This is a genomic window from Nonomuraea sp. NPDC050153 (assembly GCF_044460125.1).
GTDB lineage: Bacteria > Actinomycetota > Actinomycetes > Streptosporangiales > Streptosporangiaceae > Nonomuraea.
In genome coordinates, this window is the sequence record NZ_JBITJQ010000009.1 from 114,111 (window position 1) to 169,844 (window position 55,734).

56 protein-coding genes (2 of these 56 running past the window's edge) are annotated in these 55,734 nt (G+C 70.2%); 24 read left to right on the top strand and 32 right to left on the bottom strand.

The genetic code is table 11. The features are described 5' to 3' along the window. Positions 1-346, bottom strand: partial view of a helix-turn-helix domain-containing protein gene (locus tag ACIBQ1_RS23520; RefSeq protein WP_397280541.1) — the 5' portion only. Its footprint begins 233 nt before the window's first position; only the first 346 of its 579 coding nucleotides appear in the window; its start codon is at positions 344-346; its stop codon lies beyond the left edge, outside the window. A 61-nt stretch (positions 347-407) separates the two neighbouring features. Here ACIBQ1_RS23520 and ACIBQ1_RS23525 point away from each other — a divergent pair, with 61 nt between their 5' ends. Then, entirely contained in the window at positions 408-1,343 is a 936-nt protein-coding gene (locus ACIBQ1_RS23525) for an SDR family oxidoreductase (protein WP_397280543.1), read from the top strand. A gap of 64 nt (positions 1,344-1,407) precedes the next feature. Here ACIBQ1_RS23525 and ACIBQ1_RS23530 read toward each other — a convergent pair whose 3' ends face one another. Further along, positions 1,408-1,788 carry a winged helix-turn-helix transcriptional regulator gene (locus ACIBQ1_RS23530; protein ID WP_397280545.1) on the bottom strand — a complete coding sequence of 127 codons (381 nt, stop codon included), beginning with the start codon at positions 1,786-1,788 and terminating at the stop codon, positions 1,408-1,410. 121 nt (positions 1,789-1,909) lie between these two features. Between ACIBQ1_RS23530 and ACIBQ1_RS23535 the strand changes: the two genes are divergently transcribed. Further along, positions 1,910-2,344 carry a RidA family protein gene (locus ACIBQ1_RS23535; protein WP_397280547.1) on the top strand — a complete coding sequence of 145 codons (435 nt, stop codon included), beginning with the start codon at positions 1,910-1,912 and terminating at the stop codon, positions 2,342-2,344. A 43-nt stretch (positions 2,345-2,387) separates the two neighbouring features. Here ACIBQ1_RS23535 and ACIBQ1_RS23540 read toward each other — a convergent pair whose 3' ends face one another. The 6 genes from ACIBQ1_RS23540 to ACIBQ1_RS23565 are packed head-to-tail and all read right to left on the bottom strand — an operon-like array spanning position 2,388 to position 8,561. Further along, complete coding sequence (locus tag ACIBQ1_RS23540; RefSeq protein WP_397280549.1) at positions 2,388-3,125, bottom strand: ABC transporter ATP-binding protein; 738 nt, start codon at positions 3,123-3,125, stop codon at positions 2,388-2,390. Then, on the bottom strand, positions 3,125-4,066 hold the full coding sequence (locus tag ACIBQ1_RS23545; RefSeq protein ID WP_397280551.1) for an ABC transporter ATP-binding protein: 942 nt from the start codon (positions 4,064-4,066) through the stop codon (positions 3,125-3,127). Before ACIBQ1_RS23545 ends, ACIBQ1_RS23540 begins: the two co-directional genes overlap by 1 nt. Next, the gene (locus ACIBQ1_RS23550) at positions 4,066-4,908 is read right to left on the bottom strand and encodes an ABC transporter permease (protein ID WP_397280553.1); all 843 of its coding nucleotides are present in this window, start codon (positions 4,906-4,908) and stop codon (positions 4,066-4,068) included. The genes ACIBQ1_RS23545 and ACIBQ1_RS23550 overlap by 1 nt, the downstream gene beginning before the upstream one ends. Then, the gene (locus ACIBQ1_RS23555; RefSeq protein ID WP_397280555.1) at positions 4,905-5,819 is read right to left on the bottom strand and encodes an ABC transporter permease; all 915 of its coding nucleotides are present in this window, start codon (positions 5,817-5,819) and stop codon (positions 4,905-4,907) included. Before ACIBQ1_RS23555 ends, ACIBQ1_RS23550 begins: the two co-directional genes overlap by 4 nt. A 4-nt stretch (positions 5,820-5,823) precedes the next feature. Continuing rightward, positions 5,824-7,431, bottom strand: a complete 1,608-nt coding sequence (locus tag ACIBQ1_RS23560) for an ABC transporter substrate-binding protein (RefSeq protein ID WP_397280557.1) — start codon at positions 7,429-7,431, stop codon at positions 5,824-5,826. Then, entirely contained in the window at positions 7,428-8,561 is a 1,134-nt protein-coding gene (locus tag ACIBQ1_RS23565) for a C45 family autoproteolytic acyltransferase/hydolase (protein ID WP_397280559.1), read from the bottom strand. Before ACIBQ1_RS23565 ends, ACIBQ1_RS23560 begins: the two co-directional genes overlap by 4 nt. Positions 8,562-8,714: 153 nt before the next feature. On the opposite strand from ACIBQ1_RS23565, the gene ACIBQ1_RS23570 reads away from it, so the two are divergent. Next, a complete protein-coding gene (locus ACIBQ1_RS23570; RefSeq protein WP_397280561.1) occupies positions 8,715-9,557 on the top strand; it encodes a MurR/RpiR family transcriptional regulator in 843 nt (280 codons plus the stop codon). 12 nt (positions 9,558-9,569) lie between these two features. Here ACIBQ1_RS23570 and ACIBQ1_RS23575 read toward each other — a convergent pair whose 3' ends face one another. After that, on the bottom strand, positions 9,570-10,292 hold the full coding sequence (locus tag ACIBQ1_RS23575; protein ID WP_397280563.1) for a TetR/AcrR family transcriptional regulator: 723 nt from the start codon (positions 10,290-10,292) through the stop codon (positions 9,570-9,572). 115 nt (positions 10,293-10,407) lie between these two features. Between ACIBQ1_RS23575 and ACIBQ1_RS23580 the strand changes: the two genes are divergently transcribed. Next, positions 10,408-11,685: a hypothetical protein gene (locus ACIBQ1_RS23580; protein WP_397280565.1), complete on the top strand. Its 1,278-nt coding sequence runs from the start codon at positions 10,408-10,410 to the stop codon at positions 11,683-11,685. 145 nt (positions 11,686-11,830) lie between these two features. On the opposite strand, the gene ACIBQ1_RS23585 is transcribed toward ACIBQ1_RS23580, so the two are convergent. The 11 genes from ACIBQ1_RS23585 to ACIBQ1_RS23635 form a co-directional block, all read right to left on the bottom strand. Continuing rightward, complete coding sequence (locus ACIBQ1_RS23585) at positions 11,831-12,439, bottom strand: dihydrofolate reductase family protein (protein ID WP_397280567.1); 609 nt, start codon at positions 12,437-12,439, stop codon at positions 11,831-11,833. 141 nt (positions 12,440-12,580) lie between these two features. After that, positions 12,581-12,805 carry a hypothetical protein gene (locus tag ACIBQ1_RS23590; RefSeq protein WP_397280569.1) on the bottom strand — a complete coding sequence of 75 codons (225 nt, stop codon included), beginning with the start codon at positions 12,803-12,805 and terminating at the stop codon, positions 12,581-12,583. 147 nt (positions 12,806-12,952) lie between these two features. Beyond that, positions 12,953-14,206, bottom strand: coding sequence for an MFS transporter (locus tag ACIBQ1_RS23595; protein WP_397280571.1), 1,254 nt, complete (start codon positions 14,204-14,206; stop codon positions 12,953-12,955). Between the two features lie 57 nt (positions 14,207-14,263). Next, positions 14,264-16,183, bottom strand: coding sequence for a glycoside hydrolase family 127 protein (locus tag ACIBQ1_RS23600; RefSeq protein ID WP_397280573.1), 1,920 nt, complete (start codon positions 16,181-16,183; stop codon positions 14,264-14,266). A 2-nt stretch (positions 16,184-16,185) separates the two neighbouring features. Beyond that, positions 16,186-16,815: a YesL family protein gene (locus ACIBQ1_RS23605; RefSeq protein ID WP_397280575.1), complete on the bottom strand. Its 630-nt coding sequence runs from the start codon at positions 16,813-16,815 to the stop codon at positions 16,186-16,188. Continuing rightward, the gene (locus tag ACIBQ1_RS23610; RefSeq protein ID WP_397280577.1) at positions 16,815-17,714 is read right to left on the bottom strand and encodes a carbohydrate ABC transporter permease; all 900 of its coding nucleotides are present in this window, start codon (positions 17,712-17,714) and stop codon (positions 16,815-16,817) included. Before ACIBQ1_RS23610 ends, ACIBQ1_RS23605 begins: the two co-directional genes overlap by 1 nt. Then, a complete protein-coding gene (locus ACIBQ1_RS23615; protein WP_397280579.1) occupies positions 17,711-18,631 on the bottom strand; it encodes an ABC transporter permease in 921 nt (306 codons plus the stop codon). The genes ACIBQ1_RS23610 and ACIBQ1_RS23615 overlap by 4 nt, the downstream gene beginning before the upstream one ends. Further along, positions 18,631-20,229 carry a hypothetical protein gene (locus tag ACIBQ1_RS23620; RefSeq protein WP_397280581.1) on the bottom strand — a complete coding sequence of 533 codons (1,599 nt, stop codon included), beginning with the start codon at positions 20,227-20,229 and terminating at the stop codon, positions 18,631-18,633. Before ACIBQ1_RS23620 ends, ACIBQ1_RS23615 begins: the two co-directional genes overlap by 1 nt. Before the next feature lie 138 nt (positions 20,230-20,367). Next, positions 20,368-21,387 (bottom strand): LacI family DNA-binding transcriptional regulator, encoded by a 1,020-nt coding sequence (locus tag ACIBQ1_RS23625; protein ID WP_397280583.1) that lies wholly within the window; start codon positions 21,385-21,387, stop codon positions 20,368-20,370. Beyond that, on the bottom strand, positions 21,384-22,391 hold the full coding sequence (locus ACIBQ1_RS23630) for a LacI family DNA-binding transcriptional regulator (RefSeq protein WP_397280585.1): 1,008 nt from the start codon (positions 22,389-22,391) through the stop codon (positions 21,384-21,386). The genes ACIBQ1_RS23625 and ACIBQ1_RS23630 overlap by 4 nt, the downstream gene beginning before the upstream one ends. 98 nt (positions 22,392-22,489) lie before the next feature. Continuing rightward, entirely contained in the window at positions 22,490-23,368 is an 879-nt protein-coding gene (locus ACIBQ1_RS23635; RefSeq protein ID WP_397280587.1) for an SGNH/GDSL hydrolase family protein, read from the bottom strand. A gap of 339 nt (positions 23,369-23,707) precedes the next feature. On the opposite strand from ACIBQ1_RS23635, the gene ACIBQ1_RS23640 reads away from it, so the two are divergent. From ACIBQ1_RS23640 to prfH, 5 genes are all read left to right on the top strand, one after another. Beyond that, complete coding sequence (locus tag ACIBQ1_RS23640) at positions 23,708-23,956, top strand: helix-turn-helix domain-containing protein (RefSeq protein WP_397280589.1); 249 nt, start codon at positions 23,708-23,710, stop codon at positions 23,954-23,956. Positions 23,957-24,361: 405 nt separating this feature from the next. Then, positions 24,362-27,079, top strand: a complete 2,718-nt coding sequence (locus tag ACIBQ1_RS23645; protein ID WP_397280591.1) for an AAA family ATPase — start codon at positions 24,362-24,364, stop codon at positions 27,077-27,079. 442 nt (positions 27,080-27,521) lie between these two features. After that, positions 27,522-28,334 (top strand): sigma-70 family RNA polymerase sigma factor, encoded by an 813-nt coding sequence (locus ACIBQ1_RS23650; RefSeq protein WP_397280593.1) that lies wholly within the window; start codon positions 27,522-27,524, stop codon positions 28,332-28,334. A gap of 89 nt (positions 28,335-28,423) precedes the next feature. Beyond that, positions 28,424-29,623, top strand: a complete 1,200-nt coding sequence (locus ACIBQ1_RS23655) for an RNA ligase RtcB family protein (RefSeq protein WP_397280595.1) — start codon at positions 28,424-28,426, stop codon at positions 29,621-29,623. Further along, positions 29,620-30,249, top strand: a complete 630-nt coding sequence (gene prfH, locus ACIBQ1_RS23660; protein WP_397280597.1) for a peptide chain release factor H — start codon at positions 29,620-29,622, stop codon at positions 30,247-30,249. The genes ACIBQ1_RS23655 and prfH overlap by 4 nt, the downstream gene beginning before the upstream one ends. Before the next feature lie 312 nt (positions 30,250-30,561). Here prfH and ACIBQ1_RS23665 read toward each other — a convergent pair whose 3' ends face one another. From ACIBQ1_RS23665 to ACIBQ1_RS23675, 3 genes are all read right to left on the bottom strand, one after another. Next, positions 30,562-31,965: a mycothione reductase gene (locus ACIBQ1_RS23665; protein ID WP_397280599.1), complete on the bottom strand. Its 1,404-nt coding sequence runs from the start codon at positions 31,963-31,965 to the stop codon at positions 30,562-30,564. Between the two features lie 8 nt (positions 31,966-31,973). After that, the gene (locus ACIBQ1_RS23670) at positions 31,974-33,047 is read right to left on the bottom strand and encodes a flavin monoamine oxidase family protein (protein WP_397280601.1); all 1,074 of its coding nucleotides are present in this window, start codon (positions 33,045-33,047) and stop codon (positions 31,974-31,976) included. A gap of 107 nt (positions 33,048-33,154) precedes the next feature. Next, positions 33,155-34,183, bottom strand: coding sequence for an alcohol dehydrogenase catalytic domain-containing protein (locus ACIBQ1_RS23675; RefSeq protein ID WP_397280603.1), 1,029 nt, complete (start codon positions 34,181-34,183; stop codon positions 33,155-33,157). A 110-nt stretch (positions 34,184-34,293) separates the two neighbouring features. Between ACIBQ1_RS23675 and ACIBQ1_RS23680 the strand changes: the two genes are divergently transcribed. The 4 genes from ACIBQ1_RS23680 (at position 34,294) to ACIBQ1_RS23695 (ending at position 37,802) form a co-directional block, all read left to right on the top strand. Then, positions 34,294-35,175, top strand: a complete 882-nt coding sequence (locus ACIBQ1_RS23680; RefSeq protein WP_397280605.1) for a LysR family transcriptional regulator — start codon at positions 34,294-34,296, stop codon at positions 35,173-35,175. 382 nt (positions 35,176-35,557) lie between these two features. After that, complete coding sequence (locus ACIBQ1_RS23685; protein ID WP_397280607.1) at positions 35,558-36,091, top strand: DinB family protein; 534 nt, start codon at positions 35,558-35,560, stop codon at positions 36,089-36,091. 47 nt (positions 36,092-36,138) lie between these two features. Further along, entirely contained in the window at positions 36,139-36,921 is a 783-nt protein-coding gene (locus ACIBQ1_RS23690) for an SDR family NAD(P)-dependent oxidoreductase (RefSeq protein ID WP_397280609.1), read from the top strand. 275 nt (positions 36,922-37,196) lie between these two features. Next, the gene (locus ACIBQ1_RS23695; RefSeq protein WP_397280611.1) at positions 37,197-37,802 is read left to right on the top strand and encodes an NADPH-dependent FMN reductase; all 606 of its coding nucleotides are present in this window, start codon (positions 37,197-37,199) and stop codon (positions 37,800-37,802) included. A gap of 105 nt (positions 37,803-37,907) precedes the next feature. Here the strand turns inward: ACIBQ1_RS23695 and ACIBQ1_RS23700 are convergent, their stop codons facing one another. Both ACIBQ1_RS23700 and ACIBQ1_RS23705 read right to left on the bottom strand, forming a co-directional pair. Continuing rightward, on the bottom strand, positions 37,908-39,071 hold the full coding sequence (locus ACIBQ1_RS23700; RefSeq protein WP_397280613.1) for an LLM class flavin-dependent oxidoreductase: 1,164 nt from the start codon (positions 39,069-39,071) through the stop codon (positions 37,908-37,910). Next, positions 39,068-39,904, bottom strand: a complete 837-nt coding sequence (locus ACIBQ1_RS23705) for an alpha/beta fold hydrolase (protein ID WP_397280615.1) — start codon at positions 39,902-39,904, stop codon at positions 39,068-39,070. The genes ACIBQ1_RS23700 and ACIBQ1_RS23705 overlap by 4 nt, the downstream gene beginning before the upstream one ends. Before the next feature lie 189 nt (positions 39,905-40,093). Here ACIBQ1_RS23705 and ACIBQ1_RS23710 point away from each other — a divergent pair, with 189 nt between their 5' ends. From ACIBQ1_RS23710 to ACIBQ1_RS23730, 5 genes are all read left to right on the top strand, one after another. Then, complete coding sequence (locus ACIBQ1_RS23710; RefSeq protein WP_397280617.1) at positions 40,094-41,119, top strand: AraC family transcriptional regulator; 1,026 nt, start codon at positions 40,094-40,096, stop codon at positions 41,117-41,119. Positions 41,120-41,134: 15 nt separating this feature from the next. Next, positions 41,135-41,827 (top strand): alpha/beta fold hydrolase, encoded by a 693-nt coding sequence (locus ACIBQ1_RS23715; RefSeq protein WP_397280620.1) that lies wholly within the window; start codon positions 41,135-41,137, stop codon positions 41,825-41,827. A 216-nt stretch (positions 41,828-42,043) separates the two neighbouring features. Beyond that, positions 42,044-42,610, top strand: a complete 567-nt coding sequence (locus ACIBQ1_RS23720) for a VOC family protein (protein ID WP_397280622.1) — start codon at positions 42,044-42,046, stop codon at positions 42,608-42,610. A gap of 532 nt (positions 42,611-43,142) precedes the next feature. Then, complete coding sequence (locus ACIBQ1_RS23725; protein ID WP_397280624.1) at positions 43,143-43,865, top strand: sulfotransferase family protein; 723 nt, start codon at positions 43,143-43,145, stop codon at positions 43,863-43,865. A 49-nt stretch (positions 43,866-43,914) separates the two neighbouring features. Continuing rightward, entirely contained in the window at positions 43,915-44,511 is a 597-nt protein-coding gene (locus tag ACIBQ1_RS23730) for a TetR family transcriptional regulator (RefSeq protein ID WP_397280626.1), read from the top strand. A gap of 18 nt (positions 44,512-44,529) precedes the next feature. Here the strand turns inward: ACIBQ1_RS23730 and ACIBQ1_RS23735 are convergent, their stop codons facing one another. Then, on the bottom strand, positions 44,530-44,979 hold the full coding sequence (locus tag ACIBQ1_RS23735; RefSeq protein WP_397280628.1) for a carboxymuconolactone decarboxylase family protein: 450 nt from the start codon (positions 44,977-44,979) through the stop codon (positions 44,530-44,532). A gap of 398 nt (positions 44,980-45,377) precedes the next feature. Here ACIBQ1_RS23735 and ACIBQ1_RS23740 point away from each other — a divergent pair, with 398 nt between their 5' ends. The 5 genes from ACIBQ1_RS23740 to ACIBQ1_RS23760 are packed head-to-tail and all read left to right on the top strand — an operon-like array spanning position 45,378 to position 50,128. Further along, positions 45,378-46,166 carry a S1C family serine protease gene (locus ACIBQ1_RS23740; RefSeq protein WP_397280630.1) on the top strand — a complete coding sequence of 263 codons (789 nt, stop codon included), beginning with the start codon at positions 45,378-45,380 and terminating at the stop codon, positions 46,164-46,166. 27 nt (positions 46,167-46,193) lie between these two features. Next, positions 46,194-47,183, top strand: coding sequence for an AAA family ATPase (locus tag ACIBQ1_RS23745; protein ID WP_397280632.1), 990 nt, complete (start codon positions 46,194-46,196; stop codon positions 47,181-47,183). Between the two features lie 4 nt (positions 47,184-47,187). Beyond that, positions 47,188-48,072 (top strand): DUF58 domain-containing protein, encoded by an 885-nt coding sequence (locus ACIBQ1_RS23750; protein ID WP_397280634.1) that lies wholly within the window; start codon positions 47,188-47,190, stop codon positions 48,070-48,072. Between the two features lie 43 nt (positions 48,073-48,115). Next, positions 48,116-49,066, top strand: a complete 951-nt coding sequence (locus ACIBQ1_RS23755; RefSeq protein ID WP_397280636.1) for a VWA domain-containing protein — start codon at positions 48,116-48,118, stop codon at positions 49,064-49,066. Further along, entirely contained in the window at positions 49,067-50,128 is a 1,062-nt protein-coding gene (locus ACIBQ1_RS23760) for a VWA domain-containing protein (protein WP_397280638.1), read from the top strand. It begins immediately after the preceding gene. A 3-nt stretch (positions 50,129-50,131) separates the two neighbouring features. Here the strand turns inward: ACIBQ1_RS23760 and ACIBQ1_RS23765 are convergent, their stop codons facing one another. Together ACIBQ1_RS23765 and ACIBQ1_RS23770 are read right to left on the bottom strand one after the other, a co-directional pair. Next, complete coding sequence (locus ACIBQ1_RS23765; RefSeq protein WP_397280640.1) at positions 50,132-50,299, bottom strand: hypothetical protein; 168 nt, start codon at positions 50,297-50,299, stop codon at positions 50,132-50,134. A gap of 55 nt (positions 50,300-50,354) precedes the next feature. Then, positions 50,355-51,092, bottom strand: a complete 738-nt coding sequence (locus ACIBQ1_RS23770) for a 4-carboxy-4-hydroxy-2-oxoadipate aldolase/oxaloacetate decarboxylase (RefSeq protein WP_397280642.1) — start codon at positions 51,090-51,092, stop codon at positions 50,355-50,357. Here ACIBQ1_RS23770 and ACIBQ1_RS23775 point away from each other — a divergent pair. Next, positions 51,042-51,551: a zinc-binding dehydrogenase gene (locus ACIBQ1_RS23775; protein ID WP_397280644.1), complete on the top strand. Its 510-nt coding sequence runs from the start codon at positions 51,042-51,044 to the stop codon at positions 51,549-51,551. The two genes, ACIBQ1_RS23770 and ACIBQ1_RS23775, sit on opposite strands and share 51 nt — an antisense overlap. Before the next feature lie 3 nt (positions 51,552-51,554). Here the strand turns inward: ACIBQ1_RS23775 and ACIBQ1_RS23780 are convergent, their stop codons facing one another. The 4 genes in view from ACIBQ1_RS23780 to ACIBQ1_RS23795 are tightly spaced (at most 14 nt apart) and all read right to left on the bottom strand, a layout consistent with a single transcriptional unit that may run on beyond the window. Further along, entirely contained in the window at positions 51,555-52,643 is a 1,089-nt protein-coding gene (locus tag ACIBQ1_RS23780) for a mandelate racemase/muconate lactonizing enzyme family protein (protein ID WP_397280647.1), read from the bottom strand. A 14-nt stretch (positions 52,644-52,657) separates the two neighbouring features. Beyond that, positions 52,658-53,563 (bottom strand): carbohydrate ABC transporter permease, encoded by a 906-nt coding sequence (locus ACIBQ1_RS23785; RefSeq protein WP_397280649.1) that lies wholly within the window; start codon positions 53,561-53,563, stop codon positions 52,658-52,660. Continuing rightward, on the bottom strand, positions 53,560-54,483 hold the full coding sequence (locus ACIBQ1_RS23790; protein WP_397280651.1) for a carbohydrate ABC transporter permease: 924 nt from the start codon (positions 54,481-54,483) through the stop codon (positions 53,560-53,562). The genes ACIBQ1_RS23785 and ACIBQ1_RS23790 overlap by 4 nt, the downstream gene beginning before the upstream one ends. Further along, on the bottom strand, positions 54,483-55,734 hold the 3' portion of the coding sequence (locus ACIBQ1_RS23795; protein WP_397280653.1) for an ABC transporter substrate-binding protein. The gene runs 92 nt beyond the window's last position; only the last 1,252 of its 1,344 coding nucleotides appear in the window; its start codon lies off the right edge, out of view; its stop codon occupies positions 54,483-54,485. The genes ACIBQ1_RS23790 and ACIBQ1_RS23795 overlap by 1 nt, the downstream gene beginning before the upstream one ends.

Here is a 55,734-nt window from a genome sequence, read left to right on the forward strand (position 1 = left end):
ACTGCTCGTTCGCCGCGATGATCCCGTTCCGTACGCGGGCGTGGTCCCGGCCCCGTACGCCCTGGAGGACCCGGCCCCCGGCATCGAGGGCCGCGACGAGCAGGCCGGCCACGGCCGCGTCCGCCGGGGCGTCGGTGATCGCGTCCACGAAGGCGGCCTCCAGCCGATCCTCGCCGGCGAACAGCACCTCGCGTTTGTCCGCGAAATGCCGGAAGAACGTCCGCTCGGTCACCCCGGCCCGCCCGGCGATCCCGGCCACGGTCGTCGCCTCGAAACCGTCCTCGGCGAACAGCTCCATCGCCGCCCGCTGCAGACGATCCGACGCTCCAGGTGCCCAACGTGCCATGTCCGGATCGTAGCCGGAACCGAGGTGATGACAGAGTCTGACATCACGGCTATGCTGACCGATGTCAGCCTCTGACATCACCATGGGAAGCGAGCCCACCATGCACGTCTTCGTCACCGGCGCGTCCGGATTCATCGGCCGCGCCGTCGTCGCCGAGCTCATCGCCGCGGGTCACGAGGTGACCGGCCTGGCCCGTTCCGAGGCGTCGGCATCCGCCATCAAGGACCTCGGCGCGAACGTCCACCGCGGTGACCTCGACGACCTCGACCAGATCCGCCAGGGTGCGAACGCGGCCGACGGCGTCGTCCACCTCGCGAACAAGCACGACTTCGTCCGGCTCGAGGTCTCCAACCGCGCCGAACGGGCCTCGGTCCAGACCATCAGCGACACGCTCGCCGGGTCCGACCGGCCGTTCGTGCTCGCGTCCGGCCTCGCTCTGCCCGGCCTCGGACGCTCGTCGACAGAGCGGGACCCCAATCCCGCCGTCGGCCCCGACTCACCGCGCGGCGGTGCCGAGAACCTCGCCCTGGCCTACGCCGACCGTGGCGTACGCGTCATCCCCGTCCGCTTCGCCCCGACCGTCCACGGCGAAGACGACCACGGCTTCGTCTCCGTCGTCGCCCAGGCCGCCCGGCGCCGCGGAGCCTCCGTCTACCCCGGCGAGGGGCTCAACCGCTGGCCCGCCGTCCACCGCTCCGACGCCGCACGCCTGGTCCGGCTCGGGCTCGAGAACGCCCCCACCGGCACGATCCTGCACGCCGCCGCCGAAGAGGGTGTGCCCGTACGGGAGATCGCCGAAGCGCTCGCCGACCGCCTCGGCGTGCCGGCGAAGTCCGCCCCGGCAGAGCAGGTCGCCGGCGAGATCCCGTTCATCGGCAGGTTCCTGGCTGCCGACATCCCCGCCACGAGCCAGATCACGCGGGACCTGCTCGGCTGGCGACCCACCGGCCCCACCCTCGTGGAGGACATCGCCGCGGGCCACTACGACCAGCCCTGAACCGGCTCAGCGGCGGCGGCACCCACGTTCTGGACGCCGCCCGCCGGCGACAACGCGATCGCCGTCAGGAGTCGAAGCGGTGGCGGGCGGCCTCGACGTGACCGAAGTACTGGTGGGTCCAGCCGCAGATCAGGTCGACCGTCGCGCGCAGGGCCTGGCCCGGCTCGGTGAGGGTGTACTCGACCCGCGGCGGCACGGTGGGGTGCACCTTCCGCTCGGCCAGGCCGTTGCGCTCCAGCATGCGCAGGTTCTGGGTGAGCATCTTGTGGCTGATGCCCTCGACCTCGTCCCGGAGCTCGCTGAAGCGCAGGGTGCGCTCGCCGAGGGCCTCGATGATCAGCAACGCCCACTTGTTGGCGACATCCGAGAAGATCTCCCGAGCCAGGGAGTCCGCGCGCCTCAGATCCGCTTCGTCGGACGAGCCTATGAACTGCTTGGTCACCATCAGGTTCCCCAGTCACTGAAAAGTTCGTTCTTCCACGTCAGCGACCACTCTCCTATGGTTTCTGAGTAACCGCAAGAGAGCACGGGCAAAGGCTCAGACGAAAGACCAAGCAGGAGATCTCATGGCTGTTTCGCTCATCAACCCTGACGGGCATGTCCGGGTACCGGTCTACCACCACGTCGCCGTGGCGACGGGGAGCAGGCAGATCCACATCGCAGGGCAGGTCGCCTGGGACGAGAACGGCGACCTCGTGGCACCGGGCGACCTCGCCGGACAGGTGGCCCAGGTCTACCGCAATGTCGCCAGGGCGCTCGACGCGGCGGGCGCGACGTTCCACGACGTCGTCCGCTTCACCTGGTACGCCGCGGGCTGGAAGAGAGAGATGTACGACGCCTTCAACGCGGGCATCGAACAGGCGGCCCGCGAGTTCGACCTCGCCACGCCGCCGGCCGCGCTGATCGGTGTCGACGTCCTCTTCGAGCCCGGCATCCTCATCGAGGCCGAGGTCACCGCGATCATCGACCGCAACGACCAGGTCACCCCGGCCACCCCATGACCACCGGCCCGCGGGCACGGCAGGTCACCGGACGCCCGGCGGCCTAGCGCGCCCTGGGCACCGAGTCGAGCAGCAGCCTGGTGTAGGGATGCTCGGGCTCGGCCAGCACCCGCGCGACCGGCCCCCGTTCGACGACCACCCCTCTGTGCAGCACCAGCGTGTCCTCGCACAGGTGGCGCACGACCGCCAGGTCGTGGCTGACGAACAGCAGCGATACGCCGGATTCGGCACGCACCCGGTTGAGCAGTTCGAGGATCTGCGCCTGGATGGAGACGTCCAGCGCGGCCACCGCCTCGTCGAGCACGAGCACCGACGGCTCCACGGCCAGCGCCCTGGCGATGGCCAGGCGCTGCCGTTGTCCCCCGCTGAGCTGGTGCGGCCGGGCCCCGGCCTCGCGGGTGCCCAGCCCGACCTGGTCGAGCAGCTCGGGAACGCGCGAGCGGTCCCCGCCGTGCAGCCGCAGCGCCACGTGCAGGCACTCGGCGGCGGTGAGCCGCGGATCGAGCGACAGATAGGGGTCCTGGAACACCATCTGGATCTCGCGCGCCCGCCGGAGCCGCGCCGCCCGGCCGCGTTCCCTGGCCGAACGCGCCCGCCCGTCCACGGTGATCGTGCCGGAGTCGGGGGTGACGAGGCCGACGAGCATGCGCGCGATCGTCGTCTTCCCCGATCCGGACTCCCCGACCAGGCCCAGCGAGCCGCCCGGGGGCAGCTCGAAGGACACCTGGTCGGCGGCCACCGAGCCGTGGAAGGACTTGCACAGATCATGTACGCCGAGCATCACGCCTCCACCAGGCGGCAGGCGGCGGAGCCGCCGGACACGGTCACGGGCCGCGGCGACCACTCCTCGCAGGCGTCCGCGGCCCGCGGGCACCGCGGCGCGAACGGGCAGCCGGCGAACGCGTCGTCCAGCGAGGGCGGGCGGCCGGGGATGGGCCGGAGGGGACGGGGATCGTCCAGCTCCGGGGTGCAGGCCAGCAACCCGGCCGTGTAGGGGTGCCGGGGGTCCGCGAACAGTTCCTTGGCCGGTCGCGACTCGACCACCGTGCCCGCGTACAGCACGTGCACCCGGTCGCAGAAGGACGCCGCGAGGTGCAGGTCGTGCGTGATGAACAGCATGCCGAGCTTCCGCTCCGCCTGGACCTCGCGCAGCAGGGCGAGGGTCTCGGCCTGGGTGGTGACGTCGAGCGCGCTCGTCGCCTCGTCGGCCAGCAGCAGCACCGGGTCGGCGGCCAGCGCGGCGGCGACGACCACCCGTTGCAACATGCCGCCGGACAGCTCGTGCGGGTATTGCCGCAGGCGCAGCTCGGGATCGCGCAGGCCGACGGCGGCCAGCAGCTCCACCGCCCGGGTGCGCGCCTCGGCCTTGGAGCGGCCCAGCGTGTGCACCATGCGCTCGGTCAGGAAGTCGCCGACCCGGCGGACCGGGTTGAGCGAGGAGCGCGGGTCCTGGTAGATCATCGACACCTTCGAGGCCCGCAGGTTCCTGAGCTGGCCCGGGTCCATCGCGAGCACGTCCTCGCCCGAGACCAGCACCCTGCCGGAGACCCCCGCCCCGGCGGGCAGCAGCCGCAGCACCGCCCGGGCCAGCGTGGACTTGCCCGAGCCCGACTCGCCGACCAGGCCCACGATCTCGCCCTTGCCGACGGCCAGCGACACCTCGCGCAGGATCGGCCGCCGGCCGCCCGCCTCGATCGTCAGCCCTTCCACGGAGAGCAGCATCAGGTCCCCCTCACGCCCATGCGGTCGGCCAGGCGTACGCCGATCACGTTGAACGACACGACCACCAGCGCGATGGCCGCGCCCGGCACCAGCACCGGCAGGAACGCGCCCTGCACGATCGCCGGTTGCCCTTCCTTGACCATGAGCCCCCAGTCGGACGACGGCGGCTGCGCCCCGAACCCGAGGAAGCTCAGCGTGGCCAGGCTCATCAGCCCCTCGCCGAACAGCACGACGAGGTAGCCCACGATCGAGCGCGCCATGTTGGGCACCAGGTGCCGCACGCAGATCGCGAACCCGCCCATGCCCTGGACCCGGTAGGCGTCGATGTACGGTTTGCCGCACTCGCCCAGTGCCACGCTCCTGGTGTAGCGGGCGATCGTCGGCGTGTACGCCAGCCCGAGCGCGACCACGGCCGTGGTCATCCCATTGCCGAACACCGCGACGACCAGGACCACGAACAGCAGCCCGGGGAAGGCGTACATGACGTCGGTCAGCCTGGACACGACGGTGTCCACCCAGCCGCGGTGCCAGGCGGCCAGCGTGCCGAGCGCGACGCCGAGCACGGAGGCGATGGCCAGCAGCGCCAAGGGGCCGATCAGGGAGGTGCGGGCGCCGTACAGGACCCTGGTGAGCAGGTCGCGGCCCGACTGGTCGGCGCCGAGCAGGTGCTCGGGCGACATCGGCGCGAGCGTGGCGGCGAAGTCGACCGCGTCCGGCTCGTACGGGGTCACCAGCGGCGCGAACACCGCCGCCACCACGACCAGCGCCAGGAAGGCGCCGGCCAGCCGGTAGCCGAGCGGCCGGGCGGCCTTCGGCGAGAGAGTGGCGACCATCGTGGTCATGCGCGCCTCCGCACCCTGGGGTCGATCAACGGCTGGGCGAGATCGACGAGCGTGGTCACGAGGATGTACGCGGCCACCATGAGCAACATCACCGCCTGGGTCACCGGGAAGTCGTGCGTGTTGATCGCGTTGACCAGCAGCGAGCCGACGCCGTTGAGCCCGAACGCGGTCTCCACGGTCACCGTGCCGGCCAGCATGCCCGCCGTGACCAGCCCGCACATGGTCACGATCGGCCCCAGCGCGCCTCTGAGCACGTGCCTGACCACGATCAGCCGCTCGGACAGCCCGGACGCGCGGGCCACGGTCACGTGGTCGAGCTCGCGCTGCTCCACCATGGACTGCCGGGTCACCCGGCTGATGATGGCCAGCGCGCCGAGCGCCAGGGTCACGGCGGGCAGCGTCAGGTGCCACAACGACCCGCCGCCCATGACGGGGAACCAGCCGAGCTGCACGCCGAACAGCGAGATCAGCACCGTGGCCACCACGAAGGGCGGCACCGAGGTGGCGAATGTCGTGCCCGCCACCACCGCCGAGTCGGTGCGCCCGCCGCGCACCGCCGCCAGCACCCCGAGCGCGACCCCGAACACCACGAACAGCACCGCGGCGTACGCGACCAGCCCGAGGGTGCTCGGCAGCCGTGCCATCAGCAGGTCGAAGACCTGGTCGTTGTACTGGGTCGACCGCCCGAGGTCGCCGGTCACCGCGTCGCCGAGCCACCGTGCGTACTGCACCAGGAACGGGTCGTCGAGGTGGTACTCGGCCCGGATGGCGGCCAGGTATTCGGGCGTGAGGTTCTCCTTGCCGCCTGCCAGGAACGTGACCGGGTCGCCGGGCGCCGCGTAGGACGCGCCGAAGATCACGAACGAGGTGGCGAGCAGCGTGACGAGCAGCCCGGCCAGCTTGCGCACCATGGGCTCAGCCCTTGGCCCCGAGGTCGGCCGCCCACGGGTAGCCCATGTTCACCTGCGAGGCCGGGGGTCCGGTCACCTTGCTGCCGAGCACGACCGCGTTGGGCACCTCGACCAGCGAGATCCACACCATGTCGGCGGTGAAGCGGCGCTGCAGCTCGATGACGTCCTTGGCGCGGGCCGCGTCGTCGGTGGCGCTCAGCGCCTTGGCGACGAGCGCGTCGTACTCGGGCGAGCTGAACTTGACCCAGTTGTTCGCCGAGCCGGTCAGGCCGTTGTCGTAGAAGCCGATCGGGTCGGACTTGGTGATGTACCAGTCGTCGGGCACCAGGTCCACCTGCGCGCGCAGCGACTCGTCGGTGTAGAAGCTGCCGAACTCCGAGGCCGGGACGGTCTTGATCTGCGCGGTCAGCCCGATCTTCTTGGCCGCGTCGACCACCGCGTTGGCGATCACCGTACGGGACTGCTCGCCGTTGGTCGCCACGATGATCGGCTCCTTCGGCGCCCCGGCCTCCTGCACGAGCTTCTTGGCCTCTTCGAGCCGCGGCGTCTCCGGCGCCCCCTGCAGCTGGTCGTAGGCGGTCTGGAACGCCTCCTTCTGGTAGGACCACGCCCCCGCCCCGACGGGCACCTTCCACGGCCTGGCCAGCCCCGCGAACCCGGACTTGGCGATGCCCGCCCGGTCCACCGCCAGCGACAGCGCCCGCCGGATCCGCGCGTCCTTCATCACGCCGCGGTCGGTCGGCAGCAGCACGTACACGCGGGTGGTCGCGCCGTAGGCCACGCTCACCGCCTGGTTGCTCTGCAGCGCGACCGCGGGCCCGGTGTCCGACAGGTACGCCCCCTGCGCCGCCCCCGTGACCAGGCTGTTGACCAGCGCCGTGTCCTCGGCCCACTGGAAGGTGACGGTCTTGGTGAGTGGCTTGACGTCCTTGTTCCAGTACGCGTCATAGCGCTCGATCGTCAGCCGGCTGCCGGACTTCCACTCCTTGAGCCGGTAGGGCCCGCTGCAGGCGTCTTCGTGCCCGGGCGTGCCGTAGTCCTTGCCGAGCCCGTCCACGATCTTCTTGTTCAGCACGATGCCCGCGCCGCCCGCGAGAGCCTGCACGAACAGCGCGTTGGGCCGCTTGAACGCGATCGTGACCTCGTGGTCGCCGGTCTTGGAGACCGACTGCACGTCCTCGAACTCGTCGGACTCGTCCTTGCCCTCGCCCGAGTGCCGCTTGAGGCTCCACACGACGTCGTCGGCGGTGACCGGCGAGCCGTCGTGGAAGGTGGCGTCCTGGCGCAGCGTGAGGACCATGGTCTTGGGGTCGGGTTGCTCGGCCTTCTCGGCCAGCCACGGCTTGACCGTCATGTCCGGCTGGGTCTGCATGAGGCGCTCGCAGACGTTGGCCAGAACGGTGCGGTTGTCGGTGCCGCCGTCGAGGTCGAGGTCGAGGGTGCCGGGCTCCTGGCTGAGCAGCCAGACGGCGTTGTCGAGCGGGCCTGCCGCCTTCGGCGTGCGGTCGACCAGCGTGAGCGTGGCCGGGTCGGGTGCCTTGGTGGTGGCCGCCGGTCCGCCGCAGGCCGCGGTGAGAACGGCGAGCCCGAGCAGGGCGAATGTCTTCTTCACGGGGTCACTTCTCCATGCGGTCCGTCGTAGAGGTTCCAGGGCACGCGCTCGTACTCGTGGTCGCAGGGCGTGCCGGCCGCGATCAGGTAGTCGCCCGTGGTGAGGTCGACGCAGCTCGACAGCAGGGTCGCCCACCGTTTGACGGCGGGCTGGGTTTCGTCGGGGTGGGTGCAGAGGGACTCGGGGTAGCCCAGGTGGTCGGACATGGCCAGCCTGATGCGCTTGCGGGCCTCGTCGGTGCCGGACGCCTCGGCCAAGGTACGCAGCCCGCCCTCGGCCCTGGGCACCCGGAACAGCGAGTCGGCCGAGCCGGGCCGGTAGGTCGCGGCCAACTGCGGCGGCACGAACGCCTGGTAGTGGTTGCCGTGCACGAGCAGCCCGTCGGTCGGGTACATCCAGCCGACCGCGCCGGGCGTGGTCTCCAGATCGATGGCGAACCCGTCGCGATGGGTGACCAGCGCGTTGCTGGCGATGTGGGCCCGCGACTTGGTCAGCGCCTCGATCGCGGTGTTGAGGTTGCCGCTGTCGAGCACCTTGCGCCTGATCAGCGTCTGCGGCACGCCCACCGAGTCGTCGAAACGACCGCCGAGCCCGTTGGCGTTGAGCGCGATGCCCGCCGAGTTGGCCCCCTGCCGCCCGACCTGCCCCGCCTCCACGTGCATGATGACCGTCGGCCGGCCCGGCTGCACCACCCTCAGCACCATCACCGTGTCGGAGACGCCGTCGCGCCAGTCCCAGTTCTGGCCCGCGTAGACGTGGCCGTCGCCGGAGGCCTCCGGCATCAGCGCGAACGACGTGCACCCGTCGGGCTCCATGGACCCGAAGGTGGTGTCGTAGATGATCTCGCCACGGGCGTTGAGCGCCAGGATGTCGAGGAAGCCGGCGCCGGCGCCCTCGGCGATGCCCTCCATCTCCTCGACCAGCTCCGGCGCGAACTCCTTGCTGGGCTCGACCCAGCGTGCCGCACGCGCCACGACCTGCTCCCATGACAGGCCGCTGGAGTGCGCGAACGCCTCGGCATAGTAGGCCAGCGCCCGGTGCACCTGGTCGCGGGCCTGCTCGCCGTACTGGCGGCCACGCTCACGCGGGGCGCCGGAGATCTCGACGAGGGGCAGGGATGTGAGGCTCAATGGTGCTCCTTGGACCGGCCGACGTCCTGTAACGTTCATTTCAAGGGGCGGCAAGTCTGTAGCGGTCGTTTCCAAGAAAGAGTAATGAGCGCTACACGGGAGTCAAGAGTCGTAATGGAAAATACACACAGCCCAATCGAGCAGCTCAGGGCCATGGTCAGGCAACTGTGGGACGAGCTGTCACCGGCCGAGCGGGCCGTGTGCCACTATTTGATCTCGGCCTCGCCCGAGCAGATCCTCTTCGCCAGCGCCCAGGAGCTGGGCAGCGCGACCGGCACCAGCAACGCCACCGTGGTGCGCACCATGCAGCGGCTGGGCTTCGGCGGCCTGCCCGGGCTCAAGCGGGCGCTGGCGGCCGAGTTCACCTCGTCAGTGGCGCCCGACGTCCGGCTCAAGCGGCGCATCGGCCACGTGGGCCAGGACCTGTCGGCCATCTGGGAGCGGGTCTTCGACGAGGCCCGCGAACGGATCGACCACTGCCGCCGCCTGCTCGACCCCGAGGCGTACAAGAAGGCCGTCGAGCTGCTGGTCAACACGCCGGGAGTGCTCGTCTACGGCGCCGGCGCGTCCGACCCGGCCGCCCGCCACCTGGCGCTCAAGCTGGGCCGCCGGGGCCACCGCGCCCGCGCCACCTCGGCGACCGGCTTCGCGCTCGCCGACGACCTGCTCTCGCTGGCCCACGGTGAGGTGCTCGTCATCTTCCAGCCCGGCCGCCGGCTCAAGGAGATCACCGTGCTGATCGAGCGGGCCCACGCGGTGGGCGCGGGCATCGTGCTGATCTCCGACGAGCTCGGCGGCGAGTTCGCCGAGCGCGTCGACGCGGTGCTGGCGGCGCCGCACACCCCCACCGGCATCACCGGCGAGCCGCTGGCCGGCATCCTCGTGGCCGACGCGCTGCTGCTGGCGCTCGACTCGCTCGACGAGCCGCGATCCGTCGAGCATTCCCACCAGCTCAACGCTCTGCGCGAGCAACTGCTCGGCCCGCGCCTCCGCTAGCCCCTGGGTCGTTCACGGCAGGCGCAGGTCGGGGCTCCGCTTGAGCCCCAAGAGGCCGAGCAGGTCGTCGATCATGTGCTCGAACAGCGGCTGCGGGTCGTCGAAGGCGAATTTGTGGTGCCCGTAGACGGCCATGCAGAGCAGCCCGTAGATCTGCCGCCAGCAGACGACCATGAGGAACACGACCCCGATGGGAAACGTCAGGCCGACCTCCGAGCGGTAGGTGCGCAGCTGTGACGCCAGGGCGGGGTCGATCTCCTCGTCCGCCGGGCAGGTCAGCCGCCCCTCGTCCCACAGCCGGGCGAACAGCTGCCCGAACAGGCCGCCCAGCTCGCGCGCGATGACCACCGGGATGCCGTCCTCCGACTCGGCGATCTTGGCGAAGCCGGCGCCCATCAGCAGGTCGAACTCGACCTTGTTGGCCAGCGACCAGTCGAGCACGGCCTGGGTGCCGGCGTGCAGTTGGGCGCTGACGTCGTCGGGGCCCTGGCGCCGCACGGCCTGGGCCACGGTGTCGATGAACTCCGCGGTGATGTCGTCGTAGATGGCGCGGACGAGGCCCGCCCGGCCGCTGAAGTAGCGGTAGAGGGCCGGGGGCGTCACGCCGACGCCGCGGGCCACGGCGGCGAGGGTGAGACCCTCGATGCCTTCCTCCGCCGCGATCCTGCGGGCGACGGCCCTCGCGTCGTGTTCGAGCTCGGCCCGCAGTCGTTCCCGTCGCGTCAACGCTGTCACCCGACCATCTTCTCCGGTCTCGCCTGCCACGGCCACTTGCAGTGAAGGGGCAACACATGGTTAATGGTATTCACTCTTTTATGGATCATCACTGAAGGCGTGAAGGAGATCTTGGATGAGTTCCCGTAGAGGCGGCCGGCCGGCGATGGCGATCGCGGTCCTCCTGGCGGCCACCGGCTGTGCGGCGGCCTCCGGCCCCGTCGCCCAGCCGCAGCCGAGCCCGCGCGTCTCCGTCACCCCGGACGCCAGGAAGACGGCGCTGGCCGAGACGGCGAGGAGCCTGCCGGCCGTGCTCGCCGCCCAAGGGCCGGTCGCCTGCTCGTGGAACGACGGCGGGTGGCGGGCCACGGCCTACGACGACGCCTTCCGTACCCGGGTCGCGAGTTTCTCCAGCGCAACGCTGGCGCCGCTGCTGACCGAGATCGCCGCGAAGGCGGGCGGGGAGAAGGCCGTCGTCGGCAGCCCGTGCGGCGAGGAGGGAGATCCCGGCGTCAGCCCGGTCTCGCCGGACGGCCGCCGGGTAGCCGTCCAGGTGGACTTCCCGTCCAGCGGCGACCCGACGCACGTCGGCTGGCTCGACCTCGGTACCGGGACGTTCGTGGACCTCACCGCCAGGTCGAACAAGACGGGGTACGTCAAGGAGACGTTCTCCGACAAGCACCCCGGGTTCGCGCCCGACGGGTCGTTGTGGTTCCTGCGCGACTCCCAGCAGTACTTCTCGGCGGACCCGAACGGCCGGCTGACCCCGCGCAAGCTCAGCCTGGCCTGTTTCAGCAACAGCAACGAGGACACGTTCTACCGCGTCGTGGGATCGGTCGCCGTCATGTGCCCGGGCACCGTCCATCCCTCCGGGAGGTTCGCGGCCGACCCCGGCCGGGTGGCCGTGGGGATCAACATCGTCCAAGGGGCCGATCTGGCCATCCTCGGGAACACCGTGGACCGCTACGGGGACGCTCCGGACTGGCTGCCGTTCAGCATGAAGATCGTCGTGCGCGACGACGGCGCCCTGCGCCACTGCGGCCCGCTCGCCTGGATCAGCGCCACCGACCTGCTCTGCGCGGGCGGGAGCAACGACTTCTACACCGCACGGGTCAACGCCCGGCTCGCCCGGGACATCGACTACGCGCAGCACACCGAGGTGAAGGTCAAGAACGAGATCGCCCCGGCGACCGAGTCGTCGATCATCACGGTGGCCGTCTCCCGGGACCGCCGCTCCCTGATCATCGCCGCCGACGAGAACGACGATCCCGCCACGGCCAAGCTCTACCGCGCCAGCCTGGTCTCCCCCTCCGCGCCCGTGGAGATCGGCCCGATCCCGGCGGAGTCGAGGGAGCACTTCACTCTCCTGAGCAACTACCAGCAGCCGGTACGCGTCGGCGGCGCCTCGCACTAAAAGCGCGATGGCGGCTTATGTTGGCACTCGCTCGACCTGGACGCCCTCGTCGGCGAGCCATGCCGGCCCCTCCTGGCGTGGCGCCGCTCGACCGTCAGGCGGACAGGCGGCCGGCACTGAAGCTCATGTTTTTCGGCTGCCGGGCCTACTGCTCGCCCTGGGACAGGTGGGCCTTGGCGTCGCCGTAGGAGGCGTCGCCGCCGGCCCCAGCGGGCCGGTAGACCAGGTACAGCACGCCCGTCGCGAACGTCTCGGACTTGACCAGTTCCAGGGGGATGGAGCTCTCCCCCTCGTCGAACAGCCGCTCACCCTTGCGGACGGCGATCGGGTGCACCAGCAGGTGCAGCTCGTCCAGCAGCCCCGCGGCCAGCAGCTGGCGGACCACCGAGACCGAGCCGCTCACGGCGATGCGGCCACCCTGCTCCTTCTTCAGCGCGGTCACGGCCTCGGCCAGGTCGCCCTGGAGCAGCTCGGAGTTCCGCCAGCTGAACTCCAGGGGCTGGCGCGACACGACGATCTTCCGCGCGTCGCCGAGCGTCTTGGCGAAGCCAGCGTCCTCGCCGCCCTCGGCCTCCCGCTCCGGCCACGCTCCGGCGAAGCTGTCGTACGTCTTGCGCCCCAGGAGCAGGGTGTCGGCCATCTGCGCCGTCACGGCGGCGCCCATCTCGTCGTTGAAGTACGGGAAGTGCCACTCCGCCGGCTCCTCGACGACCCCGTCGAGCGAGATGAACAGGCTTGCGGCGATCGTCCTCATGGTGATCCTCCAAGGAAGGGGCGGGGCCGTCCGGCCCGTCGCTCTGATGTACCTGTAGCCTCGCGGACCAACCTTACGGATCTCTTAAGGTCTCCCTTCGGGACGAGCGACGACAAGACGCCACGAACCCGAAGGCACGCGCTACCCGGACGCCACGACCTCGCCGGAGGTGACCTGCGGAGGGTTCGGCAGCACGGAGGCAAGGCCCTCCCGCACGAAGTCCGCAGCCCTTCTGGTCGACTCTTCGGCTCCGGCTCGATCTTCGAAGACGGTCGTGGAAACCATCACCCCGTCCCCGGCGTCAACCCAGTAGTAGGCCACGAACCCGGGGATCGGGCGGATGAGCGGCACGAACCCTTCGCTCACTCGGCGCCCTGCCTCGGCGGGATCGGTGACCCCTTCGTATCGCCGCATCGTTGCGTACACAGCCGACTTCCTCCTTGGTTGACGATCGCCCTGTTCGGGAGGACGTACCCCCGCCATGGGCCGGATGAAGCCAAGAGCCGGCAATGGTCAACTCGTGGGTGTCGTGTCCGGGGAGAGTCCGGCCGTGCTGAGGTCCGGAGCCTGGCTCCGTGCCTGTCGCGCGCTGATCGTCATCACGGCGAGGCCGGCCAGGACGATGGCGGCGCCGGCGTACAGCGGGGCGGTGTAGCCGAGACCGGCGCTGATGGTCAGGCCGCCGAGCCAGGCGCCCAGGGCGTTCCCGACGTTGGAGGCCGACACGTTGGCGCTGGCGGCCAGCGGGACCCCGCCGGCGTAGTCGGTGACGCGGGTGATCATGCCGGGCACGCTCGCGAACCCGAACAGGCCCAACAGGAAGATCAGGACCACCGACGCGACCGGGCTGGCGGCCAGCAGCCCGAACGCGGTGAGCGTCGCGGCGAGGCCGGCCAGGGAGAGGATCAGCGTGCGGTCCCGGTTGCCGTCCGCGGCCCGCCCGCCGGCCAGGTTCCCGATCACCAGGCCGGTGCCGTACACGACGAGCAGCCAGGCCACGTCGGCGCTGGAGAAGCCGGTGATCCGGGTGAAGGTGTAGGCGATGTAGCTGAACGCGCCGAACATCCCGCCGTACCCGAGTGCGGTGGCCGCCAGCGTCAGCCAGACCTGCGCGGAGCGGAACGCGCGGAGCTGGACACGCAGCCCGTTCAGGCCGGACGCCGCCGAGGGGTGCGCGCGGTCCACCGCGCCGGCCCAGCCCGGCACCAGCGCCGCGATGGCGACCAGGGCGATCACGCCGATCACGGTGATCGCCCAGAACGTGGCGCGCCAGCCCCAGCGTTCGCCGACGAGGGCGCCGAACGGCACGCCCAGGACGTTCGCGAGGGTCAGCCCGGCGAACATCACCGCCACCGCCCTCGACGCCCGCTCCGCCGGAACCATGCGCCGCGCGACGAGCGAGCCGATGCCGAAGAACGAACCGTGGCACAGGGCGGCCACGACGCGTCCGAGCAGCATCAGCGGATAGCCGGACGCGACGGCGGACAGGAGATTGCCGGCGACGAACAGCGCCACCAGCCCGACGAGGACCGCCTTGCGGGACAGTCCGCTGGTGGCGGCGGTCACCACGATCGCGCCGACCGCGACGCTCAGCGCGTATCCGGAGATCAGCCACCCCGCCGCGGCTTCGGACACGGCCAGGCTCAGGCTCACCTGCGGAAGCAGGCCCGCGATCACGAACTCGGTCAGGCCGATCCCGAAACTGCCGAGGGTCAGCGCGATGAGCCCGACGGGCATCCGCCGACTGCCGTTTGCCGGATTTGTCACCCGAACATCATCCACCAGGGGCAGGAGCCGAGGCGGACGCCGCCGCCTCCACCTCCTTCACTCCCGGCCGTCGCGGATCCAGACGGTCATGTCGGAGAGACCGCGGTTGGCCCAGGAGAAGTAGGGCACGGCGGTCAGCGTGACGCTCCGCCGGGCCGGCGGACGGTCGCCGTACAGCCGATCGTCGCCGGCGGCCTCCGCCGTGGCGTCGGCGCGCAGGGTGACGACGCCGGTCCGCTCGTCCGGGACCGCGTGGACGGGGGTTTCGCGGGCGAGGGCGAGGCTGTGCACGGCGCCGTCGTGGTCGACGCCCTCCAGGCAGAAGACGATGGGACCGCGTTCGAGGGCGACCTTGCCGGCGGTGGCGGCGACGGCGGGATGCGCCCAGGTGCGGCGGACCTCCATGCCGAAGTCGATCTCGACCACGTCGCCGGCCCGCCAGCGGCGGGAGACGGTGCAGTAGCCGTCGCGCAGGACGGGCTGGTGGACGGGCTCGCCGTTGACGATGACGGTGAGCCGGCGGCTCCAGCCGGGGACGCGGACGGCCAGGGTGAACTCCACCTCGCCGTCGTCGGCGTGGGTGACGGTGACGGCGAGGTTGCCTTCCCTGGGGTAGGCGGTGTCCTGGCGGAGGGTGACCGCACCGCCGGCGAGGGTGAAGCGGGCGGTGCCGGCCACGTACAGGTTGATGACGGCTTCGCCGGGTCCCTGGGCGTAGACGTAGCGGCCGAGTTCGCCGAGCAGCCGGGCGAGGTTGGGCGGGCAGCAGGCGCAGTCGAACCATTCCTGCCGGGCGACGGTGCCGTCGCTGGCGAGGGGGTTGCCGTAGAAGTAGCGGGTGCCATCGGCGGAGGCCCCGCTCAGGACGCCGTTGTACAGGGCGCGTTCGAGGGCGTCGACGTAGTGGCCGTGGCCGGTGAGGTTGCTCATCCGCTGCGCCCACTGGACGAGGCCGATCGCGGCGCAGGTCTCGGCGTAGCCGTGGGCGTCGGGCAGGTCGTAGCCGGGCCCGAAGCCTTCGATGCCGGGGTCGGAGCCGATCCCGCCGGTGATGTACAGCTTCCTGGTGGTGACGTCGGTCCACAGCCGCCGCACGGCCTGGAGCAGCCGGTCGTCGTCGTACTCGCCGGCCAGGTCGGTCATCGCGCTGTACATGTACATGGCGCGTACGGAGTGACCGACGGCCTCGGCCTGGTCGACCACGGGCAGGTGGCTCTGGTTGTACTCCCGGAAGCGCCGCAGGTCCCCGGGCCGCCGGGGGAGCCTGGTGCCGAAGTAGCCGGGGGTGCCGCGGCGCTCCAGCTCGGCCTCGAAGTAGTACGGCTGCTCCCCGCGGCGGTCGATGAGCCGCCGGCCGAGGTCGAGGTAACGGGGCTCGCCGGTCACGCGGTAGAGCTTGACCAGCGCGAGCTCGATCTCCTGGTGCCCGTCGTAGCCGCCGGCGCAAGGACCTTCGGGGCCGAAGACGGTGTCGATCAGGTCGGCGTAGCGGCGCACGATGTCGAGCAGCCGGGTCTTGCCGGTCGCCTCGTAGTGGGCGACGCCGGCTTCGATGAGATGGCCGGCGCAGTACAGCTCGTGGGCGTCGCGCAGGTCGGTGAACCGCTCCCCCGGCTTGACGACGGTGAAGTACGCGTTGAGGTAGCCGTCGTCCTGCTGCGCCCCGGCCAGCAGCTCGATCGCCTCGTCCACGGCCCGGTCGAGCTCGGGATCGTCGGTGGTGGCCAGGAAGTGGCCGGCGGCCTCGATCCACTTGGCGACGTCGCTCTCCCAGAAGATGTGCGGCTCGTCCGGGTCCCCCGGCCGCCAGGACAGGCTCAGCGCGTCGAACTGCTTTCCGGGCCGGCGCAGCTGGCCTTCCTGGTGCCGCAGCGTACGGGTGCGGATCAGCTCGCGGCGCGGCGCCCAGAACTCGTCGTCGATGGTGACCGCGGTCAGCGGCAGCGGCTCGCGACGCAAGGCGGCGGCAGAGGTCATGGTCATGATGTTCCCAACGAGGTGTCGTGAAATGAGCCCGGGCCCCTGGGGAGGACCGCGGTGCCCCAGACGTAGGCGAAGGAGGCGAAGGCCGGCACGGCGACGCCGAAGACCGGCACCAGCCCCGGGACGAGGTAGTACCCGCAGAGGATCACGCCGACCACGAGCAGCGCGACGAGCGCCTGGAGCGGGCGGGCGAGGACGAGGATCGCGCTGCGGCGGACGAGCGCGAGCGGCCCTTCGGCGAAATGGGCGGCGAGGATCCAGATGTTCACGGTCATGCACGACACGAACAGCGTGGTCAGCCAGAGCAGCGCGCCGAGCAACGGCTCGACGACGCCCAGGTCGGCGGTTTCCAGCAGCCACCGGTCCAGCAGGAGCACCGCCCAGGCCGCCGCGAAGACGTAGCCCACCGCGTTGGCGGTGCGGAACTCCTGCCGCCAGAGCCGGCGGAACTCGCGGGGCGAGCCGAGGAGCTCGCCGCGGACGACGCCGTACACCGCGGCGGTCGCGGGGAAGACGCCGAGCACGATGCCGCCGGCCAGGCTCCACACGACCCACAGCAGGTGCAGCTTGAGCAGCAGCAGGCCCACCTCGCCCGCCCGCGTGTGCCAGGTGAGGACGCGTCTCATCAGCCCTTCACCGACCCGATGAGGACGCCCTTCTCGAAGTAGCGCTGCAGGAACGGGTAGAGCACCAGGACCGGGAGGCTGGAGACGACGATCACGCCGTACTTGATCTGGTCGGCGTACTGCTGGTCATAGGAGGTGCCGCTGCCTCCGGAGGCTCCGACGCCGCCGGCGAACGCCTGATTGGACAGGAGGATGTCACGCAGCACGATCTGCAGCGGTTGCAGCGCGTTGTCCCGGACGAACACCATGCCGGTGAAGAAGTCGTTCCAGTGCTGGACCAGGTAGTACAGGCCGATGACCGAGATGATCGCCTTCGACAGCGGCAGCGCGATCCTGGCGAAATACTGCAGGTAGGACACGCCGTCGATCAACGCCGCCTCGAACAGCTCCTTCGGCAGCGAGTGCTCGAAGAACGCGCGGGCGATGATGAGGTTGTAGACGTTCACCGCCGACGGCAGGACGAACACGAGCCAGTTGTCCAGCAGGCCGAGATCGCGATAGAGCAGGTACGTCGGGATCAGGCCGCCGTTGAAGAACATCGTGAACACGAAGAACAACATGAGGACCCGCCGTGGGCGGAACTCCGGCCGTGACAGCGCGTACGCCGCTGGGATGGTCACGACGAGGTTCAGCGCGGTCCCGGCCACGCTGTAGAGCAGCGTGTTGCGATAGCCCGTCCAGATCCGCTCGTCGTTGAAGATCTCCCGATAGCCGAAGAGGTTCACGCCCTTCGGCCACAGCCACACCTCGCCGGTGGAGATCAGCGACGGGTTGCTCACGGACGCGATCACCACGAAGTAGACCGGATAGATCACCGCGAACAGCACCGCGACGCAGATCGCGCCGAGCGCCAGCATGAAGACGACGTCGCCCGGTGTCTTCTTGCGGAAGAGCGTCACCACAGGCTCCAGTTCGACACGCGGCGGGCGATCGCGTTGGCGGCGATCAGGAACGCGAAGTTGATGACCGTGTTGAACAGGCCGATCGCGGTGGCGTAGCTGAACTGCGTGCTGAAGATGCCGATCTTGTAGACGTACGTCGCGATGACCTCGGACACCGGCAGGTTCAGGTTGTTCTGCATCAGCCACACCTTCTCGAAGCCGGTGTTCAGCACGCCGCCCATGGTGAGGATGAGCAGGATCACCATGGTCGGCACGATGCTCGGGACGTCGACGTGCCGGATGAGCTGCAGCCGGTTCGCGCCGTCCACCCTGGCCGCCTCGTACAGCTGGGGGTCGACCCGCGACAGCGCGGCGAGGTAGATGATGCTGTTCCAGCCGCAGTGCTGCCACACGTCGGAGATCACGTACACCGGCACGAAGGCGGAGGTGTCGCCGAGGAAGTTCACCCCGTCCAGGCCGAAGACGCCGAGGACCCGGGTGAGCAGTCCGGTGGTCGGGTTGAGGAAGGCCTGCAGCATCCCGACGATGACCACGATCGAGATGAAGTGCGGCAGGTACGTCGCCGTCTGCATGACCCTCTTGCGCCGCCCGCCGGCGATCTGGTTGATCATCAGCGCCAGCAGGACCGGCGCGACGAACCCCACCACGAGCGTGGTGAAGGCGATGACGAACGTGTTCCGCAGCAGCGGCCAGAACAGCGGGCTGTCGAAGAACTGCCGGAAGTACTTCAGGCCGGCCCATTCGCCGCCGGTGAGACCGGCGGCGAAGTCGAACTCCCGGAAGGCCAGCTGGATCCCGTACATCGGGACGTACATGAACAGGCCCACGAATCCCACGGCCGGCAGGACCATGAGCCACAGCTGCCAGTAGCGCCTGACATGCTGCTTGCGAGCCGCGACGAGCGATTGCGTCATCAGCGCGTCTTCACGTACTCGTCGTAGTAGCGCTGGTAGATGTCGATGTTCTTCTGCAGGCCGGCGTTCTGGAGCTGCTGGACGTACTGGCCCCACTGATCCTCGACGCCGCCCTTGGTGATCCACTCGGCGAACTTCGTCATCGCCGTGTTGAGCATCGTGGTGTTGTTCAACCCCAGCTGGTTCGTGTCGTCCGGCTTCATCTGGATGAACTGGAACGGGTAGACGTCCTTGTCCGGGTCCATGTTCGCCAGCGCCTTCTGCAGCGGCTTCGTCTGCTCGACGGCCTCGTCCAGGTCGGCCGGCAGCTTCACCTCGATGTCGTCGCGGATCCAGACGGGGCCGTTGTCCGCGATGGTGACCGTCCACTTCCAGGTCGACGGGTCGACCTTGGGGTCGGCCGGCGGGAGGACCTCGTACTCCGTGTCGCTGACCTTCTTGACGTACTTGCCGAGGTCGCCCCACAGCACCTGCAGCGACATCTCCTTGTCGTAGAAGGCGTTGACGATCTTGAGTGCGGCCTGCTTGTTGCCCGTCCTCGCGGACACGACGATCTGGTTCGACGGGAAGTTCTCGCCGTTGGAGTCGTAGGTCCACGTCACCGGGATCGTCTGGCCGGCCTCCGCGAGCAGCGGCGGCATCGCGACGTACTGGTCGGCCAGCTCGGCGCCGAACCGGTCGCTGGCCGTCCAGCCCCAGCTGAAGCCGACCTTGGCCACCTTGCCGGAGCCGCGCCCGACCGCCTGGTAGGCCGAGTAGTCCTGCGTCATGACGTTCTTGCTGATCAGGCCCGCCGCGTAGCAGCGGTGGAGGAACCCGATCACCCGCTTGTAGCGCTCGTCGACGAGGAAGTTGCCGACCTTGCCGTCCTCGAGGAAATAGCCCTGGCCACCGCCGCCCGCGATCGGCAGGCCGACGCTGCCGAGCAGCGCGCTGGGCTGGAAGTACCCGAAGCCGCCCGTGCCGACCGGCGACCAGTCCATCGGGATCTCGTCGTCCTTGTCACCGTTGCCGTTCGCGTCCTGCTCCTTGAACGCGACGAGCACGGTGTACAGCTCGTCCCAGGTGGTCGGGACCTTCAGGCCGAGCCGGTCGAGCCACTGCTTGTTGATGTACTGGTGGGTCACGGTCGTCGGCCAGAACCGCTTGTAGCCCGGGATCGAGTAGATCTCCCCCGTGGTCAACGTGGCCATCGACTTCAGCTGCGGCTTCGCCGCGAACAACGCCTTCACGTTCGGCAGCGCGTCCAGGTCGTCGGCCAGGTTCTCGAACAGCGTCCGGTACGTGCCCAGGTCGGCGTTCGTGATCGCGTTCGTGCCGATGATCAGGTCCGGCACGTCGCCGGCCGCCAGCATGGTGGACTTCTTCTGGTCCCAGTCGGCCGAGATCTCCTGCCACTGGATCTTCACGCCCGCGATCTTCTCTAGCTGTTTGGGCCACTCCATCGTGCTCAACGGCTTGGTCAGCGGATGCTTGTTCACCGCGATCCGCAGCGTGTTCGGATCGCCCGTGGAGTTCTTGCCGGAGCAGCCCGCCAGCGCGGTGAGGCCGGCCGCGACGACAAAGGTCCGGCGGGACAGGCCGGGTGAGGTGGCCATGCGGTCCTCCTGAGGGGGGACGGAGGGTGTGACCGAGATCTCGGTAAATGTTTCAGCGATGTTAGGGGCGGCCATTCAGCGTTGTCAATGACAAGACAATCGACGGCGCGCTGACTGGATCAAGGGGTGAAGAGCGGGTCAGACCTGCGCGGACGAGTCGCGAATCAGCAGGTGCACACCGGTGTGCACCTGCCGGGCCGGGCCGTCGTAGCCGTCGAGGCGCTCGATGAGCAGGTGGACGGCGGCGGCCACCATCTCGCCCTGGTCAGGACTCACCGACGACAGCGACGGGATGGTGAACTCCCCCTCGTCCGTGTCGTCGAAGCCGGTGACCGCGACGTCCTCGGGGACGCGGATCGCGTGCGCGCGCAGGGCCTTCAGCACGCCCACGGCGATGGTGTCGTTGACGCAGACCGCGGCGTCGAACCTGGGGCCGGAGCGCCGCAACAGCCCCACCATCGCCTCGTAACCCGAGGCCCTGCGGTCCCAGTCGGAGCTGTAGGCGACCAGCGAGGGGTCGTGCTCGATGCCGTACTCTTCCAGGGCGGCGACGAACCCGGAATATCGGTCGCCGGTCGGGACCGCGCCGGCCGGACCGTTCCACACGAATGCCGGTCGGCGCCGGCCGGCGGCCAGCAGATGCCGGGTGATCGCCAGGAAGCCCGCGCGCTCCCCCATCAGCACGCAGTCGAGCGTCTCGGCCGGCGCGCCGCCGAGGGCCACCACCGGGCGGCGCGGCGCGGCGTCGGCGAGCAGCTCGTCCGACAGGTGGTGCGGGCAGATGATGACGCCGTCGACGTCGGCGGTCGTCACGCCGAGGACGGCGTCGCGCTCCCGGGCCCCGCCGTGGGCGATCCGCAGCGTGCTGGTGAACCCGCACTCGGCCAGGGCGAGGATGAGCCGCTCGGCGTTCTCCGCGAAGTACGGCTGGTAGAGGTTCGGCACGACGACGGCGATCCGGCCGGTCCGGCCGGAGGCGAGCCCGCGTCCGGCCTGGCTCGTGACATGTCCCGCCTCGTAGCCGACCTCCTCGACCGCGGCCTGCACCCTGGCCCGGGTGGCGGCCGAGACGTGCGGCCGGCCGAGAAGGACGTTGGACACGGTCTTCGCCGAGACCCCGGCCCGCGCGGCGACGTCCGCGAGTGTCGGGCGCTTCATCGCGCGTCCCGGCCGAGCGTGGACTCACGCCGGATCAGCTCGACCGGCGACACGACCGCGCGCGGCTGTCGCGGCGCCGTGCCGGCGAGCCGATCGGCGAGCAGCTCCAGCGCGCTGCGCGCCAACCGGGCCGGCCCGGGGTCGATCGTGGTGAGCGACGGCGTCGAGAACCGTCCGTCCTCCAGGTTGCCGTAACCGGCGACCGCCACCCGCCCCGGAACGTCCACTCCGTGCTTGACGAGCGCCGCGAGGGCCCCGAGCGCCACCTCGTCGTTGACGCACAGCAGCGCGTCGATCTCGGGGTGCCGCTCCAGCACCTGTACGGCGGCCCGCGCGCCCGCGCGCCGGTCGGCCACCTCGCCGAGCTCCGCGCACGGCACGGCCTCCGGGCCGGATGCGGCGAGAGCGGCGCGCAGCTCATCCTGGTGCGCGCCGAGCAGGGCCGGGCGGGACCGGCCCATGACGGCGAGGTGGCGGGCCATCAGGGCCGCCGCCTCCGCGACGTCCTCCTGAACGCGATCCACCTCGATACGATCCACCTCGGCGGCGCCGCCCTGCACGACGACCACCGGGCGGCCGTCCAGCCCGTCGCCAACCGGCCCGACCAGCACGGCCGACCCGATCAGCACCGCCGGCCCGACCAGCACCACGCCGTCGAACGTCTTGCCCCGGGCAGCGAGGACTGCCTCCAGCCGGGCCGGATCGCCGTGCGTCGGCTCGACCGCGGCGAGCATGCCCCAGCGATCCGCCTCGGTGACGAGCGCTTCGACGAGACCCGCGAGATACGGGCGGCGCAGCTCGGTGACGGCGATGCCGACCACCCCGACCAGCCCGGTCCTGAGCGCTCTGGCGGCCCGGTTGGGGACCCAGCCGAGCTCGTCGATCGCCGCGTGCACCCGCCGCACCTTCTCCGGCCGGATGTGCGGCTCGCCGTTCACGACACGCGAGACGGTCTTGATCGAGACGCCCGCCCGATCGGCCACCTCCCGCATCGTCACGCGCATGCGTACAGCGTAGGTCACGGTAGGACCTGTCAGCATTCGATATCCGGCGTGCTCCTCAGCAGGACAGCGGCGCCGAGCCGAGGGCCACGCTGAATCTTTCATCGCCGCCCGTCCGCGGCGAGAGCGGACAGGATGGAGTCGGCGATGACCCGATGTCCGGCGGCGTTGGGGTGGTCACCGTCGGCGGCCAGCAGCGGGGTGTCGTCCCGGGAGCCGTCCCCCTTGAACGGGCCGTAGACGTCGACGTACCGCGCGCCCTTCGCCCCGGCCGTCTGGGCGAGGGTCCGGTTCACCGCGCGCGTGAGGGCGTCGCTGTTCGACACGTACGTCGCCCCCTTGGCCCGCGCGCTGTCGCCGTCCAGGAACACGTTCCAGTAGCCGGTCACGACGATCCGGCTGCGCGGGCGGGTCTGCAGCGCGCGAACCTTGCCGAGGATGCCGTCCACGTTGGCGCGCAGCCGCGCGAGGTCGTTCTTGTAGCAGGCCAGGCCCGCGCCGGGACCGCAGTCATCTTCCCCGAGCGAGGTGCTGTCGAAGTCGTTGGCGCCGATGGTGATGATCACCAGGTCGGCCTTCCCGATGGCGTCCGTCGCCGATCCGCTGTCCACCTGGTCGAGCAGCCCCTGCGTGGTGAGTCCTCCGGTGGCCAGGTTGTGGGCGGCGACGGCGGTGCCCTGCCTCGCCGCCAGGGCCCGCCTGATCAGCGAGACGAAGGTGTCGCAGTTGCACGCGGAGCCCGCCGGCACCGAATCGCCCAGCCCCACGATGGAGGTCACCTCTTCCGCCGCCTCCTTGGCGGTGACCTTCGCGGGGGCTACGGTGTCGCCGGCTCGCGCGTTCCCCGTCACCCGCACGACCGGGGCGGCCTCAAGCACGACGCTCCAGGCCACGGCGAGGATCGCGACCGCCGCGAACCCTCTGAGCCGCGACGAGCGCGCCACGCCGGGGCCGCGGCGCGTGCCGCCTTCCTGGCGCACGCAATCACCCCCTGCGCCGCGTCGCCCTATTGGGCACACCAGCCTACGCCGGACAATGCACACAAACCCCCGTAACCACACCGTCGCGCCGGCCAGAACGCCGGTCATGCGCGCGTCAGGCGCGCACACCCCTCGAACGAGTCGCCACCCCTCGTCCACGCTGGTCGATGGCCGGATTTTGGCGTGCCGACCGGTCATCTCCCCATGACGCCGGCGGTCACACTAGGGACGTCACGGATGCGAATGCGATGCGGACAGGTGGACCCTGTCCCGCATGCGCTCGCACCCGGTCCTGAAGCACCTCTTCGTGTGAGCGGAAGAGGAAGGGACTGACGGACGATGGCCGATCTTGACTATGACTGGCGTCTTCGCGAGGTCATGGCGGAGCGCGGCATGTCCTCCACCACGGAGTTGCGTCCGCTGCTGGCCGCCCGCGGCGTCGACCTGTCGCCGAGCCAGGTGTACCGGCTCGTGGTCGGCAAGCCGGAGCGGCTGAGCCTCCGCACGCTGATGGCGCTGCTCGACATCCTCGACTGCGCGATGGACGACCTGATCGAACCGCTGCCCGCCCGCCGTACCGGGAAGTAACGCGGGATCGTCGCCCGGCGCCTCCCGGCCGCCCGAGGATCGCGCTCGCCGGACACCGGAAAGCCCATGAGCAGGGACTGCTTGAGATCCGAACAGGCGTCGCCCTCGCACGACTCAGCCTGACGACCCCCGCGCCCGCCCGACTGCATCCTCCCCGTCCGCGCCGACGACGGGGAGCACGGCGTGCTCCGCCGCATCCATGAGACGCCCGATCCCGGCCCGCCATCTCCTTCCGGTTCCTTGATCAGGATGTTTGGATGAGATATTGCATTAGATGACAGTTCGGTCCCGGTACCTCCGGTGATGCGTGGCGCGGAAGATATAGCAGAGATGTCCGAAAAGTCCGACCTTGCGGGTGGGTGGTCCGCGGCCGAGGCAGGCGGAGCCCCGCGGCCGGGGTCGCTCGTGGGCAGGCAGGCGGAGTGCGAGACGCTCGACCGGCTGCTCGCGGACGTCCGCGGCGGCGAGAGCCGGGTGCTGGTGCTGCGCGGCGAGGCCGGGGTCGGCAAGTCGGCGCTGCTGGACCACCTGGTCGCGAAGTCCTCCGGATGCCGGGTCGTGGCCGCGACAGGGGTCCAGGCGGAGATGGAGCTGCCCTTCGCGGCCGTGCACCAGCTGTGCGTGCCGATGCTGAACCTCCTCGACTCCCTGCCCGAACCCCAGCATGACGCGCTCGGGACAGCGTTCGGGATGCGTGCCGGCCCCGCCCCCGACCAGTTCCTCATCAGCCTCGCCGTGCTCAATCTCCTGGCCCAGGCCGCCGACGAACGTCCGCTCATGTGCGTGATCGACGACGCCCAGTGGCTCGACCGCGCCTCGGCGCAGGTCCTCACCTTCGTGGCCCGCCGCCTCATGGCCGAGAGCGTGGCCTGCGTGTTCGCCGTACGTGATTCCGGCGAGACCGGCGTGCTGCCGGGCCTGCCCGTGATGGAGGTCGGCGGGCTGCGGGACGCCGACGCGCGGACGCTCATCAACCGGGTGGTCCCCGGACCGCTGGACGAGGAGGTGCGCGACCGGATCCTGTTCGAGTCGCGCGGGAACCCGCTCGCCCTGCTCGAACTCCCCCGCGCCGCGTCCGCGGGCGGATTCGTGGCGGCGGCGACCGGGCAGTCCCTGTCGGGCCGCCTCGAGGACGGCTTCCGGCACCGGCTGAACGCTCTGCCGGCCGACAGCCGGATGATGCTGCTGCTGGCCGCCGCCGAACCCCTCGGCGACCCCGCCCTGCTGTGGCGCGCCGCCGACGTGCTCGGCCTCGACACCACCGCGGTCGACGAGGCCGACGAGCTGATCGACTTCAGCGACCGGGTACGTTTCCGGCATCCGCTCGTCCGCTCCGCGGTGTACAACGCGGCCGTTCCGAGGGAGCGCAGGCAGGCCCACCGAGCGCTGGCGGAGGCGACCGACGCCGCCACCGACCCGGACCGGCGGGCCTGGCACCGTGCGCACAGCGCCGCCCACCCCGACGAGGGCATCGCCGCCGAGCTCGAACGCTCGGCCGGGCGCGCCCAGGCCCGCGGTGGTCTGGCCGCCGCCGCGGCGTTCCTGGAGCGGGCGGTCGGGCTCACCCCCGACCCCCGGCGCCGGGCCGAACGCGCGCTCGCCGCCGCCCGGGCCAAGCACCTGACCGGCGCGCTGGAGTCGGCGCTGGCGCTGCTGGCGGCGGCCGAGGCCGGGCCGCCGGACGAACTGCGCCGTGCCAAGGCCGAATCCCTGCGCGCCGAGATCGCCCTGACCTCGAACCGCGGCACGTCCGCTCCGGCGATCCTGCTCAAGGCCGCCAAGCAGCTCGAACCTCTCGACATCGGGCTGTCCCGCGACACCTATCTGCAGGCGCTGCTCGTGGCGATCGGCGTCCTGCCCGGCTGGGACGGCATCGTCGAGGTCGCGACCGCCACCCGTGAGGCGCCCCCGCCGCCCGGCGCGCCCCGCGCCGCGGATCTCGTACTCGAGGCCCTCTCCCTGACCTACACGCGCGACACCCGGACGGCCGAACCGGCCCTGCGCCGTGCCGTGGACGCCATCATGAGCGAGGAGACCGCGCCCGCCGAACAGCTCCGGTGGGTCTGGTTCGTCAACTTCTGCGTCATGAGCCTGTGGGACGACGAGACCTGCCGCGAACTGACCTGGCACTACCTCCGCCTGGTCCGCGGCTCCGGCGCGCTCGCGCTGCTGCCCCTGGTGCTCAGCCTGTCCACGATGCTGCACCTTTTCGAGGGCGACCTGCCGGAGGCCGAAACGCAGAACGAGGAGGCGAAGGCGAACGCGATCGCCGCCGGCGTCTGGACCACCTCCGGAGCGATGGTGCAGACCGGCGGCGACCTCGGCCTCGCGGCGTGGCGGGGAGACGAGGAGGAGACCGAGCAGCTCGCGGAGACCATCGCGAAGGAAGGGGCGGTCCGCGGGGAGGGGAGGACGCTGGAGATCAGCCACTGGGTCCGGTCCGTCCTCTACAACGGGCTCGGCCAGTACGAGAAGGCGCTGGAAGCCGTGCAGCAGGCCGGCGTGGACCACCGGGCGCCGAGCGGCTGCGGAGTCCAGTGGGCGCCGCTCGAACTCATCGAAGCCGCCGCGCGTACCGGCCGGCACGACCTGGCCGCCCGTACGCTGGACCGCCTCTCCCTGTCCACCCGGGCGGGCGGCACGGAGTGGGGCCTCGGCCTCGAGGCCCGCTGCCGGGCGCTGCTCCGCGAGGGAGAGGAGGCCGACCGCCTCTACCGCGAGGCGATCGACCGGCTCGGCCGCACCCGGATGCGCGTCGACCTCGCCCGCGCCCACCTGCTGTACGGCGAGTGGCTCCGCCGTGAACGCCGCCGCGTCGAGGCCCGCGAGAACCTCCGCACCGCCTTCGACCTGTTCACCGAGATCGGCATGAAGGCCTTCGCCGACCGGGCGGCACGCGAGCTCCGGGCCACCGGGGAGACCGCCAGGAAGCGGAACGTCGAGACCACGGAGCAGCTCACCCCGCAGGAGGCGCAGATCGCCAGGCTGGCCCGCGCCGGGCTGACCAACAAGGAGATCGCCGAGCGCCTGTACGTCAGCCCCCGCACGGTCGAGTACCACCTGCGCAAGGTCTTCACGAAACTCGGCGTCACCTCGCGCCACCAGCTCGAAGACCTCCTCTGACCCCGCCCGCCGCCTGAACCTCCGCACGCCGGAGACTGCGGCTGCTCGACGAGCTCGCCCGTCGCGAAGACCTCGCGCGGGCCAGGTGGTCGGCTCCCGGACAGCTCCCCTTCCGCGCACGGACGTTCGTCGCTCGACGGTTGCAACCGGAGCCTGCCCGCGTCCCGAGCGACCCGCCCGCCCGGTGACACCCGGGCGGACCGGGTACTCCCTGGGGACCCTGGCCAGGCATCTCCCTGATGCGACCGCAGCCCCTACCCGGCCACAGTGTGTGGTGTCGGCGACAGGCCGAGCGGCGTCCGCCGCCACAACGGCACCCTCCACGACTTCCTGATGCTCAACCCCGCCGGCGGCCCATGCCGTACGGGCCGCGGGGCCCGCGCGCCGTCGCCCAGGTGATCGCGGCCGTCAAGAGCGCCCCGAACATCGGAAAGGACCACCCATGACCACCACCGCCACCCTGTGGTCGTCCTCGCCCCCGGAAGCGCGAGTGAGCGTGCCTCTTGAAGGACAAGATCGCGCGAGCTCCCTCGACCAGGCCGCCGCCACCTTCGTCGAAGTCCGTCCGCGCCTCTTCGGCATCGCGTACCGGATGCTCGCCAACTCGGCGGAAGCCGAGGACATCGTCCAGGAGACCTGGCTGCGCTGGCAGAACACCGAACGCTCGGCCATCGCCAACCCGGCGGCGTTCCTGACCCTGATCACGACGCGGCTGTCCATCAACGCCGCGCGGTCCGCCCGGGCCCGCCGTGAGGCGTACCTCGGCCCCTGGCTGCCCGAGCCCATCGACACCAGCACCGACCCCGCCCTCGGGGCCGAGCGCGGCGAGGCCCTTGAGCTCGCTTTGCTGCTGCTGCTCGAAAACCTCACCCCCGCCCAGCGGGCCGTCTACATCCTCCGTGAGGCGTTCGTCTACCCCTACGAGCAGATCGCCGAGATCATCCAGCTCAGCCCGGCCAACGTCCGCCAGCTGGCGAGCCGCGCCCGCAAGCACCTGAACGCCGCCCGCCGCGGCTCCATCGACACCGACGAGCACCGACGCCTCCTGTCGGCCTTCCGCGGCGCGGCCCAGGAGGGAAACCTGACGGCCCTCGAAGACCTCTTCGCCGCAGACGCCCGTCATCCCTTCCGACGGCAACGACCTCAAAGGGGCACTGCCGCTAAGGCGGACAAACCTGCCCGCAGGCCCGTACGGCCGAAAACCGTTTGCCTCAGCATCGCGGGCTCAGGGAACGTGATGACCATGATGCTCTGACGGACAGCACCCGCTACCCCCAGATGCCACGGCGCCGACTCGCGCCGCAATGCCACCCGCCCATACTCCGTTCAGCGAAGAGAACGTCTTTGTCTCAGCGACACTCCCGGCAGGAGCCCCTGCCGCCGTCCATCCCGGCCACGGGTTCGGCCACCGTCACCGTGTTCGCCTCCCCCGCGAGCTGGATCGAGTCCGATGCCCTCGCGCAGTGCCACCAGGTGGCCGCCCTCGACGGCATGACGCACGTCGCCGCCATGCCGGACCTGCACCCCGGCAAGGGCGCCCCCATCGGCGCCGCCATGGCGTCGACCACCTTGTACCCGTTTCTGGTGGGCTCCGACATCGGTTGCGGCATCGCCGTGTTCCCCGTCAAGCTCAAGCGCGCCGTACCCGAGAAGCTCGCCGCCCGGTTCCCCGATCTCGATCGCGCGCTCGACCCTGAGCAGGATGCCGACGACCCGGCCTGGGCCGTGGTCAAGGGCGACATTCCCGCAGGTCACATCGAGGGCCTCGGGACGGTCGGCCGGGGCAACCACTTCGTCGAGCTATCGCGGATCGGGACCGTCTTCGAACCTGGGCACGCGACCCGGCTCGGACTCGCCTCCGGCGACCTGGTTCTCATCGTCCACAGCGGTTCCCGAGGGCTGGGCGAACGGATCCTGCGGGCGCACACCGAGGTCCACGGCGCGGGCCCCGCCCCCGATCCCGGCGCCTACCTGGCGATGCATGACGACGCCGTACGCTGGGGATCGCTCAACCGGCGGCTGCTGGCCGCCCGGGTCGCCCACGCCCTGGGGACCGAGCCCACCGAGCCGATCGTCGACCAGTGCCACAACCTGGTCGAGATCCGCGACGGCAGCTACCTGCACCGCAAGGGGGCCGCGCCGGGTGACGGCCGCGACGTGCTCATCGCCGGTACGCGCGGCACCCCTTCCTACCTCGTGGCCGCCCACGCCGGGCCGGACGCCAACCATTCCGTGGCGCACGGCGCGGGCCGCAAGATGTCGCGTACCGACGCCCTGCGCCGGGGCAAGGCCAAGCACACGGTCGAGGAGCTGCGCCGCACGCCGATGGGGTCGCTGGTGGTGTGCGGCGACCGCCAGTTGCTCTTCGAGGAGGCGCCGACGGCCTACAAGCACATCGAGCAGGTGATCGCCGACCTCGTCGCCCATGACCTGGCCACGCCCGTGGCCACCACGATCCCCCTCGTCACCTACAAGACGCCCGACCTCGGGTCCACGCCCCAAAGGGACCGCCGGGACCAGCGCCGCAAGCGAGCCCGGCCGTGAGCGTCCACCTGCTCCTGTCGGCCGGGCGTGGCCCGCAGGAGTGCGCCTGGGCGCTGGCCCAGCTGCTGCACCGCCTGGAAGCCGACGCCACCCGGCAGCACCTGGAGACCCATCGGGCCCAGACCGTGCCCGGCGACCGGCCCGGCACCTACCGATCAGTCCTCATCCAGATCGCAGGAGCCGGCGCCGAGGCATTCGCCGCCTCGTGGACCGGAACCCTGTGCTGGCAGGCCCCCAGCCCGTACCGCACCAGCACCGGCCGGAAGAACTGGTACGTCATCGCCCAACCGTGCCAGGTCGACACCCCGCGCACGACGTTCGCGGAAGCGGACGTCGACATCGTCGCCTGCCGCACCGGCGGCCCCGGCGGCCAACATCGCAACAAGGCCAGCACGGCGGTACGGGCGACCCACCGGCCCACGGGGATCGTCGTCGTGGTCGACACCGAGCGGCAGTTCAGCCTCAACCGCCGCATCGCCATGCGGCTGCTGCGACAGCGCATCGAGCACGGCGACGAAGCGGCAGGGCTTGCCGTCACCACCGCCCGCTGGCGCATCCACGATGAGCTCGTACGCGGCAACCCCACCCGTACCGAACGCCCGGAAAGGCCGAAGCAGGACCGGTAAGGGGCCACGATCGTTCCTGCTCGTTGAGGACCTCCGGCGGCGGCCGGTATTCGAGACTCGGATGCAGTCTCCGGCAGCGGTTGACCTGCTGTTTCACCTTGGCCCGGGCGGCGTTTTCCGCCATTCGTTCTTCAACGCGGAGAAGAACGATCCGGCCATCGCGTTATCGGGCACACCCCTGCGGCCCACCGAGCGGCGCATCCCCAACTCATGCAGCACCTGACCGTAGGCGTCAGAGGTTGCCCGCGTACTTGTGGTCGGTGTGCTCGTGGTAGCTCACGTAGTAGTCCTGGAGATGAACTGCGCCTTTGATCAGTCGAGGGGGAGATCGAGCAGGGCGTTCTCGATCACTTCGGGCATGGCCGGGTGGATCCAGTACTGGCCTGTGGCCATCGAGCGGGCGTCCAGGCCGAAGGACATGGCCTGAACCAGCGGCTGGATCAGCGTGGGCGCTTCGGGGCCGATGATGTGTGCACCGAGCAACTGGCCGGTGGCGGGGTCGGCCAGCACCTTCGCGAAACTCGTCGTGTCCTCCATCGCCCAGCCGTACGCGATCCCGCTGTAGTCCCGGATCGCGGTCACGTAGGCCCGCCCGGTGGCGCGGGCCTCCTGTTCGGTGATCCCGACCGAGGCGATCCTCGGAGAGGTGAACACCGCGTGCGGGATGTAACGGTGGTCGGAGGCTCGCAGATCGCCCGGATGCAGCAGGTTGTGCTGAACTGTGCGGGCCTCGTGGTTGGCAACGTGCTTGAGCCGCCAGGCAGAGGAGACGTCGCCGAGGGCCCAGACGCCGGGCACCGAGGTCCGCTGGTGTGCGTCCACGACGACCCGGCCGTCCGGGTGCAGCGCGAGCCCGCCCGCGGCGGCGTCCAGCAGGTCGGAGTTGGACCGGCGGCCGGTGGCCACCAGCAGCGCGTCGGACTCGAGTCGTTCCGCACCCTCGGGGCCCTCGAAGTCGAGCAGCAGCGTGTCGCCTTCCCGGGCGGCGTGCAGCAGTTTGCGGTCCAGCCGTACACCCCACTGGCCCTTCGCCAGCTTGGTGAAGCGTCGCGACACGGCCTCGTCCTCGTGCCGCAGCAGGACGTCGCCGCGCGCGATCAAGGTGATCGCGACGCCCAGGGAGGAGAAAACATGTGCCATCTCGGTGGCGACGAAACCCGAGCCCAGAATGATCATGCTGTGCGGGAGCCGTTCCATGCGCATCACCGTGTCGCTCGTGTGGTAGCCGAGCGCGTCATCCAGGCCGGGCACGTCCGGGATCACCGGGCGGCTGCCGGCCGCCACCACGACCTGGTCGCCGGTGATCGTGACAGGCCCGTCGGCGGTTGCCACGGTTAGCCGGCGCTCGCCGGTGAATCGGGCGGTGCCGCGGTAGAGGGTGACGTTGTCACGTCCTGTCGCGCGGTAGCGCTCGCCGCCTGTGGCGAGCGGGTCGATGCGGCCGAAGATCCGGTCGCGTACGGCGGGCCAGTCCACGCCGCGCAACGTCATGTCCAGGCCCAGACCAGCGCCGTGTTCTGCGGCGCCGGCGGTGTCGGCGGTGTGGACGAACATCTTGGTCGGGATGCATCCGACGTTGAGGCAGGTGCCACCGAAGCTGCCGAATCGGCCGAGGCCCTTCTCGATGACGGCGACCTTCCAGTCGGCGAACCGCTTGTCTACGATCGGGTTTCCGGAGCCGGAGCCGATGACGACGAGATCGAAATGCTGGCTCATGGAGGTTCCTATCGGCTCGGGACGGTGCTGGACAGTACGGCTTGCGCCGCCCGCTCTCCGGCGGCGAGGGCGCCTTCGATGTGCCCGGCGTACTCGGTAGCCGTCTCGGTCGACGCCCAGTGCAGCCGGCCGCCGAGCGCCGGCCGCTGATAGAGGTGGTGGCCGAAGAGGGAGTAGTCAGCGAGGTGCTGCACGGTGGACGGGGCGGTCCAGTGCTCGGCGCTCCAGTCCTGCACATGCAGGGCCTCGGGAGAAGCCGCGGCCGGCCCGAAGAGCTGCGTGAGCTGGGCGGTCACCGCTTGGGCGAATCCCGGGCCGACGACGCTGGCGTGCGCGAAGCCGAACAGCGCGGCGGACCGTCCGCCGGGCCCCGACATGTCGTGGATCTCCTGCAGCGGGCCGATCCTGCTGGATGCCGCACCGGCCAGCCCCTCCCGGCGCCAGAAGGCGGAGGGGTAACGGGCGACGACCTTGGCGACGGCCCCCATCCATACCGGGGTGGCGCGGGCCAGGCGCGCGAGCTCGGCGGGAAACGCGTCACCGAAGTCGATGCGTTCCACCGCCAGGGCAGGCGGGAGAGCCAGCACGACGTGCTCGGCCCGCAACGTTCCGGTGGGCGTGCGCAGCTCCAGACCGTCACTGCTGTCCGCCTGTACGGCAGTGACGGGCGTGCCTAGCCGCAGGCCGTCCTGCGGCAGCGCGGCCGCGAGGGCGGAGGCGAGGCTCTGGGCGCCGGCGGCGAAGCGGTAGGAGGGCACGTCGATCAGGTTTCCCTGGAATCGGCGTGTGCCGGTGACGTCCTGGAACAGGGTGTCGCCGGCGAGGTGCTGCGCGAAGATCTCGACGCCGCCTCCTGTTGCCAGCTTGCGGACGCGTTCTTCCCCCTCCCAGAACCAGGTGGCTCCCAGATCGAGGGTCCGCCCAGGGTCGGCTGCGGGGACCGAGAGCAGGCGTCCACCGACACGGTCGCGGGCCTCCAGGCAGAGCGTGTCACGGCCGGCGGCGTGCAGGGCGGTGGCGGCGGCCAGACCCGAGGCTCCGGCGCCGATCACGATCACTTCGTGGCTGTCCCCACGGGACATGTGAGGCTTCCCTTCTGTACAGGCCGAACCCACGTCATAGAGCATGGTGTTTCGGTTTCCGGCTGCGTCCGGCTGCTGGGCGTGCCGAGCCGGTGGAACAACACCGGTCACTCGCCGCTGGTGGCGTCCAGAATGATCCGGAAGCGGGGAGTTCCAGAACGTAGCCGGGTCACGGCTTCACCGGCCTGCCGCAGCGGCATGCGCTCGATCATGGGGCGCACGTTGGTGGTGACGGCGAACGCCATCGCCTCCTCTGTCTCGCGTGCGCTGCCGGTCAGGTGTCCGGTGATGGTGTGGCCGTTCATGACGAGACGGGCCGCCGGAACGGTCACCGATCCGGCGTCGACGCCGACGAGGGTGAGCTGCCCGTGCACGTTCAGCCCGGTCAGGAGCTCGTCCACCGGAGCTGTGGAGGAGGCGGTGTAGACGATGAGGTCAGCGCCGCCCAGTTTCTTCAGGGCGGCACCGGGCGCCTGGGCCTCGCTGTCGATGTAGTGGCGGGCACCGAGTTCGCGGGCCAGCTTCTCGCGCCGGCCGCCGCGGGCGATGGCGATCGTCTCGAAACCCAGCTTGGCTGCGAACTGGACGGCGAGGTGCCCCAGCCCGCCGATCCCGTACACCGCGACCCGCCCGCCGGAAGGCGTGCCGGCCTTGCGCACGGCGTTGAAAGTGGTCACACCCGCGCAGCCGAACGGGGCCGCGTCGAAGAAGTCGAGCCCGTCGGGGATGCGGGCGAGCGCGTCGGCGGGCACGGTGATGCTCTGCGCCCAGCCGCCCGGGTAGGACAGGCCCGGCACCTTACGATCGAGGCAGTGGACGACGTCACCCGCCCGGCAGAACACACAATGTCCACAACTGCCGCCGAACCAGCCCACAGCCACCCGGTCCCCGACCGCCCAGCCTTCCACCTGGTCGCCCAGCTCGGCGATGACACCGGCGACCTCGTGTCCGGGCGTGACCGGAAAGGAGATGTTCGGACCGGCGGCCGCGGCGGTGCCGATGTCGGCATGGCACACGCCGCTCGCCACGACGGCGACACGGACCCACATGCCCGCGGGCGGCGTCGTCGTGGCGACTGAAGGGTGCAGGGGGCCGCGGGGCTCGGTCACGACCATGGTCACGGCAGTGTTCGACATGACAGCCTTCTGATAGCAGTTGATTATGGTTATTACTAGAACTCACAACCTAGATGCAGGTAATCCCCATCGGTAGGGGACATTGGCGAATGGAGCCATAAGCTGTGACTATGATCGAGCGCCTGAATCTCGAAGGACTTCGGTACGCCCGGGCAGTCGCTGAGACCAAGTCGTTCAGCGCCGCCGCGCGGGCCTATGGCGTCACCCAGCCCGCCCTGTCCAACGGGATCGCCAAATTGGAGGAGCGCCTCGACGGCAAGTTGTTCGACCGGTCGCCGCGCGGCGTCACTCCGACAGCCTTCGGCGCCCGCCTCCTGCCACTGATCGAGCGTGCGCTGGAGGCTCTCGATGCTGTGGCGGCCGAGGCCAGGCGGCTGACCGAACCCGGCGAGCAGAAGATCCGCATGGGGGTCTCACCCCTGATCGGCTCGCATCTGGTCGGCCGGGCGTTCAACATGGTCTGCGAGCTGCCCGTACCCCGCGATCTAGTGCTGCGCGAGGCGAACATGCAGGACCTGCGTGAGAGCCTGCTGGCCGGCGAGCTCGACATCATCCTGATCCCAGCCGTGGCCGCGATGCCACGCTTCCAGCACCGGGTCATCGACGTCCAGTCAATCGTGGTCGTCACACCCGAGGCCGAAGGGGGCGCTCCCATCGAACTCGAGGAGGCGGGCAAGGAGCAGTTCATCCTCGTGCCGGACACCTGCGGCCTGACTACCTTCACCACGCAGCTATTCGAGGCGAACGAGATGCCCTTGCGCGCTTATCCGGGGGAGGCTGTCAGCTATCAGGTCCTGGAGGATTGGACGAAGCTGGGCCTGGGCTCGGCCCTGGTCCCTCGCTCCAAGCTCACCTCTCCTGACGTGCCGCACCGGCCATTGATGGACCAGGGGCGCGAGGTGCAGATCTCCTTCGAGGCGGTGTGGAGCGCCGATGCGCCACTGGCTGCGGACCTTCTCCGCCTCGCAGATAGCCTCGCCGCAGCCCGCTAGCCATACATAGCGCATATATCCGTATTCAGCGGGCTCCTCTACCGCACTCCGCGCTGCATACCTAAACTCGCAGATAGATGGAGGTTCTCACGCACGGGACATCCTCCTTTCTGCCAGGAGGGGCTATAACCATGGCATATCCGGAGATTACTCTACGGGTGGACCCGGCCGACCGCGGCGCGGCCGCGGAGGTCTACACCAGGAACAGGCAGCCGTTCCTGGACACCGTCTGACCTCGCGAGTCCCACCAAGTGCTCCGGGAGGCAGACGTGGTCGCGCCCTGGGGAGTTGCCCGGCATCCGGGGCCTTGATTTGCCGCCGCCCGACGCACCCTGCCGCGCCTGGCCTGGCTTCCCGACCCCGAACCACGACAGGTGGAGCCATGCACAACCTGCAAGCGTTGCTCGATGAGTACGACCGCGCCCGCGCCTACACCGACGACCTGTGGAAGGACCTCACGCCGGACGAGGTGATCTGGCGCCCGCACGAGAACTTCAGCGCCATCGGCTGGCACCTGGGTCACCAGGCCCACGTGGCCCACTTCATGATCCGCAACCTCACCGCGGCCGAGCCCAGCCCTGATCCGGAGCTGGACGCCCTGATGGATTCCGCCAATCCGGAGAAGTTCCGCGGCGCGCTGCCCACCGTCGACCGGCTCACCGCGTTCCGCGAGACCGTCGGCGAACGAGTCCACGCCCGCATCGGCGACATCGCCACCGGACGTGTCGGCGCACCCGAGCAACTGTCCATCGTCGCGACCCACCTGCTGACCGCACTCATCAACCACGAGTACCAGCACGACCAGTGGATCAGCGAGGTACGCGCCGACAACCTCGGCCACGCGCTCCCGCCCGATCCTGCCTCCGACCGACTCAGCCGCGTCGACGGCTACCTCGTCCTGAGCGCCCACGCCTAAGCACCGCACCGGACCCGCCCGGGAACACACCGACACAGGAGCACCACATGTCCAGCACCACCCTCGACTTCACCGGCCAGAAGGTCATCGTCATCGGCGGCACCAGCGGCATGGGCTACGCCGTCGCCCGCCACGTCCTCGACGCCGGCGGCAGTGCCGTAGTCACCGGCCGTGCCCAATCCAGCGCCGAGGAGGCAGCCGCCGCTCTGTCCACCCACGGCAAGGCCATCGGCCTGGCAGCCGACCTGGCCGACCCGGCGGCCGTCGACCACCTGCGCGCCACGCTGACCGAGGATCACACCGACGCCACCCTGCTCGTCAACGCGGCCGGCGTCTTCGCCCCGAAGCCGTTCCTGGAGCACACCCCCGCAGACTATGACCGCTACCAGGTCATCAACCGGGCCTTCTTCCTTCTCACCCAGACCGTCGTCGGCAACATGATCGCCCGCGGCTCGAAGGGAGCCGTTGTCAACATCGGCTCGATGTGGGCGCACCAGGCCGTCGCGGCCACGCCCTCCTCGGCGTACTCGATGGCCAAGGCCGGGCTGCACGCTCTCACTCAGCACCTGGCCATGGAACTCGCCCCGCACGGCATCCGGGTCAACGCGGTTGCCCCCGCTGTCGTGCGCACCCCGATCTACGAGGAGTTCATCCCCAAGGGGGACGTCGACTCCGCGCTCGACGGTTTCAACACCTTCCACCCGCTCGGCCGTACCGGCACCCCCGACGACGTGGCTGCCACCGTCGCCTTCCTCCTGTCGAATCAGACCGACTGGGTCACTGGCGCCGTCTGGGACGTCGACGGCGGTGTCATGGCCGGACGCAACTGACCTGCCGCGCGCCAACCAAACCGACGGGGGGACGGTTAGGGCCATCTACCGGCTACGCGTCTCGCACCGCTCTCATGCGACTGCCGGCTCACCCTTGATCTCACGCGATTCATCCCGCTCATGGGTGGGCGCCGAGCGAGCAGACTCGACGCCCGGCCAGGCTGCCGGAAACGGCTCGACCGTGCCGTAAGCGGCTCGTGCCACCGGCCGCCCCCTCCTACCGTCGCCCATACGGACAACGCACCGCGAGCATGAGATTCACAGCGGAGGAAAGCATGGGCGTGCGCATGACACGAGTTCTGGGGATCGGTGGGACGACGCGGCAGGATTCCAGCTCGGAGCGCGCCCTGCGGATCGCCGCCGCGGCCGCGGCGGAGGCCGGCGCGACCGTCGAGCTGATCACGGCACAGGCGCTGCTTCTTCCGATCTACGATCCCGAGAATCCCGTAAGGTCGGATCCGGCTGCCGCGTTGGTCGCGGCGCTGCGCGACGCGGACGCGGTGTTGATCTCGTCTCCGGGCTACCACGGCACGGTGTCCGGGATGGTGAAGAACGCCCTTGACTATGTCGAGGACCTGCGGGACGACGACCGCCCGTACCTTGCCGGCCTGCCGATCGGCTGCATCGCCGTCGCCTATGGTTGGCAGGCGAGTGTGGCGACCCTGCACACTCTCCGCACCTGCGCACATGCGCTGCGAGGATGGCCGACACCGCTGGGTGCCGCTCTCAACGCCTCGGTGCCAGGGCTCTTCGACCAGGCTACCGGCGCCTGCACGGACGGGCCGTCCCGGTTCCAGTTGGAGACCGTCGGCCGTCAGGTCGTCGAGTTCGCCGCTACCCGGATGGGCGGCGAAAGGGCCCTGGACCCGGCACAACTGTGAGGCCGGCTCCGGCCTGGTGGGAGGGGCGTCCCATCGCCACGATCGCCCCCCGGGCCGGCTGATCCGGCCAGGGAGGCGACAGGTCACGTGGGGTCTCCCGTTCGTTCAGGAGGATGCCGTCGCTCTGTTCGCGACGCCCAGCGGACGCAGGGCGGGCATGACTTTGGACGCGAACAGCTCCATGCTTCTGGTCATCTCCTCGGACGTGATGTCACCGATCGAGAAGAGTCCGATGAGCTGTCCGAAGCCGAGGTGCTCCTGGAGTTCGCTCAGCCGGGCGGCGACGGTGTCGGGGCTGCCGACAACGGCGTATCCGCCCGCCAGCAGTTCCTCGTACGACGTCTCGGTGTACGGCTTCATCCCGGACGTCAGCAGACCGCGCATCGAGCCCGGCGACATGTAACCCGGCGGATAGACCTGCGGAAAGGACTGCTTGAGCCCGCGGTGGAACAGCCATTCGAGGTGCTGCCGTCCCTCTTGGTGCGCCTTCTCGTCGGTCTCCGCCACGTAGATCGGCACCGAGAAGGCGGTCTTTCCCGGATCGGGTTCGATGCCCAGCTCCTCCGCCGCCCGCCGGTGCCCGTCGAACCAGCGGCGGACCACGGGCGTCGGCGCGTAGACCGACATGTAGGTGTAGCCGTGCTCGGCGACGAACTTCATCGTCTCGGAGCTGCCGGCTCCCGGGATGTAGATGGGCGGATGCGGCTCCTGCACCGGACGCGGCCAGAGGTTGACGTAGCGGTACTCGTAGTTGGGACCGATCCACTGGAACGGTTCGTCGGACGTCCAGGCCTTGATGATCAGGTCGTGGGCCTCGTTGAACCTGTCACGGGAACGGGTCGGGTTGACGCTGTGCGCGAAGTACTCCCAGCCGATTCCGCGGACGAATCCGGAGACCACTCGTCCGTTGCTGAGATGGTCGAGCATGGCGATCTCCTCGGCCACCCGCAACGGGTTGCCGCGCACGCCGATGGCGTTGCCGAGCACCATGATCTGTGCCCGCTCCGTGCGCCGCGCCAGGGCGGCGGCCATGATGTTCGGCGAGGGCATCAGACCGTAGGCGCTTTGGTGGTGCTCGTTGACTGCGATCCCGTCGAAACCGAGCTTCTCGGCGTACTCCAGTTCGTCCAGGTAGCGGTGGTAGAGGCGGTTGCCGAGCTCGCGGTCGAAGTACTTGCTCGGGAAGGTGAGGGAGGGGCTCGGATGGTTCTGGTCGAAGTCGTCCGGCAGGTACGGGTAGGGCATCAGGTGGAAGAAGACGAACTTCATCGGCGCGCTCCGCTCAGCTGGGTTTCGGCTTCGGCCAGGAATTCGGTGACGATCCGGGCGAATTCCTCGGGACGTTCGAAGTACATCGCGTGGCCGCAGTCCTCGACCTGCGAGAACCGCGCCTGAGGAATGAGCTCGGCGTACCGCGCTCCGTGGGCGACGGGGATGACCTTGTCGTGGGACGGGCAGGCGACGAGCGTGCGCGCGGTGATGCGGTGCAGCCTGCGCTCCAGCTTGGGGTTGCTGAGGAACGGGTGCCACGAGAAACGGGCGAGCGCGGTCATGTCCCGGTAAGCCGCGAGAACATCGTCGATACCCGGCTCGCCGGAAAAGAGCACCGACGCCTTGGCGGGGTCGTCGAACAGCGCACCGACCACCTGGTCCGGCGTCATGAGGAACAGATCGGCGACCGGATGTTCCGGCAGCCGCAGCCCGGCCGGGCCGAGCAGGGTCAAAGAGCCGATCACGTCCGGACGAGCGACGGCGAGCTCCGCCGCGACCCATCCGCCGAAGGAGGCTCCCACGACGTGCGGACGCTCCAGCCCCAGCCGTTCGATGACGTCGAGATAGTGGAAGACCAGATCGTCCACGCCCTCCAGCTCGGCGAACTCGTCAGACCCGCCGAACCCTGGGTGGTCGGGAGCGAAGACTTCGAAGCTGCGCGCCAAGAGCTCGTGAATCTCGTGCCATCGACCCGCGCCGCCGGCCGCGTGCAGAAAGAGCACCGGAGCACCCCTCCCGCCCTGGAACAGATGGACCCGTCCTCCGGGAACCTCGAGAAGGCCCTCGGTCGGCGGGCCGCTCACGTCCGGCCCGGCCTCGGTGGTCGTCACTTGTGTCACTGCACTACCTCCGGCTTCCGTGCTGCTGACGTCCCGAAAGTAGGAGGTGGCGACAGGAGCGCCGAGCCGGATACCGCACGCCTGAGCCGGTTTCCGCACAGCGGTTGACTTACCGGCCTGGAACCCCTCATTCTGCGAGCTGGACGTTGTGCGGACACATGTCCGATGATGGAGGTAGCCATGCACGCTCCGTCAATGCCGATGGACGACAAGCAGACACCGGAGGGCGTCAGCGTTCCTCACGGCCGGGTCATCAGTACGCCGGACTTGTCCGAGGCGAGGGTACGGACGCAGGAACTCCTCAAGAACGTGCACGGCATGAAGGTGCTGGAGCGCGGGAATCCCTTTCAGGCCCGCGTCGAGTACCGGCGCCTGAACGGGATCGGTCTCATGTCGTCGGGCTACGGCGCCGCGGTGGAGATCTTCTGCACCCCACCGATCAGCATCGTGACCGTGAACTTCGTCTTCGGCGGCACCATGCTCATCGACGAGGGCACTACCGGCGAGACCACAGCGGTCGCCGACCGGAGCCACGCGGGCGTCTTCTGCTTCCGGGAGAACGTTGCCATGCGGTGGTCTCCCGGGCTCCGCCAGCTCATGCTGACCGTCGACAAACCCCTCGTCGATCGATGCCTGCGGAACCTGCTGAACGAGCCGCTGCACGCCCCCTTGCGCTTCGAGACCGTCATGGATCTGAACCAGAGCGGTCAGGGGATCACGGCCGCGACGGGGACACTCCTGCGGGCACTCGACCAGTGCGGCAAGGCCGGCCCGCCCCCGGTGCTCGCCAAGGAGATCGAACACAACATCCTGACCTCTCTCCTGTTCGGGCAGCGGCACAACTACACTGACCGCATCTTCTCGGCGCAGCCGCTGCCGGCGCCCCGCGTGGTCCGGCGTGTCGTGGAGCTCATCCACTCCTCCCCCGAGGCCGCCTTCACCGTCGCCGACCTCGCGGAGTTCGCGGGCGTGAGTGAACGCTCCCTGCACTCGGCCTTCCGCCGGCAGCTGGGCACGTCACCGATGTCGTACGTACGCCGCCACCGCCTCGAACTGGCCCACGAGGAACTGCTGCGCGTCGATCCCTCCACCGGGGCGAAGGTCACCGACGTGGCACTGCGCCACGGCTTCACCCACACCGGCCGCTTCGCGGCCGCCTACAGGGAACGTTTCGGAGAGTCGCCCTCCGCGACGATGCGCCGGTGAAGGAAAGCGCGTGCTGTGGACCCTCTGATTCTCTTCGTGCACGGCGCCAACCACGACGGTTGGTGCTGGACCCCGGTCCTGGAACGGCTGGACCGCCTCGGTGTGGCCGGCCGAGCGGTCGATCTGCCGCTCACGTCCTTCGAGGACGACACCGCCGCCGTGCGGGAGGCTGTCCGCGAGGCCGCGCGGTCACGGCCTGTCGTGCTGGTCGCGCACAGCTACGGCGGCCTGCCGGTGACCGCCGGCGGGCAGGAAGCGGACCGCCTGGTCTTCGTGGCCGCACGGATGCCTCTGGCCGGAGAGTCGCCCGCGGCGCGCACACCCCGCTGGGGGCATCCGGAGTTCCGGGCGGCCTGGCACACGGACGACGACGGCGCCGTGATCCTGCGCCCGCAGGCCCGCGAGGTGCTCTACTCGCACTCCCCGCCCAACGTGGCCGAGTTGGCGGCACAACGCTGGCGACCGATGCGGAGCCGGGTGCCGGAAGCGCCGATCACCGACCCCGCATGGACGTCCTTGCCCTGCACCTACGTGGTCTGCACGAAGGACCGCACGGTACGGGTCGACGCTCAGCGCGAATGCGCGGCGCACGCGACCGAGAGCGTCGAGATCGATTGCGATCACTCCCCCTTCTTCTCGGCCCCGGGCCGGCTGACGGCGATTCTGGCTGATCAGGCGATGCGTGCCGCGCGGGCGGACCGAGCCTGAGGCATCCAGGACCGTGAAGGATCCGGTGTCCGCGCGATTCATCCGATTCCCGCAAGGAGCGTCAATCCGAGGCCGTGCAAGACCAGAGACGGTTCTTGACACGGGAAAAGCCTGACGCAATCGTCGATCCGTGCCCGCTTGGCGGACAAATGTCCGGAGTTCTCTCCGTTGCGGTCCGCCAACGCCGGAGTGGGAGATCACGAAGGAGAGCCATCAATGACGCAGCCACCGCCCCAGGCCACCGCCGGCACGGACGCCGGCTCCCTGCCGACACGGCTACACCACAACGCCTACGTGACGCGAGACCAAGAGGCGACACGGGCGTTCTACGAGGACATCATCGGTCTGCCATTGATCGCGACGTGGAAGGAGTCCGACGAACTCTTCGGGGCCGTGCGGACCTATTGCCACACCTTCTACGGCCTCGGAGACGGTAGCGCGCTGGCCTTCTTCCAGTTCGCCGACCCCGCCGACCAGGAGCGGTTCGGCCCGCAGATGCCTCACTCACCGTTCCAGCACATCGCACTCAAGGTCACCGGGGAGTCCCAGAAGACCCTCGCCCAGCGACTCGAGGACGCCGGCTGGAAACCCGATGAGACCTACGTCCTGGAGCACGGCTACTGCCGCTCGCTCTACACCAGCGACCCGAACGGACTCCTTCTCGAGTTCACTCTGGATGCCCCCGGCATCGAAGAGACCGACGCGGAGCGCCGACGTACCGCACGCGCCGAGCTCAAGGCCTGGCTCGAAGGCGACCACGTCAGCAACAACACCTACCGCTGAGACCCATGACCGCCCGTACCCACCGGAAATACGCTCGCGATCGGCGGGTACGGGCGGCGTTGGAGCACCCCCGCGCATTGTGAACCGCCTTCGCCCGGCCCACGGCTCCCGGCGCCACGTGTGCCGGGGCATGCCCGTGACCGTCGAACCGTGGATCGCGCCGATCGACCACGCGCCCGCGAAAGCCATGTCGGGCATCTGAAGTCCGTCCATGGCGTCCGCCCAATTCGATCGACCCTGACGGGCAGTTCTTGTGCCCGGCCTCGACCACACGGTCCCCCTTTACCTCCAGGGGCGGTCTGCACTTGTACGTCTCGACGGTGACGCGGCTGTCGTAGTCGGCGTGGGTGCCTTGATCTTGGCGACGGTGCCGTCGAAGGGCATGAGCGAGAGAGTCATGCGAACTCGGCGATCGTGATCGAAGCACAACAGTCGGCGTACAGGTCCGGGAAAACTGTACAGGTGTTGAGATTTTCGATGCGCCCTCCTAGCCTGAGAGCGACCGTCAACGCAGACGACAGGGGATCTCGGCATGATGAAAGTCATCGGAGCGGGGCTTCCGCGCACGGGCACCACGTCAATGAAGGCCGCGTTGGAGCGGCTGGGCTTCGCCCCCTGCTACCACATGGTCGAGGTGATGACCCATCCCGGCCACGTCGATCACTGGCTGGAGGCGGCAGCCGGGAAGGTTCGGACACGCGAGGACTGGGACCGGGTGTTCGAGGACGGCTACGAGGCGGAGGTGGACTGGCCCGCCAGCTACTACTGGCGCGAGCTGGCCGACGCCTATCCCGAGGCGAAAGTCGTGCTCACCGTACGGGACCCGCACAAGTGGTACCCGAGCATCCGGATGCTGCTCTCCGGCGAGAACCGTCCGGCCCCTTCGGACGAGATGCCCGAGCAGATCCGCCAGGTCTTCGCGACCATGGGGCGAATGGGGCCGGTTCTGAATCAGATGGGGCGCGCCCATTTCGGGCCCGACTGGACTTTCGGGGCCGACCTGGCCGACGAGGAGCCGGTCGTGGCCGCCTTCAACCGGCACGTGGAGACGGTGAAGCAGAGCATTCCCGCGGAGCGGCTGCTGGTGTTCGACGTGCGCGAGGGGTGGGAGCCGCTGTGCGCCTTCCTCGGCGTGGACGTCCCGGTCGGCGAGCCGTTCCCGCATCTGAACGACACCGAGTCGATGCGGCAGGCGTTCGAGCGGATGAAGGCGGGCGACATGTCGGGCTTCCCGTTCGGCCGGTCCGGAGGCTGACGCGCCGGTAGTGGATAGCATCGGCCTGCGCAGGAAGGGGTGACCAGCAGTGACCGATGCCATCGAGCAGGCCGGCAGCGGCGAGCGCAAGGGCGAGCGCACCCGCCGCCGCATCCTGGAGGCAGGGCGGCGGGTGTTCGGCAAGGTGGGCTACGACCGCGCGACCATCCGGGCCATCGCCGCCGAGGCGCAGGTGGACAAGTCCTCGGTGATCCAGTATTTCGGCACCAAGGAGCGGCTCTTCCGCGAGGCCCTCGACCTCCGCATCGATGTGGACGCGCTCACCGTGGACGGCGACCCGGCGGCCTCGGCGGAACGCTACCTGCGCGCCATGCTCGAACGCTGGGCCGCCGCCCCCGACAGCCCCATGGCCGTGCTCCTGCGCACCAGCCTGACCAGCGAGGAGGCCGCCGAGCTGCTGCGCAGGCACATCACCGCCGAGGCCATCGACCGCATCGCCGTCCGCCTGGAGGGGCCGGATCCGCGGCTGCGGGCGGCGCTGGCCGGGGCGGTCATGTTCGGCATCACCTTCCACCGTCACCTGCTGCGCACCCCGGATCTGGCCGGCGCCCCGCTGGACGACGTCCTGCGGCTGGCCGTCCCGCTCATCCGCGAGCTGCTCGCGCCGCCGTCCGCGACCTCCTGACGGCCCCGCTCGCCTCGCTCAGCGGACGGCGGCGGTGGGCGGTGCGCCGCTGCCCTCCAGACGGGTTGTGATCGCGATGCGGTTGTGCGCGTTGATCACTGTCGCCGCCCAGATCAACGCCGCGAGCTGCGTCTCCTCGAACTGCCTCGCCGCCTCGGCGTACACCTGGTTCGGGACCTGTCCCGCGAAGACGAGGGTGATCGCCTCGGTCAGCGACAGCGCGGCCCGCTCCTTGGGGGTGTAGAACTTGCTGTTCCGCCATGCCCGCACCTCGCGGATACGCTGCTCGGTCTCCCCCATGGCCCGCGCGTCCTGGGTGTGCCGAGCGAGCGAGAGGGAGCAGCCGTTGATCTGGGACGCGCGAATCTTGATCAGCTGGAGCAGTCCCGGTGAGATGTCCGCCGCCTGCGCCGCGGCCAGAGCGGCCTCGTGCAGGGCGCTCATCGCGCCGGAGACTTCAGGGGTCACGTTCTTGATGGCAATCCGCGGGGCAACCGTGGCTACAGACATGTCGTGACTCTCATCTCGCTCGTTGAAGCTCTTTGAAGCAAGGACGGGCGCAGCGACGACGTGTCGATATGTCCCCCTTTCCGTCCCGCTCGAGAGCGCGCCGCCGGGACCGGGTCCCACGCGCCCTCCGTACTGCATGGGATACGCGACACCGCCCGCCCTGGTTCGCTCCACAGATCTCGCCGAGGACGCGCTCGACGGAGCTGGGATCAGCCGCACGCCTTCGCGGTGCCGCCGGAGCCGGTCCTGCCGTCGCGGCCGGCTCGGAGCAGGTTCGGCCGCCCGGGGAGCGGTTCTCATGGAGTTCTCAGGTGGAGTTTGTGGCGCTTTCCGCTGAGTTTTATGACGATGGGGCGATGGAGCACGTGCCGCAGGAGGCCGTTGCGGCCGAGGCTCGGGGAGCCGTGGCCGGGAGGGCTCGGCGGTTTGCCGTCGCGGGCGGCGTGCTCGTCGTCGTGGCGGTGCTGGCGTACTGGCTGGGGAGCAGCGGCGGGAACGGAGAAGCGGCCGCGCCCAGGCCGAGCCCGACGCCGACGCCCAGCGCGACGCTCACGACGGCCGAGGTCTTCGAGCGGGCCGGGCCGTCGGTGGTGGTCATCCAGGCCGGGAAGTCGCTCGGAACCGGGGTGATCGCGGCCGAGGACGGGACGATTCTGACGGCACACCACGTCGTCAAGAGCTCCAAGGACGTCACCGTGATTTTCGCTGACGGCACCAAGACGAAGGCCGTCGTCGTGTCGTCGAATCCCAAGCAGGACGTCGCGGCCCTCAAGCCCGCGAAGCTGCCGGAGATCGTCGTCCCGGCGACGCTCGGCGGCGCCGTGGCCGTGGGCGCGCCCGTGGTGGCGATCGGCAATCCACTGGGCCTGACCTACAGCGTCTCCACCGGCGTCGTGTCGGGCCTGAACCGGACCACCGAAGAAGGAGATCGCGACCTGGGCGGGCTCATCCAGTTCGACGCCTCCGTCAACCCGGGCAGCTCCGGAGGTCCCCTCCTGGACGCTCGCGGCCTGGTCATCGGGATCGTCGTCTCGATCGCCGACCCGGGAGGCGACGAGGCGTTCGCCGGCATCGCGTTCGCGGTGCCGATCGGCGTGGCCCTGGGTGATGGCGAGGGTGACGGCCCGCCGGGGCCCCAGATCTGACCGAAGCGTCACGCGAAGGGACACCATATGACCTCGACCAGGTCCCCCGAGTCCGCTCATCCGCTCGAACATGTGCTGTTCGAGGTCAAACGCACGATCGTCGGGCAGGACGTGCTGCTGGAGCGCATGGCCGTCGCGCTGATCGCCGACGGCCACCTGCTGGTGGAGGGCGTGCCGGGCCTGGCCAAGACGCTCGCGGTGAGATCGCTGGCCGCCGCGATCGCCGGAAGTTTCCAGCGCGTCCAGTTCACCCCCGACCTGGTGCCCGCCGACCTCGTGGGCACGCGGGTCTACCACCAGCGCTCCGGGGAGTTCAAGACCGAGCTCGGCCCGGTGTTCGCGAACCTGCTGCTGGCCGACGAGATCAACCGCGCCCCCGCCAAGGTGCAGAGCGCCCTGCTGGAGGTGATGCAGGAGCATCAGGTGACCATCGGCCGGGAGACGTTCCGGGTGCCCGAGCCGTTCCTGGTCATGGCGACGGAGAACCCGATCGAGTCGGAGGGCACGTACCCGCTGCCCGAGGCGCAGGTCGACCGTTTCATGATGAAGGTGGTCGTCGACTATCCGGCGCAGTCCGAAGAGCAGGCGATCGTCGAACGGGCGCTGCGTCCGCCCGAGCCGCCGCAGCCGATGGTGACGGCCGAGGACCTGATCGCGATGCGGGCCCGCGCTCAGCAGGTGTACGTCGATCCGGCGATCATCGACTACGCGGTACGGCTGGTCGCCGTGACGCGCTCCCCCGCGACGGCCGGGCTCGGCGAGCTGGAACGGTACGTCACCTACGGGGCGAGCCCGCGGGCGTCCATCGCGCTCGTCACGGGCGCCCGGGCGCTGGCGTTCCTGCGCGGCCGCGAGTACGTACTGCCGCACGACCTGTCCGAGCTCGCGCTCGATGTGCTGCGCCACCGCCTCGTGCTGTCGTACGAGGCCCTCGCGGACGACGTCGACGCCGACACGATCATCACCAGGGTGCTCGGAGCCGTCCGGGCGCCCGACGTCGTCCTGCAGAACCGCTGAGCCGATGGCCACCGCCCCCGAAAGGCTCCTGCTCCGCCTGGAGTGGAAGGTCGTCCGCAGGCTGGACGGCCGGCTCCAGGGCGCCCACCGCACCGCGCACCGCGGCTCCGGGATCGACTTCACCGGGCTGCGCCCCTACACCGACGGCGACGACGCCCGGCACATCGACTGGAACGTGACCGCGCGGCTGGACGAGCCGCACCTGCGGGTGTTCACCGAGGACCGCGAGCTGACGGTGTGGCTCGTGCTCGACCGGTCGGCGTCGATGGCGGCCGGCCGGCCGGGGCGCGGCAAGCGCGACGTGCTCGCCGAGCTCGCGCTCGTCCTCGCCCGGCTGTTCGGCCGGGGCGGCAACCGCGTCGGCGCCCTGCTGTTCGACACCGGGATGCTGCACGTCGTACCGCCAGGCACCTCCCGGCGGCACGCACTGCGGATCGGCGCCGAGCTGGAACGCACCTCCGAGTCGGTGGGCGGCGCCACCACCGACCTGGCGGAGATGCTCGACGCGGCCGGACGGTTCGCGCGCCGCCGCGCGCTCGTCGTCGTGCTGTCGGACTTCATCGGCGAGGGCGACTGGGAACGCTCGCTCCAGCGCCTGGCCCGGCGGCACGAGGTCGTCGCCCTGCGGATCGTCGACACGGCCGACGACGTGCTGCCCGAAGCCGGGCTGATCGTGGTCGAGGACGCCGAGACCGGCGAGCAGCTCGTCGTCGACTCCGCCGACCCGCTGCTCCGGGTCCGCTTCCGCGAGGCCGTCGACGCCCGCGACGCCCGGCTCACGGCGGGCATGCGCCGGGCCGGGGTGCCCGTCCACCGCATCGACACCGACCGCGATCTGGCCGAGGCGCTCGTCGAGGTCGTCGCCCGGACCCGGGACCGGTCGCCATGACCGAGCTCGTCGAGGCGCGGCCGACGGAGACGGAGGAGGTCTCATGACCCTGTCGTCCCCGCTGCTGCTGGCCGTCGGACTGCTGGTCACGGCGGCGCTCGCCTGGGCGGCCGTCGTCTCGGCGCGTCGCCGGGCGGCCACGCTCGCCGCGGCCGGCGTCGTCGTGGCGGGCGGCCGCCGGGCGTACCTGGGCAGCGGCCTGACGATCGCCGGCGTCGCCGTGCTCGCCATCGCCACCGCCGGACCGGCGGCCATGGTGCCGGTCCCGCGCACCGCGGGCACCGTCATCCTCGCCATCGACGTCTCCAACAGCATGGGCGCCGACGACGTCGCGCCCACCCGGCTGGTGGCCGCGCAGCGGGCGGCCCGCGCGTTCGTGGCGGCGCAGCCCGACAGCGTCGACATCGGCGTCGTCGCGTTCGAACGGGGCGCGCTCACCACCGCACGGCCCGACGCCGACCACTCCATCGCGCTCGCGGCCATCGACCGGCTGAAGACCACCGGCGGCACCTCGTTGGGGGCGGCCATCACGGCCTCGCTGACGGCGATCACCGGCAAGCAGGTGGCCATCGGCCGCGACGGCACCGCACCCGACATCGGCTACTGGCCGTCGGCGACGATCGTGATGTTCTCCGACGGCCAGAACCAGGGCCCCGACCTCGAACGAGCCGCCGCCGTGGCCCAGAAGGCAGGCGTCCACATCCACACCGTCGGCGTCGGCACCACGGCCGGGGCGACGGTGCGGGTCGACGGCTACCGCCTGCAGACCTCGCTGGAGGAGGACACCCTCACCTTGATCGCGCAGACCACCGGCGGCGCCTACCATCCCGCCTCCGACGCCGCGCGCCTCGACCAGATCGCCGACACGATCGATCTGCGGCTCACCGTCTCCGACGAGCCGCTGCCCCTCGCCGGCGCCCTGATCGGGCTCGCCCTCGCGCTGCTCACCGCCGGAGCGGCGCTCACCGTGCTCCGGTCCGGACGGGTGATCTGAATGACGTTCTCATGGCCGTGGGCGCTGCTGTCGCTCCTGATCATCCCGCTGATCTTCGCCATCCGCTGGTGGGCGCGGCGTCGCCGCCGGCGCTCCGCCGTGCGCGTCACCTCGATCGCGCTCGTACGCAGCGCTCTGCCCGACCGTACGCGCTGGACGCGGAAGATCCCCGCGGCCCTGTTCATCGCCGGACTCGCGCTGCTCGCGGTCGGAGCCGCCAGGCCGCAGGCGTCGGTACCGGTCCCGAGGACGTCGGCGACGATCCTGCTCGCGCTCGACACCTCCGGTTCCATGTGCTCCACGGACGTCGACCCCAACCGCATCACCGCCGCGAAGAAGGCCGCCGCGGACTTCATCGAGTCGCAGCGCGGCGGGCCGCGCATCGGCCTGGTCACCTTCGCCGGCACCGCGGGCCTGCTCGTCCCGCCCACCGACGACACCGACTCGCTGATCCAGGCACTGGACAACCTCACCGTGTCCCGCGGCACCGCGATCGGGCAGGCCATGCTCACCTCGATCGACGCGATCGCGGAGGTCGACCCGTCGGTAGCCCCCACCGGCGCGAACCCCGGCAACGACACCGGCGGCGGCTACGCCGGTGCCGCGATCATCGTGCTCACCGACGGCGCCAACACCCAGGGCGTCGACCCGCAGACCGCCGCCCAGGAGGCGGCCCTGCGCCGCGTCCGCGTCTTCCCCATCGGCTTCGGCACCACGAACCCGGCCCCGATGGTCTGCGACAACTCGCAGTTCGACGGCCGGGGCTTCGGCGGCTGGGGCGGCGGCTTCGGTGGCCGCGGCGGCTTCGACCGTGGCCGCAACGTCCGCATGATCGACGAGCCCGCGCTCAAACAGATCGCCCAGACCACCGGCGGCTCCTACCACCGCGCCGAGAACGCCGACCAACTCACAAGCGCCCTCGACGCCCTCCCCGGCAGCTTCACCGTCATCCGCCAGCGGGTCGACACCGCCGCCGTCTTCGCGGCCGGCGGCGCGCTCCTCATCACCGCGGCCCTGTCCCTGTCCCTCTGGTGGAACCGCCCCCGAACCCCGACCCGCTGACCGCTACGCCTGCCGCCGAAACGCCTCAACGACCCCGCCGATGCGCGCCGGGTATCGCGGCCGGCGGGCGATCTCGGCCGACGAGGCGTCCACGGACACCGTCGCGCCCTTCTCGTCCGCCTCCAGCGGGTCCAGTGCCTCGGACTGGGAGCGCAGCAGTGCGGGCGGCATGAAATGGCTGGTACGTTCCGCCGACCGGCGACCGATGAGCTTCTGCGCGCGTGCCCTACTCGTCGATGACCAGGCCCTTCGCTTCGAGGACGGCGGCGAGCCCGCTGACCTCGATGACGCTCTTTCCGGCGCGGTAGGCGGCGATGTACCCGGCCTCGGCGTCGACGCGCTCCTGGGACCTGCGGACCGTTTCGCCCAGGTCTTCGCGCCGCACCACCACGACGCCGTCGGCGTCGCCGCGCACCACGTCACCCGGGCGTACGATCTCGCCGCCGATGAGGACGGGCTCGGCCATGGGGCCGACGGTCTCCTTGACCGTGCCCTTGATGGAGACGCTGAGGGAGAACACAGGGAACCCGAGTTCGCGCAGTTCACGGGTGTCGCGGACGCCCGTGTCGGTGATGAGCCCGCCGAGGCCCTTGGCCACGCAGGCGTTGGCCAGCACGTCGCCGAAGGAACCGGCCTCGGCGTACTCGCCGGCGGACACCACGATGACGTCGCCGGGCCGGGCGCAGGCGATGGCGACCTGGAGCATGATGTTGTCCCGGGGGGCGCAGCGCACGGTGAACGCGGGCCCGCACAGCGACATGGCGTCGTCGACCGGCTTGATCCTGGAGCTCAGGGCGCCGAGCCGGCCCTGGGCCTCGTGGATGGTGGCGGAGGAGTACTCGCCGAGCCGCTGGACCAGCCCCGGATCGGGGCGGTCCGCCGCGCCGGGCAGGTGGCCGGGAAGCGCGTGCTGGTGACCGGCGCAGGTCCCATCGGTTCCCTGGTGGTCGCCGCGTTGCGGCACGCGGGAGCCGCCGAGGTGACCGTCAGCGATCTGCTGGACACTCCCCTGGACATCGCCAGGAGGGTCGGCGCCACGGCCACCGTCCGGGCCGACCACCCCGACGACCCGGCGTGGCCGGACGACGTCGACGTCGCCGTCGAGGCGTCCGGCTCCGGGGCCGGCCTCGGCACCTGCGTCCGGCGGGTACGCCGCGGCGGCACGGTCGTCCTCCTCGGACTGCTCCCACCCGGTGAGACCGGGTTCCTCGGCAACGTGGTGGTCACCCGGGAGATCACCCTGCGGAGCGCCTTCCGCTTCGACCACGAGTTCGACGACGCGCTGTCGCTCCTGGCCTCGGGCCTGGACGTCCGGCCGGTCATCAGCCACACCCTTCCGCTGAGCCGGGCGGTCGAAGCGTTCGACCTGGCCGGCGATCGGGCCGTGGCGTCGAAGGTGCTGCTCGACCTGGGTGCTGACTGACGCTCAGGCGACGCGATGGTCGTCGAGGGCATCGGGGTCCCAGTCGATCCCGATACCGGGGACGTCGGGCGGCGTCACCTGGCCGTCCTCGATCATCAGGGAGCTCCGGGTGATCGCCCGCAGCTGCGGGATGTGCTCGACGTACATGCCGTTCGGCACGGCGGCGGCCAGGCTGACGTGCAGTTCCATGAGGAAGTGCGGGCTCACCGCGACGTTGAACGCCTCGGCGGCGTGGGCGACCTTCAGCCATGGGGTGATCCCGCCGATGCGGGCCACGTCGACCTGCACGATGCCGACCGCGCCCGCGGCCAGGTAGTCGCCGAACCGCTGGACGGAGTAGAGGGATTCGCCGACCGCCACCGGCACCGAGGTAGCGGCGGCCAGCCTTCGGTGTCCGTGCAGGTCGTCGGCCGGCAGCGGCTCCTCGAACCAGGCGATGCCGAGCGGCTCGTAGGTCCGGGCGCGCCGGATCGCCTCCGCGGAGGTGAACGCCTGGTTGGCGTCGACCATGACCTCGAAGCCCGGTCCCACCGCCTCGCGGACGGCGGCGAGGCGCTCGGCGTCCTCGGCGAGCGACGGCCGGCCCACCTTGATCTTCACCCCGCACAGCCCGGCCGTGGCCGCCCGCTTCGCGCCGTCCACCAGGTCCTCGACGGGCAGGTGCAACCAGCCCCCCTCGGTGTCGTACACGGGCAGCCGCTCGTGCGCGCCACCCGCCATCCGCCACAGCGACTCGCCGGTGCGTCGGCCGCGCAGGTCCCAGAGCGCGGTGTCGACGGCCGCGAACGCCAGCGAGGTGATGGCCCCGACGGTGGTCGCGCGGGTCTGGTCGAGCATGTGCCGCCACAGCGCCTCGACCGGCCGGGCGTCCCGGCCCACAAGCGCCGGGACCAGGTGGTCGGTGATGAGTGACAGGACGGCCCGCCCGCCGGTCCCGATCGTGTAGGAGTACCCGGTACCGGACAGCCCGTCGGAGGTGTGCACGGTGACGAGCACCGTCTCCTGCTTGACGAAGGACTGCATCGCGTCGACGCGGACGGCCGCCGGTTGCAGGTCGACCAGCTGGACGTCGATTCGTTCGATTCGGGGCATGTCATGTGCTTTCTTCACTTGAGCGCACCCAGGGTGATGCCGCTCGTGACGTAGCGCTGGAAGATCAGGAAGAGGATGACGATCGGGAACGTCGCGATGACGAGGCCGGCGAAGAAGGCCCCCTGGTCGCTGACGAACTGGCCCTGGAAGGAGAGCAGGCCGACCGACAGCGTGCGGTTCTGCGGGCGGGTCAGCAGGACCACTCCGAACTGGACCTCGCTCCACACGAAGATGAGCCCGAGCAGCGTGACCGAGACGAACCCGCCCTTGCTGATCGGCAGCACCACGCGGAGCAGCGCGGCCAGCTCCCCGTAACCGTCGATCTTGGCTGCCTCCAGCAACTCCCGCGGTACGGCGGCGAACACCGACCGCATGATCAGGGCGATGGTGGGCGTCATGAACGCCGCGTAGACCAGCGAGATGCCCGCCACGCTGTTGAGCATCTGATACCTGCCCAGCAGCTCGAACGTCGGGATCAGCGCGACGACCAGCGGGACGCTCAGGGCGAGGACCATGACGCGGCTGACCGCGTTCGACAGGCCCCTGGTCGCGCGGGCCAGGCCGTAGCCGGCGAGGCTGCCGCAGGTCACGCCGACGGCCAGGCTGCAGAGTGCCACCAGCACGCTGTTGATGATGTACGTCGACAGCGGCGCGCCGCCGACCACGCCCCGCCAGGCGTCGGCGTAGTTCGACAGCACCCACTTGCCGCCCAGCCCCAGCGGGTGGGCGTAGATGTCGCTGGTCGGGTGCAGCGACAGCAGCAGCATCGACACGAACGGCACGACCGTGATCGCCGTCCAGACCAGCAGGAGCGCGTAACCGACGTACCAGAGCGGGCCACGCCGCCAGGCAGATCGCCGCCGTACGGCCGCCGGGCCGCCGACGTGCCGGGCCCCGCCCGGGGTCCGCGGCGCCGTCATCGCGCGTCCAGGGTCTGCTGGCGGAAGATCCGCAGGACCATGATCCCGATGACGGCGACGATCAGCGTCGTGATGACCGCGGTGGCCGAGCCGTAGCCGTAGTCCTGGTCGACGAAGGACTGCTTGTAGACCAGCACCGGGAGGATGCTCGTGGAGTTGCCCGGGCCGCCCCGGGTCATCGCGTAGATGACGCCGAACGCGTTGAACGAGAACACCGAGGTCAACGTCGTGATCGTGCCCAGCATCGGCACGATGTTCGGCAGTGTGATCCGGAACAGCCGCCCGGCCGCTCCGACGCCGTCGATCGTGGCCGCCTCGTGCACCTCCGTGGGGATGGCCTCCATCGCGCCCAGCAGGATCAGCATCGCGTACCCGGTCTGCGTCCACACCGCGACGAAGATCGCCGCGTACAGCGCCGTCGAGGACGACGCCAGCCAGGCGTGCCCGTCTCCGAGCCCGACCAGGCCGAGCAGTGAGTTCACCACACCGGTCGTGGGCTGGAACGCGTTCGACCAGAAGATGCCCGCGATGCTGACCGGGATGATCACCGGCAGGAACCACACGACCTTGAAGATCCGCGCGCCGGGAACCTTCCGGCTGATCGCGTTGGCCAGGAGACAGCCCAAGGTCACCGTGAACACCACGGTCCCGATGAAGAACTGCAGGCTGGTCCCGATGGACTGCCAGACCAGCGAATCGCGCAGCAGCCGCCGGTAGTTGTCCAGGCCGTGGTAGGCGATCGCGCCGACACCGTCCCAGGAACCGAGGCTGATGCGCACGGATCCGGCGATCGGGTAGGCGACGAGCCCGAGCAGCAGCACCAAGGCGGGGGCCATCACCGCGATCGGGAAGATCCGTGCCCTCCGGCGAGGCGGCCGCGCCGTGGCGGCCGTCGCCAGGACGACTTTGTCGGCGGTCATCAGTCGGACGCCCCCGACACCTTGCCGGACTGCAGGTCCTCCAGCGCCGACTGGTACTGCTGCGCCGCCTGCTGCGGGGTCAGCTTGCCGGCCACGAGCTTCTGCAGCACCGGCACCGAGAACGCCTGCCCGAGGGTGGAGGGCACGGTGGAGTCCCAGATGTTGACCAATCCGACGGACTGCGACAGCTCGAACTGCTGCTGCACCAGGTCACCGAGGTTCGACAGGCTCGATGCGGGGATCGAGGTGAACACCGGGAGCGACCCGGTGGCGGCGATGACGCTGACCTGGTACTTGTCGGTCATGAAGAACTGAAGGAACTTCTTGGCCAGCTCCGGGTTCGCCGCCTTGGCCGGGACCACCAGGGTGTCACCGTTGAAGGCGTTGAACGGCGTCTTCCGGCCCGGGGTGAGCGGGGGCAGCAGGAACCAGCCCATCTCGAACGACGGCTTGGCCTCCTTCAGGCTCGCGTAGGAGTAGTTGCCGCCCTGCAGCATCGCGAGTTTCCCGCTGGTGAACAGCCCCTGGGCCTGGTCGGTGTCCATGCCGAGCATCCCGTTCTGGTAGATGCCCTTCTTCTGCCAGTCCTGGATGATCTGGAGCACCTTCACGAAGCCGGGGTCGGTGTACTTGACGTCCGTGGGGGATCCGGGCTTGAAGTTGGTGAGCAGGGCGTCGTAGTCCTCGGCCGGCACCGCGGTGGGCAGCAGCGCGTCCAGCGTGTGCCCCAGGTCGTACGGGCTCGAACCGCCCACGCCGAACCCCTCGTAACCGGCGGCCTTGACCTTGCCCACCATGGACTCGAAGTCGGCGACGGAGGCGATCTGGTGGTCGATCGGGTCGGGGATGCCGGCCTTGGCGAAGGCCGCCTTGTTGTAGTAGACGGGGTTGATCAGCAATTGCTCGTAGAGGACGCCGTAGTGGCGCCCGTCGGTCGTGTAGTAGTCGACCTGGCTCTTGGAGTACTTGTCCGCCAGACCCGCGGCCTTCCAGACGTCGTCCAGCGGGGTCAGCTGCTTGTTCTTCAGCAGCGCGGACCAGACACCCGTGCTGCGCTGGAGGTAGCCGATGTCCGGGGTGCCGGTCGAGCTGAGCAGTGCCACGTTGGGGCCGCGGGAGCTGCCGGAGTCGACGCCCTCGAAGGTGACCGTCGTGCCCGGGTTGGCCTTCTCGAAGTCCTTGCCGACCTGCTGCATGGCACTGGCCAGCGGTCCGGTGGGGATCTGGATCCGCAGCGACTTGCCGTCGCCG

Excerpts from the sequence above, each read along its gene's own strand:
- ACIBQ1_RS23525 (WP_397280543.1), top strand. The coding sequence starts at position 408 with ATGTCAGCCTCTGACATCACCATGGGAAGCGAGCCCACCATGCACGTC.
- ACIBQ1_RS23530 (WP_397280545.1), bottom strand. The coding sequence starts at position 1,788 with ATGGTGACCAAGCAGTTCATAGGCTCGTCCGACGAAGCGGATCTGAGG.
- ACIBQ1_RS23535 (WP_397280547.1), top strand. The coding sequence starts at position 1,910 with ATGGCTGTTTCGCTCATCAACCCTGACGGGCATGTCCGGGTACCGGTC.
- ACIBQ1_RS23540 (WP_397280549.1), bottom strand. The coding sequence starts at position 3,125 with ATGCTCGGCGTACATGATCTGTGCAAGTCCTTCCACGGCTCGGTGGCC.
- ACIBQ1_RS23545 (WP_397280551.1), bottom strand. The coding sequence starts at position 4,066 with ATGCTGCTCTCCGTGGAAGGGCTGACGATCGAGGCGGGCGGCCGGCGG.
- ACIBQ1_RS23550 (WP_397280553.1), bottom strand. The coding sequence starts at position 4,908 with ATGACCACGATGGTCGCCACTCTCTCGCCGAAGGCCGCCCGGCCGCTC.
- ACIBQ1_RS23555 (WP_397280555.1), bottom strand. The coding sequence starts at position 5,819 with ATGGTGCGCAAGCTGGCCGGGCTGCTCGTCACGCTGCTCGCCACCTCG.
- ACIBQ1_RS23570 (WP_397280561.1), top strand. The coding sequence starts at position 8,715 with ATGGTCAGGCAACTGTGGGACGAGCTGTCACCGGCCGAGCGGGCCGTG.
- ACIBQ1_RS23580 (WP_397280565.1), top strand. The coding sequence starts at position 10,408 with ATGAGTTCCCGTAGAGGCGGCCGGCCGGCGATGGCGATCGCGGTCCTC.
- ACIBQ1_RS23585 (WP_397280567.1), bottom strand. The coding sequence starts at position 12,439 with ATGAGGACGATCGCCGCAAGCCTGTTCATCTCGCTCGACGGGGTCGTC.
- ACIBQ1_RS23600 (WP_397280573.1), bottom strand. The coding sequence starts at position 16,183 with ATGACCTCTGCCGCCGCCTTGCGTCGCGAGCCGCTGCCGCTGACCGCG.
- ACIBQ1_RS23605 (WP_397280575.1), bottom strand. The coding sequence starts at position 16,815 with ATGAGACGCGTCCTCACCTGGCACACGCGGGCGGGCGAGGTGGGCCTG.
- ACIBQ1_RS23615 (WP_397280579.1), bottom strand. The coding sequence starts at position 18,631 with ATGACGCAATCGCTCGTCGCGGCTCGCAAGCAGCATGTCAGGCGCTAC.
- ACIBQ1_RS23620 (WP_397280581.1), bottom strand. The coding sequence starts at position 20,229 with ATGGCCACCTCACCCGGCCTGTCCCGCCGGACCTTTGTCGTCGCGGCC.
- ACIBQ1_RS23625 (WP_397280583.1), bottom strand. The coding sequence starts at position 21,387 with ATGAAGCGCCCGACACTCGCGGACGTCGCCGCGCGGGCCGGGGTCTCG.
- ACIBQ1_RS23630 (WP_397280585.1), bottom strand. The coding sequence starts at position 22,391 with ATGCGCGTGACGATGCGGGAGGTGGCCGATCGGGCGGGCGTCTCGATC.
- ACIBQ1_RS23640 (WP_397280589.1), top strand. The coding sequence starts at position 23,708 with ATGGCCGATCTTGACTATGACTGGCGTCTTCGCGAGGTCATGGCGGAG.
- ACIBQ1_RS23650 (WP_397280593.1), top strand. The coding sequence starts at position 27,522 with ATGACCACCACCGCCACCCTGTGGTCGTCCTCGCCCCCGGAAGCGCGA.
- ACIBQ1_RS23665 (WP_397280599.1), bottom strand. The coding sequence starts at position 31,965 with ATGAGCCAGCATTTCGATCTCGTCGTCATCGGCTCCGGCTCCGGAAAC.
- ACIBQ1_RS23670 (WP_397280601.1), bottom strand. The coding sequence starts at position 33,047 with ATGTCCCGTGGGGACAGCCACGAAGTGATCGTGATCGGCGCCGGAGCC.
- ACIBQ1_RS23675 (WP_397280603.1), bottom strand. The coding sequence starts at position 34,183 with ATGTCGAACACTGCCGTGACCATGGTCGTGACCGAGCCCCGCGGCCCC.
- ACIBQ1_RS23680 (WP_397280605.1), top strand. The coding sequence starts at position 34,294 with ATGATCGAGCGCCTGAATCTCGAAGGACTTCGGTACGCCCGGGCAGTC.
- ACIBQ1_RS23685 (WP_397280607.1), top strand. The coding sequence starts at position 35,558 with ATGCACAACCTGCAAGCGTTGCTCGATGAGTACGACCGCGCCCGCGCC.
- ACIBQ1_RS23690 (WP_397280609.1), top strand. The coding sequence starts at position 36,139 with ATGTCCAGCACCACCCTCGACTTCACCGGCCAGAAGGTCATCGTCATC.
- ACIBQ1_RS23695 (WP_397280611.1), top strand. The coding sequence starts at position 37,197 with ATGGGCGTGCGCATGACACGAGTTCTGGGGATCGGTGGGACGACGCGG.
- ACIBQ1_RS23700 (WP_397280613.1), bottom strand. The coding sequence starts at position 39,071 with ATGAAGTTCGTCTTCTTCCACCTGATGCCCTACCCGTACCTGCCGGAC.
- ACIBQ1_RS23710 (WP_397280617.1), top strand. The coding sequence starts at position 40,094 with ATGCACGCTCCGTCAATGCCGATGGACGACAAGCAGACACCGGAGGGC.
- ACIBQ1_RS23720 (WP_397280622.1), top strand. The coding sequence starts at position 42,044 with ATGACGCAGCCACCGCCCCAGGCCACCGCCGGCACGGACGCCGGCTCC.
- ACIBQ1_RS23725 (WP_397280624.1), top strand. The coding sequence starts at position 43,143 with ATGATGAAAGTCATCGGAGCGGGGCTTCCGCGCACGGGCACCACGTCA.
- ACIBQ1_RS23740 (WP_397280630.1), top strand. The coding sequence starts at position 45,378 with ATGGAGCACGTGCCGCAGGAGGCCGTTGCGGCCGAGGCTCGGGGAGCC.
- ACIBQ1_RS23745 (WP_397280632.1), top strand. The coding sequence starts at position 46,194 with ATGACCTCGACCAGGTCCCCCGAGTCCGCTCATCCGCTCGAACATGTG.
- ACIBQ1_RS23750 (WP_397280634.1), top strand. The coding sequence starts at position 47,188 with ATGGCCACCGCCCCCGAAAGGCTCCTGCTCCGCCTGGAGTGGAAGGTC.
- ACIBQ1_RS23755 (WP_397280636.1), top strand. The coding sequence starts at position 48,116 with ATGACCCTGTCGTCCCCGCTGCTGCTGGCCGTCGGACTGCTGGTCACG.
- ACIBQ1_RS23760 (WP_397280638.1), top strand. The coding sequence starts at position 49,067 with ATGACGTTCTCATGGCCGTGGGCGCTGCTGTCGCTCCTGATCATCCCG.
- ACIBQ1_RS23765 (WP_397280640.1), bottom strand. The coding sequence starts at position 50,299 with ATGCCGCCCGCACTGCTGCGCTCCCAGTCCGAGGCACTGGACCCGCTG.
- ACIBQ1_RS23780 (WP_397280647.1), bottom strand. The coding sequence starts at position 52,643 with ATGCCCCGAATCGAACGAATCGACGTCCAGCTGGTCGACCTGCAACCG.
- ACIBQ1_RS23785 (WP_397280649.1), bottom strand. The coding sequence starts at position 53,563 with ATGACGGCGCCGCGGACCCCGGGCGGGGCCCGGCACGTCGGCGGCCCG.
- ACIBQ1_RS23790 (WP_397280651.1), bottom strand. The coding sequence starts at position 54,483 with ATGACCGCCGACAAAGTCGTCCTGGCGACGGCCGCCACGGCGCGGCCG.